At 63.2% G+C, this 54,613-nt stretch carries 59 protein-coding genes and 7 pseudogenes (1 of these 66 cut by a window edge); 42 read left to right on the plus strand and 24 right to left on the minus strand.

The features are described from left to right. Positions 1–956 precede the first annotated feature (956 nt). The 5 genes from BWQ92_RS00005 (at position 957) to BWQ92_RS23925 (ending at position 4,134) form a co-directional block, all read left to right on the plus strand. Entirely contained in the window at positions 957–1,670 is a 714-nt protein-coding gene (locus BWQ92_RS00005; RefSeq protein ID WP_076797688.1) for a GAF and ANTAR domain-containing protein, read from the plus strand. 1,045 nt (positions 1,671–2,715) lie between these two features. Next, positions 2,716–3,300 (plus strand): GAF domain-containing protein, encoded by a 585-nt coding sequence (locus BWQ92_RS00010; protein ID WP_236783044.1) that lies wholly within the window; start codon positions 2,716–2,718, stop codon positions 3,298–3,300. Between the two features lie 2 nt (positions 3,301–3,302). Continuing rightward, complete coding sequence (locus BWQ92_RS24030; protein WP_236783045.1) at positions 3,303–3,422, plus strand: hypothetical protein; 120 nt, start codon at positions 3,303–3,305, stop codon at positions 3,420–3,422. A 286-nt stretch (positions 3,423–3,708) separates the two neighbouring features. Next, positions 3,709–3,888, plus strand: coding sequence for a hypothetical protein (locus BWQ92_RS23295; RefSeq protein ID WP_157365046.1), 180 nt, complete (start codon positions 3,709–3,711; stop codon positions 3,886–3,888). A gap of 93 nt (positions 3,889–3,981) precedes the next feature. Then, entirely contained in the window at positions 3,982–4,134 is a 153-nt protein-coding gene (locus BWQ92_RS23925; RefSeq protein WP_216639958.1) for a type II toxin-antitoxin system Phd/YefM family antitoxin, read from the plus strand. Here the strand turns inward: BWQ92_RS23925 and BWQ92_RS23930 are convergent. Continuing rightward, entirely contained in the window at positions 4,128–4,364 is a 237-nt protein-coding gene (locus BWQ92_RS23930; RefSeq protein ID WP_216639959.1) for a hypothetical protein, read from the minus strand. The genes BWQ92_RS23925 and BWQ92_RS23930 overlap by 7 nt on opposite strands. 867 nt (positions 4,365–5,231) lie before the next feature. Next, entirely contained in the window at positions 5,232–5,342 is a 111-nt protein-coding gene (locus tag BWQ92_RS24035) for a TetR family transcriptional regulator (protein WP_236783046.1), read from the minus strand. Here BWQ92_RS24035 and BWQ92_RS23760 point away from each other — a divergent pair. The 6 genes from BWQ92_RS23760 (at position 5,289) to BWQ92_RS24530 (ending at position 10,194) form a co-directional block, all read left to right on the plus strand. Further along, a complete protein-coding gene (locus BWQ92_RS23760; protein WP_172804227.1) occupies positions 5,289–5,540 on the plus strand; it encodes a hypothetical protein in 252 nt (83 codons plus the stop codon). The genes BWQ92_RS24035 and BWQ92_RS23760 overlap by 54 nt on opposite strands. Positions 5,541–6,963: 1,423 nt before the next feature. Further along, positions 6,964–8,085 (plus strand): fatty acid desaturase family protein, encoded by a 1,122-nt coding sequence (locus BWQ92_RS00030; protein ID WP_083706166.1) that lies wholly within the window; start codon positions 6,964–6,966, stop codon positions 8,083–8,085. 168 nt (positions 8,086–8,253) lie between these two features. After that, positions 8,254–8,550 (plus strand): hypothetical protein, encoded by a 297-nt coding sequence (locus tag BWQ92_RS23300; protein ID WP_157365047.1) that lies wholly within the window; start codon positions 8,254–8,256, stop codon positions 8,548–8,550. Between the two features lie 530 nt (positions 8,551–9,080). Beyond that, positions 9,081–9,647 (plus strand): EAL domain-containing protein, encoded by a 567-nt coding sequence (locus BWQ92_RS24395; protein ID WP_157365048.1) that lies wholly within the window; start codon positions 9,081–9,083, stop codon positions 9,645–9,647. A gap of 35 nt (positions 9,648–9,682) precedes the next feature. After that, positions 9,683–10,027: an EAL domain-containing protein gene (locus BWQ92_RS24620; protein WP_076797690.1), complete on the plus strand. Its 345-nt coding sequence runs from the start codon at positions 9,683–9,685 to the stop codon at positions 10,025–10,027. After that, positions 9,991–10,194 (plus strand): hypothetical protein, encoded by a 204-nt coding sequence (locus BWQ92_RS24530; RefSeq protein WP_076797691.1) that lies wholly within the window; start codon positions 9,991–9,993, stop codon positions 10,192–10,194. The genes BWQ92_RS24620 and BWQ92_RS24530 overlap by 37 nt, the downstream gene beginning before the upstream one ends. A gap of 364 nt (positions 10,195–10,558) precedes the next feature. Here the strand turns inward: BWQ92_RS24530 and BWQ92_RS00050 are convergent, their stop codons facing one another. The 5 genes from BWQ92_RS00050 to BWQ92_RS00070 all read right to left on the minus strand — a co-directional run bounded on the left by BWQ92_RS00050 (position 10,559) and on the right by BWQ92_RS00070 (position 15,121). Further along, positions 10,559–10,816, minus strand: coding sequence for a nucleotidyl transferase AbiEii/AbiGii toxin family protein (locus tag BWQ92_RS00050; protein WP_076797692.1), 258 nt, complete (start codon positions 10,814–10,816; stop codon positions 10,559–10,561). Then, positions 10,783–10,995 carry a hypothetical protein gene (locus BWQ92_RS23765; protein ID WP_076797693.1) on the minus strand — a complete coding sequence of 71 codons (213 nt, stop codon included), beginning with the start codon at positions 10,993–10,995 and terminating at the stop codon, positions 10,783–10,785. The genes BWQ92_RS00050 and BWQ92_RS23765 overlap by 34 nt, the downstream gene beginning before the upstream one ends. A gap of 1,039 nt (positions 10,996–12,034) precedes the next feature. Continuing rightward, positions 12,035–12,823, minus strand: coding sequence for an IS21-like element helper ATPase IstB (gene istB / locus BWQ92_RS00060; protein ID WP_076797694.1), 789 nt, complete (start codon positions 12,821–12,823; stop codon positions 12,035–12,037). Beyond that, positions 12,820–14,349, minus strand: coding sequence for an IS21 family transposase (gene istA, locus BWQ92_RS00065; RefSeq protein WP_076797695.1), 1,530 nt, complete (start codon positions 14,347–14,349; stop codon positions 12,820–12,822). Before istA ends, istB begins: the two co-directional genes overlap by 4 nt. A 190-nt stretch (positions 14,350–14,539) precedes the next feature. Further along, positions 14,540–15,121 (minus strand): hypothetical protein, encoded by a 582-nt coding sequence (locus BWQ92_RS00070; RefSeq protein WP_157365049.1) that lies wholly within the window; start codon positions 15,119–15,121, stop codon positions 14,540–14,542. Between the two features lie 343 nt (positions 15,122–15,464). On the opposite strand from BWQ92_RS00070, the pseudogene BWQ92_RS24045 reads away from it, so the two are divergent. Then, a pseudogene (locus BWQ92_RS24045) lies at positions 15,465–15,654 on the plus strand (recombinase family protein); the annotation flags it as partial. A 76-nt stretch (positions 15,655–15,730) separates the two neighbouring features. On the opposite strand, the gene BWQ92_RS23310 reads toward BWQ92_RS24045, so the two are convergent. Next, a complete protein-coding gene (locus BWQ92_RS23310; protein ID WP_076797697.1) occupies positions 15,731–16,027 on the minus strand; it encodes a hypothetical protein in 297 nt (98 codons plus the stop codon). 22 nt (positions 16,028–16,049) lie between these two features. Between BWQ92_RS23310 and BWQ92_RS00080 the strand changes: the two are divergent. The 7 genes and pseudogenes from BWQ92_RS00080 to BWQ92_RS00110 all read left to right on the plus strand — a co-directional run. Then, positions 16,050–16,577: pseudogene (locus BWQ92_RS00080) on the plus strand (MmgE/PrpD family protein); the annotation flags it as partial. Continuing rightward, positions 16,578–17,483 (plus strand): methylisocitrate lyase, encoded by a 906-nt coding sequence (gene prpB / locus BWQ92_RS00085; protein WP_076797698.1) that lies wholly within the window; start codon positions 16,578–16,580, stop codon positions 17,481–17,483. 27 nt (positions 17,484–17,510) lie between these two features. After that, positions 17,511–18,647, plus strand: coding sequence for a bifunctional 2-methylcitrate synthase/citrate synthase (locus tag BWQ92_RS00090; RefSeq protein ID WP_076797699.1), 1,137 nt, complete (start codon positions 17,511–17,513; stop codon positions 18,645–18,647). A gap of 321 nt (positions 18,648–18,968) precedes the next feature. Further along, entirely contained in the window at positions 18,969–19,535 is a 567-nt protein-coding gene (locus tag BWQ92_RS00095; protein WP_172804333.1) for an adenylate kinase, read from the plus strand. Between the two features lie 168 nt (positions 19,536–19,703). Continuing rightward, entirely contained in the window at positions 19,704–20,519 is an 816-nt protein-coding gene (locus BWQ92_RS00100) for an alpha/beta hydrolase family protein (protein ID WP_236783047.1), read from the plus strand. 183 nt (positions 20,520–20,702) lie between these two features. Next, positions 20,703–21,698 (plus strand): MDR family oxidoreductase, encoded by a 996-nt coding sequence (locus BWQ92_RS00105; protein WP_076797702.1) that lies wholly within the window; start codon positions 20,703–20,705, stop codon positions 21,696–21,698. 270 nt (positions 21,699–21,968) lie between these two features. Next, a pseudogene (locus BWQ92_RS00110) lies at positions 21,969–22,547 on the plus strand (recombinase family protein). A 151-nt stretch (positions 22,548–22,698) separates the two neighbouring features. On the opposite strand, the gene BWQ92_RS00115 reads toward BWQ92_RS00110, so the two are convergent. From BWQ92_RS00115 to BWQ92_RS00135, 6 genes and pseudogenes are all read right to left on the minus strand, one after another. Beyond that, the gene (locus tag BWQ92_RS00115; RefSeq protein WP_076797703.1) at positions 22,699–23,724 is read right to left on the minus strand and encodes a DUF695 domain-containing protein; all 1,026 of its coding nucleotides are present in this window, start codon (positions 23,722–23,724) and stop codon (positions 22,699–22,701) included. A gap of 72 nt (positions 23,725–23,796) precedes the next feature. Further along, entirely contained in the window at positions 23,797–24,087 is a 291-nt protein-coding gene (locus tag BWQ92_RS24625; RefSeq protein ID WP_442856739.1) for a hypothetical protein, read from the minus strand. A 398-nt stretch (positions 24,088–24,485) separates the two neighbouring features. Beyond that, positions 24,486–24,650 (minus strand): annotated as a pseudogene (locus tag BWQ92_RS24630) (IS110 family transposase); the annotation flags it as partial. 15 nt (positions 24,651–24,665) lie between these two features. Beyond that, positions 24,666–24,995, minus strand: a pseudogene (locus tag BWQ92_RS24635) (hypothetical protein); the annotation flags it as partial. A 774-nt stretch (positions 24,996–25,769) separates the two neighbouring features. Continuing rightward, entirely contained in the window at positions 25,770–26,630 is an 861-nt protein-coding gene (locus BWQ92_RS00130) for an alpha/beta fold hydrolase (protein ID WP_076797705.1), read from the minus strand. An 18-nt stretch (positions 26,631–26,648) separates the two neighbouring features. After that, on the minus strand, positions 26,649–27,056 hold the full coding sequence (locus BWQ92_RS00135) for a hypothetical protein (RefSeq protein ID WP_076797706.1): 408 nt from the start codon (positions 27,054–27,056) through the stop codon (positions 26,649–26,651). 217 nt (positions 27,057–27,273) lie between these two features. Between BWQ92_RS00135 and BWQ92_RS00140 the strand changes: the two genes are divergently transcribed. The 3 genes from BWQ92_RS00140 to BWQ92_RS00150 all read left to right on the plus strand — a co-directional run bounded on the left by BWQ92_RS00140 (position 27,274) and on the right by BWQ92_RS00150 (position 29,667). After that, positions 27,274–28,236 (plus strand): LysR family transcriptional regulator, encoded by a 963-nt coding sequence (locus BWQ92_RS00140; RefSeq protein ID WP_076797707.1) that lies wholly within the window; start codon positions 27,274–27,276, stop codon positions 28,234–28,236. 871 nt (positions 28,237–29,107) lie between these two features. Beyond that, the gene (locus BWQ92_RS00145) at positions 29,108–29,383 is read left to right on the plus strand and encodes a type II toxin-antitoxin system Phd/YefM family antitoxin (protein WP_076797708.1); all 276 of its coding nucleotides are present in this window, start codon (positions 29,108–29,110) and stop codon (positions 29,381–29,383) included. Continuing rightward, positions 29,380–29,667 carry a type II toxin-antitoxin system RelE family toxin gene (locus BWQ92_RS00150; protein ID WP_076797709.1) on the plus strand — a complete coding sequence of 96 codons (288 nt, stop codon included), beginning with the start codon at positions 29,380–29,382 and terminating at the stop codon, positions 29,665–29,667. The genes BWQ92_RS00145 and BWQ92_RS00150 overlap by 4 nt, the downstream gene beginning before the upstream one ends. A gap of 360 nt (positions 29,668–30,027) precedes the next feature. Here BWQ92_RS00150 and BWQ92_RS00155 read toward each other — a convergent pair whose 3' ends face one another. Beyond that, a complete protein-coding gene (locus BWQ92_RS00155) occupies positions 30,028–30,609 on the minus strand; it encodes a TetR/AcrR family transcriptional regulator (RefSeq protein WP_076803423.1) in 582 nt (193 codons plus the stop codon). 733 nt (positions 30,610–31,342) lie between these two features. Here BWQ92_RS00155 and BWQ92_RS00160 point away from each other — a divergent pair. The 4 genes from BWQ92_RS00160 (at position 31,343) to BWQ92_RS00175 (ending at position 34,143) form a co-directional block, all read left to right on the plus strand. After that, entirely contained in the window at positions 31,343–32,167 is an 825-nt protein-coding gene (locus BWQ92_RS00160) for an alpha/beta fold hydrolase (RefSeq protein WP_157365252.1), read from the plus strand. 416 nt (positions 32,168–32,583) lie between these two features. Continuing rightward, a complete protein-coding gene (locus BWQ92_RS00165; RefSeq protein WP_076797710.1) occupies positions 32,584–32,937 on the plus strand; it encodes an ArsR/SmtB family transcription factor in 354 nt (117 codons plus the stop codon). Beyond that, the gene (locus BWQ92_RS00170; protein WP_172804229.1) at positions 32,885–33,391 is read left to right on the plus strand and encodes an SRPBCC family protein; all 507 of its coding nucleotides are present in this window, start codon (positions 32,885–32,887) and stop codon (positions 33,389–33,391) included. Before BWQ92_RS00165 ends, BWQ92_RS00170 begins: the two co-directional genes overlap by 53 nt. Next, positions 33,388–34,143: an alpha/beta fold hydrolase gene (locus BWQ92_RS00175; RefSeq protein ID WP_076797712.1), complete on the plus strand. Its 756-nt coding sequence runs from the start codon at positions 33,388–33,390 to the stop codon at positions 34,141–34,143. The genes BWQ92_RS00170 and BWQ92_RS00175 overlap by 4 nt, the downstream gene beginning before the upstream one ends. 70 nt (positions 34,144–34,213) lie before the next feature. On the opposite strand, the gene BWQ92_RS00180 is transcribed toward BWQ92_RS00175, so the two are convergent. From BWQ92_RS00180 to BWQ92_RS00195, 4 genes are all read right to left on the minus strand, one after another. Continuing rightward, positions 34,214–34,783, minus strand: coding sequence for a DUF7793 family protein (locus BWQ92_RS00180; protein ID WP_157365050.1), 570 nt, complete (start codon positions 34,781–34,783; stop codon positions 34,214–34,216). 248 nt (positions 34,784–35,031) lie between these two features. Continuing rightward, positions 35,032–35,511: a hypothetical protein gene (locus BWQ92_RS00185; protein ID WP_076797714.1), complete on the minus strand. Its 480-nt coding sequence runs from the start codon at positions 35,509–35,511 to the stop codon at positions 35,032–35,034. Between the two features lie 238 nt (positions 35,512–35,749). Then, entirely contained in the window at positions 35,750–36,175 is a 426-nt protein-coding gene (locus tag BWQ92_RS00190) for a pyridoxamine 5'-phosphate oxidase family protein (protein WP_076797715.1), read from the minus strand. A 255-nt stretch (positions 36,176–36,430) separates the two neighbouring features. Then, on the minus strand, positions 36,431–36,955 hold the full coding sequence (locus BWQ92_RS00195; RefSeq protein ID WP_076797716.1) for a hypothetical protein: 525 nt from the start codon (positions 36,953–36,955) through the stop codon (positions 36,431–36,433). Between the two features lie 374 nt (positions 36,956–37,329). Between BWQ92_RS00195 and BWQ92_RS00200 the strand changes: the two genes are divergently transcribed. The 8 genes and pseudogenes from BWQ92_RS00200 (at position 37,330) to BWQ92_RS00230 (ending at position 43,615) form a co-directional block, all read left to right on the plus strand. Continuing rightward, positions 37,330–37,773, plus strand: a complete 444-nt coding sequence (locus BWQ92_RS00200; protein ID WP_236783049.1) for a hypothetical protein — start codon at positions 37,330–37,332, stop codon at positions 37,771–37,773. A 942-nt stretch (positions 37,774–38,715) separates the two neighbouring features. Continuing rightward, a complete protein-coding gene (locus BWQ92_RS00205) occupies positions 38,716–38,958 on the plus strand; it encodes a hypothetical protein (protein WP_236783050.1) in 243 nt (80 codons plus the stop codon). A gap of 89 nt (positions 38,959–39,047) precedes the next feature. Beyond that, positions 39,048–39,872, plus strand: a complete 825-nt coding sequence (locus BWQ92_RS00210) for a diacylglycerol/lipid kinase family protein (RefSeq protein WP_076797718.1) — start codon at positions 39,048–39,050, stop codon at positions 39,870–39,872. Positions 39,873–39,951: 79 nt separating this feature from the next. Next, entirely contained in the window at positions 39,952–40,116 is a 165-nt protein-coding gene (locus BWQ92_RS23315; protein WP_157365051.1) for a hypothetical protein, read from the plus strand. A 445-nt stretch (positions 40,117–40,561) separates the two neighbouring features. Further along, positions 40,562–41,419 (plus strand): annotated as a pseudogene (locus BWQ92_RS00215) (alanine dehydrogenase); the annotation flags it as partial. A 399-nt stretch (positions 41,420–41,818) separates the two neighbouring features. Then, positions 41,819–42,280, plus strand: coding sequence for a TetR/AcrR family transcriptional regulator (locus BWQ92_RS00220; protein ID WP_257787675.1), 462 nt, complete (start codon positions 41,819–41,821; stop codon positions 42,278–42,280). A 359-nt stretch (positions 42,281–42,639) separates the two neighbouring features. Next, positions 42,640–43,134 carry an SRPBCC family protein gene (locus BWQ92_RS23320; protein WP_157365052.1) on the plus strand — a complete coding sequence of 165 codons (495 nt, stop codon included), beginning with the start codon at positions 42,640–42,642 and terminating at the stop codon, positions 43,132–43,134. Beyond that, positions 43,067–43,615 carry a hypothetical protein gene (locus BWQ92_RS00230; protein WP_157365053.1) on the plus strand — a complete coding sequence of 183 codons (549 nt, stop codon included), beginning with the start codon at positions 43,067–43,069 and terminating at the stop codon, positions 43,613–43,615. The genes BWQ92_RS23320 and BWQ92_RS00230 overlap by 68 nt, the downstream gene beginning before the upstream one ends. Before the next feature lie 196 nt (positions 43,616–43,811). Here the strand turns inward: BWQ92_RS00230 and BWQ92_RS00235 are convergent, their stop codons facing one another. From BWQ92_RS00235 to secE, 4 genes are all read right to left on the minus strand, one after another. Further along, complete coding sequence (locus BWQ92_RS00235; RefSeq protein WP_076797722.1) at positions 43,812–44,177, minus strand: hypothetical protein; 366 nt, start codon at positions 44,175–44,177, stop codon at positions 43,812–43,814. A gap of 147 nt (positions 44,178–44,324) precedes the next feature. Next, a complete protein-coding gene (locus BWQ92_RS00240) occupies positions 44,325–45,827 on the minus strand; it encodes a serine/threonine-protein kinase (RefSeq protein WP_076797723.1) in 1,503 nt (500 codons plus the stop codon). Between the two features lie 50 nt (positions 45,828–45,877). After that, complete coding sequence (locus BWQ92_RS00245; RefSeq protein ID WP_076797724.1) at positions 45,878–46,729, minus strand: FHA domain-containing protein; 852 nt, start codon at positions 46,727–46,729, stop codon at positions 45,878–45,880. 149 nt (positions 46,730–46,878) lie between these two features. After that, a complete protein-coding gene (secE, locus tag BWQ92_RS00250) occupies positions 46,879–47,163 on the minus strand; it encodes a preprotein translocase subunit SecE (protein WP_076797725.1) in 285 nt (94 codons plus the stop codon). Between the two features lie 292 nt (positions 47,164–47,455). Here secE and BWQ92_RS00255 point away from each other — a divergent pair, with 292 nt between their 5' ends. Both BWQ92_RS00255 and BWQ92_RS00260 read left to right on the plus strand, forming a co-directional pair. Next, complete coding sequence (locus tag BWQ92_RS00255; RefSeq protein WP_157365054.1) at positions 47,456–49,315, plus strand: hypothetical protein; 1,860 nt, start codon at positions 47,456–47,458, stop codon at positions 49,313–49,315. A 278-nt stretch (positions 49,316–49,593) separates the two neighbouring features. Then, positions 49,594–49,914, plus strand: coding sequence for a histone-like nucleoid-structuring protein Lsr2 (locus tag BWQ92_RS00260; RefSeq protein ID WP_076797727.1), 321 nt, complete (start codon positions 49,594–49,596; stop codon positions 49,912–49,914). Here BWQ92_RS00260 and BWQ92_RS00265 read toward each other — a convergent pair. Next, positions 49,911–50,948, minus strand: a complete 1,038-nt coding sequence (locus BWQ92_RS00265) for an ATP-grasp domain-containing protein (protein ID WP_076797728.1) — start codon at positions 50,946–50,948, stop codon at positions 49,911–49,913. The two genes, BWQ92_RS00260 and BWQ92_RS00265, sit on opposite strands and share 4 nt — an antisense overlap. A gap of 111 nt (positions 50,949–51,059) precedes the next feature. On the opposite strand from BWQ92_RS00265, the gene BWQ92_RS00270 reads away from it, so the two are divergent. The 6 genes and pseudogenes from BWQ92_RS00270 to BWQ92_RS00300 form a co-directional block, all read left to right on the plus strand. Beyond that, positions 51,060–51,770: a hypothetical protein gene (locus BWQ92_RS00270; RefSeq protein WP_076797729.1), complete on the plus strand. Its 711-nt coding sequence runs from the start codon at positions 51,060–51,062 to the stop codon at positions 51,768–51,770. Between the two features lie 14 nt (positions 51,771–51,784). Beyond that, the gene (locus BWQ92_RS00275) at positions 51,785–52,027 is read left to right on the plus strand and encodes a hypothetical protein (protein WP_076797730.1); all 243 of its coding nucleotides are present in this window, start codon (positions 51,785–51,787) and stop codon (positions 52,025–52,027) included. Beyond that, positions 52,017–52,871, plus strand: coding sequence for a hypothetical protein (locus tag BWQ92_RS00280; protein WP_216639961.1), 855 nt, complete (start codon positions 52,017–52,019; stop codon positions 52,869–52,871). The genes BWQ92_RS00275 and BWQ92_RS00280 overlap by 11 nt, the downstream gene beginning before the upstream one ends. A 139-nt stretch (positions 52,872–53,010) precedes the next feature. Beyond that, the gene (locus BWQ92_RS00285) at positions 53,011–53,277 is read left to right on the plus strand and encodes a hypothetical protein (protein WP_157365055.1); all 267 of its coding nucleotides are present in this window, start codon (positions 53,011–53,013) and stop codon (positions 53,275–53,277) included. 17 nt (positions 53,278–53,294) lie between these two features. Next, a pseudogene (locus tag BWQ92_RS00295) lies at positions 53,295–54,210 on the plus strand (IS5 family transposase). Between the two features lie 39 nt (positions 54,211–54,249). Continuing rightward, positions 54,250–54,613: the 5' portion of a hypothetical protein gene (locus BWQ92_RS00300; RefSeq protein WP_076797733.1), read on the plus strand. The gene runs 161 nt beyond the window's last position; 364 of the gene's 525 nt are visible here — the first part of the coding sequence; the start codon lies at positions 54,250–54,252; the stop codon falls past the right edge of the window.

Genomic DNA, 54,613 nt, shown 5'->3' on the forward strand with positions numbered 1-54,613 from the left:
AAGCCGGCCCCGGCTCCGGCTCCGGGTGATTGAGGCAGGGAATCAGCGAACCCGCATCCCTCAGAGCTGTCCGGTTTCTTCACCTGACTACGGCGTCCGGCCGCTCACCGCCCGGACGCCTGTCCGGGCGGTGAGCGTCCTGTGAACGGGGAGACAGGCCGAAGAACAGCGCTCATCAAACGCGGTCGACAACACGGACAGAAGCGGCGGAAACCACCAAGAACAGCCTGGCCCGGAACCCCGTCGTGTCCCGGCAAGCGGCAGACCGTGCAGCACGCGCACCGTATCTCCTCCGGTGGCGGCCGGGCTATCCGCGGCATGGAGTCGCCCGCTCTTCCGTCGTTCAAGCAACCGGCGAAGCCCGGCAGTGACGGGCGCCGCGAGGCTACCCCGGCATGACGGGCACGACAATCGGCCGGACGGGTCCCGATATGCGCCCGCACCATGGTGGATCAGCGTGTTTTGGCGCTGTCCGCCCTTTACGTCCCGGAACGTCACGGAGGCGTCAAAACAGTGTCCGCACGAACAGTGCATTGCACCGGCCCATACCTGCCCGGCCCCACATTGCCCGGCCTCTGGTGCCTCCGCACGCTGGTCCACGATCAGTAGCAGTGGGGCAGATCCGGGGGCCGTTAAGGGACCGGTGCGCCGACGCTGCAGGGCTTGGCTCTCTTTTCGCGCTTCTCTCCCGGAGGTCGCTGCCGCCGCTTCTACAGCGCCTTTTGTGAGAAGCCAGCGCATTGGATAATGACTCAATAGCCTGCATCTATCCGCTGAAGTTGTCAGCGTCGGGCGCGGCGCGACGTCGTCGTGGTTGTCGCGGCCCGGGGAAAGGATCGCCACCATGCCGACCTTTCGACTGATCTTGGCCCAGCCCGTGAGCCACCGCCTGCCGGGGCCGGGTTCGGCCGGCAAGTCTTATTGCGGGCGCAGGGTGCACGGAACCGGCTCCTGTGATGGACGCCAAGCTGCCGCCGGTCGATGAGCTTGCCTCCTTCGCCGCCAGGATGTCGGATTTGCTGCTGACCCACGACGACGTCGGAGAAGCCGTCCGGGCTTTAACCCAGGTCCTCATCGAAGCGATCCCCGGAAGTGCAGGGGCGGGCGTTAGTCTCATGGATGCGCGCGGCCAGCGAACAAGTACCTCGGCTACCGATCCGGTCGTGCTGGAGGCGGACCAGTTGCAGTACGACCTGCGGCAAGGACCCTGCCTGACGGCCTGGGCTCAGCAGACGACGATATTGATCGACGACACGCAATCGGAAAAGCGCTGGCCTGCGTGGATCAGAGGCATCGCCCATCTGCCACTGCGCTCAGCTCTCAGCTGCCCCCTCTCGACTCCTCACGGCGCCATCGGGGCCCTGAAAATCTACTCCCGCAATCCCGGCGGCTTCGATTCCCGAACCCTCCGGTTGGCCGGCCTGCTCGCGCGCCCGGGTGCCCTGATGCTTGCCAACGCCCAGGCACGCGACGCGGCCCAGCATTTCCGCACCGGATTGGTGGCACTGAAAGGCCACGACGCACTGGGAACGGCCATGGGCATCCTGATGGTGCGACGTCGCTGCAGCCGGGAGCAGGCCTTGGCCATGCTCATCACGATTTCGCGGGAACGAAACCAACCGTTGCACCAACTAGCCCAGGAAATCGTCAGCGGCGAAACCACGCTTTAGACTTCCCGGCGAGCTGTTCGTCCGGGCGGCCCTGTCCAGGGAAAGAGGGTGGCACGGCGTCCCGGGCCGCTGTCACTTATAACTGCATGGGGGCGCCGGCCACCGCCAACGGATGCAGCCACCGGCCATAATCCTGCGTCCTGCTCGTTCAGGTGTTGCCGTCGCGCGGGGGCGGCGCCGGGCGTATCCTGCGCGGCTTGAAGCGAGTAGGCTCGGAAATAAGCGGACCGCGGTGTCCCAGTGAGCGTTGTGCCATGAGCGCGCACCAAGGCACGGCGTCTCCGGCCGTGGAGACCACTCCGGAGCAAGGTCCGGGTACTCAACCCTGGCATCAAGGATTGAGGCAGGTAATGGCCGCAACCACGCAGCCGCCACCGACCACGCATAACCCATCACCCATCAGGCAGCAGCAGGATATCGTGCCCGAACCTGCCCTCGCTGCTGTTAGCCCGGTGCCACGCCGCCGCCTTCCCGAAGTCAGCCATGACCACCCCGTCACTGGCACAGGAAAAGATCCTTGCGGAGATCGTGGCCTACCCGGATCCCGAGCCCGGAAGGGACCTCGAGCGCGTGCCATGAGCAGAGATGCTGCAGCGGAGGCACAACGGCACCTGACCTCCCAGGTCTTCCGTCAATCCGATCTTGGCCTTGACGCACTGTGGATCCATTACTTCAGCATCGGCGGAGACGCCGGACCACTGGAGATCGATGCCTACCTGCACGACTCGTACATGCTGCGCCCCGTCAGCGGGACCTCCTCGACCACGCCATCGAGGAGATGGGCGAGGCATAGAAGGGCGAACAGACATGATGAGCGGATGGCCCCACCCTGTCGCCGCCATCCGTCACCGAACGCTCCACCCCACAAGGCGCTATCTGCCAGGGCTTCTTCCTGGGCAGCCCTTGCCACCGCAAGCTCTACCCAACGGGTGGGCGGCCGCTGCTTCGCAGCCGGCACTGGGCGGGACACCAGGCGGTGAGGCCACGGACGGAGTGGTTTGTGGCTGCATTGTGCAGCGGGCCGGCTCCTTTTACATTTGAATCCATGACGGAGGACGATCTGGAGGACGCGTTCGAGCGGCTACATGATTTGATCACCGGGGCCGAGGACCTCAAGGGATTCCTTGACGGCGTCGCCGGGTTCGCTGCAGAAAAAATGTCCCGCGTCAGGGGTACGCAGATCGAGTGCGCGGTGACACTGCGCAGGCGCAAACACAGCACCACGATCGCGGGCAGCAGTGAAAAAGCGGTCATGCTCGACCAGATCGAACAGCGGATGGGCGAAGGACCATGCGTCGAGGCACTGGAGGTCGGCCACCCGGTCATTCTCTCGGACGCCCACAATGAAAAGCGCTGGCCAAACTACTGCAAAGTCCTTTCCACTGAGGGATACCGCAGTGCCGTGGGGATCCCCTTGAACCTTGGACCAGACTCCGACGGTGTGCTGGACTTCTTCGCCGCCCCGGCCAATGAATTCGCCCCGGACACTCTCGGGGACGCGCACGTGTATGCCGACATGGCCGCCCGCACCCTGCGGCTCGCCATCAGATCAGCGCGGCCGAACAACTGGCGGACAACCTCAAGGCCGCACTGGAAAGCAGAACCGTCATCGACCTCGCCTGCGGGATGATCATGGCGCAAAACAACTGCCCGCAGGATGAAGCCATCGAGATTCTCAAGAAGGCATCCAGCGGCCGCAACCAAAAACTCAGGGTATGCAGAAGAAATTGTTCAGCGCGTCTCAAAAACTGACGCCGCCACATACTTCGAGGAATAGCGTGCGACATAGGCGCGGCAAAGTTTCCCGGCGTTCGCCAACGCCAGGAACCCCACATCCCGGACCGGATGAGCGTGATGCTGGATCGGTGGACCAGGCACCTCAGCTGCGGCGACGTCCACGAGCCGCTCACAGTATGGGAAGACTTCAACAACGGGCGAAACCTGACGCGAAGTAGCCGCCACCGGCAGCAACCGGCGCGGCGGCCGCAAGCCGTCGAGCTACTCACGGGCAGGCGCTGGTACGTCATCAAATCGGCACGTGAGGCCGGCGCAAACCTGGGCCCAGATCGGCGACGCACTCGGGATCACCAAACCAGCTGCCCACGACGTCCACCGCCGCAGGATCGAAGAGCAGGAGAAACACCTGCCGGACCTCCACGACGCGGCAGCGGCGCACCGTACTGGAAGACTGAAAGCCCCCTGCACGGGGATGGCTTAGGGACCACTCCCTAGGTGGGCCAAATCCCAATTTTGGCTAAGACTCTAACTACAACCTAGCCTGTTTTCGGGCTATAAACGTGGAACGAGAACGGTGCCGCTAAGCGAAGCCAAGGACAAACTTTCCGCTTTGGTGGAGGAAGCCGACAAGACGCACGAGATCACCCAGATCACCCGCCATGGACACCCGCCGGCAGTCCTGCTGTCCGCGGCGGACCTGGAGTCGCTGCAGGAAACAATTCATTGACTTCCCGGCCTCCCGTTCGCGAAGACCTGGAAGGCCCGCGCGACATGGCGGACGGCAATACGACCAGCGGCGGTGATCTCCGCCGCGAGTTCGGACTGCCGCGGGGCGACAGATGCACTCGACCCCGACCATGCGCCATGGAAGGTCAAAGTAACCAGACCGGCGTTGAAGGGCTTTCGGCGGTTGCCGGAGAAGGCAGCGGCGGCGATCGTGGAATTCGTTACTGGCATCCTCGCTGCCGACCCTCATTGGCCGAGTAAACCGTTGACGAACGAGCCCCTCGGCCTGCGCACGTCGCGCCGGGGCAACTAAAGGTGTTGTTCACCCTCGGCGTCGAAGGGCACGTTCTGAACGTCCACCGTATCGAACACCAGTCCAACGTCTACACGCCCCGCTAGCCAACTGACACGGGGACCGGAAACCGGCTACCGAGGTCATGACCCGGCTCCGCCATGCCTACTACGTGGCGGCTCTGGTGGCCGGACGTAACTAGCATCAGGATCCGGACAGCCCCCTTCGGCACGTCCGCCTGGACCACCCGCGGTACCATCACCGGCACACCCCTGACCTGCGGCTGGGACACCACCGCGGTTGCCCACTGACTCTACGACCTGCGCGCCACTACGTGAAATGGCTCATACCCGGCAGGTCACCTTTCGTGGCAGTCGGTAGTCCCAGCGGGTTCGTGCCCCCGGGGGAAGTCTTAGCTCTCCCTATCGGCGGGAAAGCGTGAGATTCCGCGCCAGGCCAGTCGGTAGACCAGGTCGCTGGCCACCTCCAAGTCGTGGTTCCCGCTGGCTTCCAGCCAGTAGCATGCGCTGACATACGCCAGGCCGGCTAGGGCGCGGCCCAGCATGGCAGCCTCCACAGGCAGGAGCCTGGTGTCTTCGGCAATGACTCTGGCAATCTCGTCAGCGATACCTCTACTAAACGTTTCGAGGCGGGCACGGCCTCAGGATCGTTAATGAGCCCTGATTCGAAGACAAGACGATGTGCGCGGTCATCGCTGGCGATGAAGCGGTAATAGGCGCGGATGACGGCCCGGACCCGTTCCTTGTTGTCTGTGGTGGAGTCGAGTGCCCCGGTCAGATGATCCGTCAGCGCAGTGAGTGAAAATTCAGCAAAGCAAGGTACAGCTCGCGCTGGGACGAAAAATGCTGGTACAGCACCGGCTTGTTGACCCGGGCAGCCCGCGCAGTGTCATCCATGACAGCGTCATGGTAGCCACAGGCTACGAACACTTCCTGCGCCGCGACCAGCAGCTGCGTCCTGCGTTCGTTCGGGACAACTTCGCGCGTCGTCCCCCGTCGGCCAGCTCACCAGGAGCCGACGGGTCGGATGCCTCTGCCTGCGGAACCACTGTTGCCCTCTATCCCCCCTTGGCCTCACTCTACCGTGACAAGTGAAAGCCAACGTGAGCCGCGGGCGCCTCCTGCACGACCTTCGAGGTTCCTCCGCCTTGGGTTGTCCGATGGTGCCGCCTTTGGAACGATAGACAGCATCTCCAGCATCAGGGGATCCCGATGCCGATGTTCGGCCCGATGAAGGGGTGGCGGTGACACGGCAGCCGGGGGTGCACGGCCAGTTGTTCGTCCGGCGCCGGCGAACCGGTGGCCGTCGTTCTCTTTGGCTGGGGGATCCTGTGCTTTGGAGGGTGCTGCTGCAGTTGTGGGCACCGGTATGCTCCTGCATGGCCGCCCGGGGTGTGTAAGGTTGTGTTGTGGGCGGTTCCCCACCGTTCAATTTGAAGACACGGGGTGTGAGTGTGGACGAGTACGAGGCCTCATTAGTCATCAAATCGGGCGCGGAACTACTGTTGGCCGCTTCGTCTGACCCCCGTTCCGATGAAGGTTATGCTGGGGTCAAAGCCAACATCTCAGAAGCGCTTGAACGTAGCCGAAGCGCTGATGAATTTTGAGGCTGGTGTGGGTTCCCCGAGCCGTTCCACCGGCTGGGTTCAGGACCTCCGGCGCGTCGCGGACGATCTAGGGGAAAAGTAGGGTTGTTGCGGGCCGATGGTGGCCCATTGAACCTGGCCAGACAGGCCGGGCGGGTTTGACCTGGTTGTCGTGCCGACGAGCCGACTGTAAAAAGAGGTAAAGGCCATGGCAGCGTCTTCCAAGGCTCATTGGACCCAGGACGAGATCGACGCGCACGAGGCGCGAGGCGGAGGATGGGGTGGCGGCGGCCGGCCAATCCCTGGCCTTGATTACTCCACTGCGCCTCTTTCATGCAGCCCGTAAAGACCAGCCGTGACGGGAGCCGCGAGGCCAATCCCGAGAACGATGGGGATGACGATTGGGCTTAACGTATCCGTGCTGTGGAGCATCCCCTGTGGCGGGGGCGCCTGACCACTTCCAACCTCCCCTTGACGATGATAAGTAAACTTAGCAGTGGGCGTGATGTCCAGCAGTGCGGCGTCACGCTCCTGGCAGTTACAAAGCAAGTGATCTTATCCTGCGGGTTCGATTGAACGTGTAAACTTGCTCAAACGCGTCCACTCAGATGGTGGTCCCGTTCCGGAGGCCCGACCCGGCTTCTCTTTTCTTATCTGGAAGCGCCCGACTAAGAGATCCGTGCCCGCTGTTCACCGCAAACGCAAGGTTCCTTAAGCAGACGCGGCATCAACCCCTAACCCGCGTGTGCGCCCGCACACCCCGCGGGGACACCCTGCACCGGGTCTTGCACGTCCCACTCCCCGTCCTTGTCGGGGCTAAGCGGCGAAGATCCGTCCGGTCTGCCCCGAAAAGTCGGGCGGCAGGTCCCTGCCCTGCGCCGGTTCCAACACAGTATTGCTTCCCGATTGCGCTTGTGCGCACGTAGCCTGAAATGGGTGTTCCGATCACCACCACCGTCCCCAGTCTCTCCCTCCTGCCCATTCGCGGGCCTCTCGCCTACTCAGACGCGCAGGCGTTCCCTGTCCTGACCAAGGCGTACCTCCAGCTCTCCCAACAGGTCCGCGAGACGGGCCTGCTGCGCCGGACTCCGTGGTTCTACGCCCTTGTCGGCGGCGTTCTTGCCATCGGGATCGCCGGCTGTGCCGCCTTGTCGGTTCTGCTCGGGCCGAGCTGGTTCCAGCTGTTGATCGCCGCCGCGCTCGGAATTCTGTTCACGCAAGTCGCCTTTCTCGCGCACGAGGCAGGGCACCGCCAAATCCTGGCAGGGGGACCAGCCAACGATGTGCTCGCCCGCTTCCTGGGCGCTGTGGCGGGGTTGAGCTATTCGTGGTGGGACTCGAAGCACTCCCGCCACCACGCGAACCCCAACAAGGTAGGCCGCGACCCCGACATCGAGGTTGACACGATCTCATTCCTCCACGTGGACGCGGCCAAAGCCAGGGGCATTCGTGCCCTGATCACCCGCCGTCAGGGCTGGCTGTTCTTCCCGCTGCTGACACTGGAGGGCCTGAATCTGCACTATCTCAGCCTTCGCCACCTGCTCTCCCCAGGACCGGTCAAGGGCCGCAGGGTCGAGCTTGGCCTGCTGGCGCTGCGCTACTCCGCTGTCCTCCTGCCGCTCTTCCTGCTGCTCCCGCCAGGCATGGCGTTAGCATTCCTTGGAGTCCAGCTGGGAGTTTTCGGCCTGTACATGGGTGCGACGTTCGCCCCCAACCACAAGGGCATGCCTGTGATCGACCGCGATGCGAAGCTGGACTTCTTCTCTAAGCAGGTGCGCACGTCGCGGAATATCTCCGGGGGCTGGTGGGCCACGTGGCTCATGGGCGGTCTGAACTACCAGGTGGAGCACCACCTCTTTCCGAGCATGCCGCGCCCGCATCTGGCCAAAGCCCGCCGGCTTGTGCGTGAGCAGTGCACCCGGCTTTCGGTTCCCTACACCGAAACCAGCATCTGGAGCTCCTACGGCACCGTAATCACCTACCTGAACAGGGTGGGCCTCGCCGCGCGCGACCCCTTCGAGTGCCCCATGACCGCCCAGTACAGGCGCAGGTAGTGGCCTGCAGGGGGACAGAACACAAGCATCGAGCAGTCCGCATCACAGCGCGGTGCTTGAACAGCACGTTCTGGTCCCCGGCTGGCGGCCCGCGTTCAGATCCTTCCAGACACCAGCGCCGCTCCTGCCGGACGGCCCTTTGCAGACCCGAAAGGCGTACGCTGAATCATGAATAGCAACTACGTTCGGGGCGCTTCCCTCAGCTGCTCCTCGCTCCAAATGGACATCAAGCAAATGCTCGACGGGGCCGGGGCCCATGATTGCCGTATCACTTCCGAGCACGGCAACGGAGCGGTCACCTTCGGTTTCGGAGACCATCAGTTTCGTCTGATCGTGCCGCACCCTGAGCCGACCGATCCGCCTAGGGTGCCCGGCACCAGCCAGCGCGGCGAAACATCAACGGTCAAGAGCACCCGGCTGACCTGGAAGCCGCGCGCCATTCCTGGCGTCAGTTGTCTCTGCTGATCAAGGCCAAGCTTGAAGCTGTTGCGGCCGGCATCGTGACTTTCGACGCGGAGTTCCTCGGCTACATGCTCATGCCCGGCGGCGGGACCGTCTTCCAAGCCGCTGCGCCCGAGTCGGCTCTCTTCCTACGCCACGGAGGTCATTCACAACCTGGGTGAGGCCAGCTATCGCGGCCGCGAGGTGGACCAGCGCAATCTTACACATCAAAGCTCGGGCATTAAAGAAGTAACGGGAGAATCGAAGCAGGGTTCGGAACCAATGGTAAGAACCCTGATCAACGGTGCGGCTCGTGCAGGTTTAGCTTGAGCATGGTCGTTTCCGGAGCCACTCTGCTGCCGAATTAATTCACCGTAAGGCAGACCAGGAATGCAGCGCACTCCTACCGTGGATGCGACCCATTCTCCCAAAATACTACCTGGTGTCCTGCGGTGTTTATGATGCATCCGGGTCCCTACGGGGGATTGGCCCACTTCCAACAAAGGAAATGCATGGCAGTGGGCGTGAGCCTGCACGAAAGGATTTGATCATTGGTGGAGAGCCGGTTCCCCGACGAGGACCCGTTTCCGCTGCAGGACTTGCCTGGCGGCGGCGCCCCGTTGGTGCGGGAACAGGCGTACGAGATCATTCAGGCGGTCCTGAGCGGCACTGATCCCGCCGGGGAGGAGGCCCGTGAACGCTTACGCGAACACGTCGCCGCGCACCCCGGAAACCCGGAGACCGCCCTCCGTGAGCACCTTGTCTTTTCCCGTGCCCTGGCCAGGCACCTGGCCGGGAAGCCAAGACCCCCTCGGGAGGACGTCCATCGGCACCAGGGCGAACGGGACATGGGCAGGCCTGGCCAGGAACGGGCGGCGATCGAGGCCGTCCTCCGGGGCGACAGGCTGGTCACCGCCTTCCAGCCCATCCACGACCTGGCCCGGAAGGAAGTCATCGGCGCAGAGGCCCTGACGCGCTTCGTGTGGGAAAACGGGGACGACGCGGGGTCCTGGTTCCGGAATGCTGCAGCCGTCGGCCTGGCGGCAGACCTTGAATTCTCGGCACTGCGAACTGCGCTGGCGGCAGCACAGGACCTGCCGGCCCACTGGTCCTGGCCCTGAACATCTCCCCGACGGTCTGCCTTGATCCGCGGCTGTTGCTGATCCTGGAAAACGCTGCTGTGGAACCAGCCCGGATCATGCTGGAACTTACGGAGCGGATCCAACCCGGACAGTTGCGCCCTCTTCTGGACGCCCTGAGGCCACTGCGCCGTAGCGGCATGGGGCTGGCGGTCGATGAAGCCGGACCGGACGCGGCCTCGATGCGCAACATCCGGGTGCTTAAACCCGATGTCTCAAGGTCCGCCCGGACCTTGTCGCCGGCATCGACACCGATCCCGGCCGCCAGTATCTCCTGGCCGACCTCGTCGAGTTCGGACGACAGACCAGTGCCGTCCTGGCGGCGGTGGGAATCGAAACGGGCAACGAACTGGCCGTCCTGACCCGACTGGGAATCTCCGCCGGTCAGGGACACTTCCTCGGCAAACCCACGCTCGAGCCCAACGACTGGGCCACCTGGTCAGCCCTCGCCCCAGAAGGCACCAGCCGGGCACGGCACAGGGCCCCGGAACCACGTATGGAAACCCGGAACCCCTCCACCGACATCTGAGTGACCGGAGCCTCCCCTGCTCGGCTCCCGCCATATTGCGATGTGCCACGCGAACGTTATGTTGAGGTCCTCGTGGGCGAGATTGTGGCAGCGCGGATGCGCGCCCTGCGCAGAGTTATTCGGAGCGGCTACTTCCCGTCTTCTGTGGGCCTGGCAGGAGTGGTGGTATTGGTCCGACCTGATGTTCGACGGCTTTTCGCTGCTCAGCAGGAGCCATCCGCCGCTGGAAACGCTGGCCCGGCTGCTGTTTATCTATGTTCTCTCGTCCTGTGAATGGCCGTGGGCCTCGGGCGGCAGGCTACCTGTGGCGGCGCCTGCCGCCGTTGGAGGTCCATGACGACCGTCGTGTCGCCCTGTTCCACTGTCAGGCTGGCGAACGCCTGGTACTGGCGGTGACCTCGACCGTGTATCCTACCGATTCAAGGGCTGCTCTCATCTTGTCCACGGACGCCGCGAACGTTTCAGGGGTGTGCCTTCGGTACAGCGCGAACAGATCGACGTCCTCTGACATCCGGGCGATCACGCCGTGTTCGGCCAGTGCCTGTCCGCCGGCGAGGATGAAACCGTCGTCGGCGAGAACGGACAGCGCTATTCCGGTTGCTGCGCGCTGAGCGTCGTCCACGAAGGATGCTCCCGGCTTTCACGGTGCTTGGGTAGCTGAGGAAAGGCCGTCTCCCAGACTTGACGGCACCGGTCGGGCAGCCGCATCGAGGGCCACAGGGCAAGCAAGCGGCCGGCGTTTACGATGCGGCCGATCTCATCGACCGACCCCGAGTTCTGCAGCGCCAGCTGGTACAGCACGGCGCAGCTTCCATCGTCACCCACGTCGTAGCCCCTGCCCGGTCCCCAGTCCAAATGGACCGGCAGCTGCACCGTACCCGACGCCGGGCCTTCAGATGCTCAAGCGCACCCGGGATCAGGTAGACGAGGGAATCAGCTATGGTGTGCCGGGCCTCTGGCCCGTAAACGTAGTCCCGCAGGCCCGTCCGAACCCGTTCAGAAACGGTTGTGCCTTCCCTGACAGCCTTGGCATGGGCCTGGTCCCACAAGTCATCGTCAATACGGATCGTATGCCTCGTTGTGCCGGCCGACATCGCGCCCTCCTGACCAAGTCCCTGTCCTTCCGCTTCCAAAATTACAGGGTGTCATGACACCTCGGAAAGCATTGACCATCCTATCTGCCGGCAGGATCCGGACTTGAGGCGTCACTGCCCGAAACCCTTCGCGTCGGCAACAAAACCGCAACCCGCAGCCGGCAAAAGAAATAACCGGCAGGTCATGCCGCGCAGCGCCCGTCGCCGTATGAACAGGTATTAGCCAAAAGGAAGAAAGGATGCCGCCCGTGCGCGGAGAAAAGTCAGACCTAAGTGTGCAACATTGTGCACGCCCACCATGGCCGGACAAACCCGCACGCTGGCCACCCGTATCGGCAGCAGCGGGACCGCCGATCGAGAAAAAATCTGGAAAAACTTCCCGAGGTCATGTCATCGCGACATCCACTGCCCATGAATAGGTGAATAACCAGACACAGCCATCACACCAACCCCTCAAGGAGGACCAAATAGCGCCAGATACCAGCAAGCGGAGGGCCACCCAGCACGGCCCTGAACCCGCCACCCGCACAACTAAATAGGGCGCCGCGGGCCCCAGGCACAGGCCGCGATAAACGTCAGAGGGACCCAACAGGGTCAATGTCCACACATTAAATGTCAATGGCCATTAGTTTCTGCCCGTGGGCGGCCAGTAGAACTGCCCGCTGGTGGCCAGTAAAACTGCCCGGTGATGGCCAATAGATCTGCCCACTGATTGGTTCGGCGGGATTGGCCATCGTCGGGTCTTGTTAGTTCAGTTGGGTGACTCCTTTTCCGGCGAGGGCCTGGGTGAGGCGGATGGAGTCGCCGCTGGTCTGGCAGACGTGGGCGTGGTGTAGGAGCCGGTCGACGGTTGCTGTGGCCAGGGTTTTGGGCATGAGTTCGTCGAAGCCGGCCGGGTGAAGGTTCGAGCTGATCGCAACTGAGCGTTTTTCGTAGGCGGCGTCCACGACCCGGTAGAGTCCTTCGGCCGCGTCGGTGGCCACCGGTAACAGTCCAATGTCATCGATTACCACGAGCTCGGCCCGCAGGATTCTGGTCACGGCGCGGGTGACGCTGTCGTCGGTGCGGTGGGCGCGGATCAGGGCGCCGAGGTCCTCGAGCCGGAACCAGGCCACGCGCATGCCGGCTTCGACGGCTTGCTGGCCGAGGGCTTCGAGGAAGAACGTTTTCCCGGTGCCGGAGGGTCCGCAGACGACGAGGTTTTCCCTGCGCGTGATCCATTCCAGGGTGCGCAGGGCCTGCTGGGTTGGGCCCGGGATGGAGGAGACGGCGGGGTCCCAGGCGTCGAAGGTTTTCCCGGTCGGGAAGCCTGCTGCCTTGCGCCGTGTGGCGAGCATGGACCGGGCCCGCCCGGCGGCTTCCTCGGCGAAGAGTGCCTTGATGATCTCGGCCGGTTCCCAGCGCTGGGCGCGGGCGGTCGCGATCAGCTCCGGTGCCAGGGCGCGGGCGTGGGGCATTTTCAGCTGCCGCATCAGCGCTTCGAGCTCGGCCGGCAGGGGCGGGGCGGTGGTGTTCGTGGTGCTGACCGGGCTCATCGGTTCTGCTCCCTTGTGGTAGTGGAGGGCGCGGCGCCCAGGCCTGCCCACGCGCTCGTGCCTTGGGTCAGGGAGCGGGTCTCGTCCGCGGCGTGGGTGGTGGTGCGTCTGACGTTCGCGTTCAGGATCGAGGCCAAGTCGCCGTGAGCGAAGCGGCCATAGAGTGCCGCGTCACCCAGGGCCCGGTCCACCTGTTCGGTCCCGGCGATTTTGGCCAGGGTCACGGCCTCGGCCATTTTCACGTTCATCCGCCCGGTCCCGGCGGCGGCGGCTTCGACCAGCCAGGTCGCGGCGCCATTGCCGATGCTGAGGAATTCGGCTTCGTCGGCGGTGCGGGCTTTGGGTGTGTAATCGCCCGGGATCCGGGTCCTGGTCCCGGGGAAGTGCTCATCGTTGATGGCAGGGCTGCCGGGCCTTGCCCGTTCGTGCCGGGCGACTTCGACCGGACCGCCGGGGCCGTGGTGGACGATGATGACCTGCTCGCCCGGGCCGGTGCCGTGGGCGCGGACGAATACCCTGGCCCCGAGCAGGTGCGCCGGGACGGAATACTGCGCGTTCTCGAACGTCACCATCGGGGTGTTCTCCGGGACCGTGCGGGCGAGCCCGAACGCGACCGTGTGCGCGGCCTCCGGAACCCGGTGCAACCGAGGCGCCTCCTCAATGAGCACGGCAGCCGGTTTACGCCGCGTGGCACGGTGCTCCCGGTTATTCACCTCGTCCATAAACGCCTCACACGCCTTCTCCAACTCAGCGAATGTGGAGTACTCGGCCCGCAGATTCGTATCCGTCGGCACCAGGTCAGCCTTGGCCAGCTTCACCGACGCCTCGACCCCGCCCTTCGTGGCAGGGTCAGCCGGCTGGCAGGTGAGCACGGTGACACCGTAATGCCGGGCGAAATCCAAGGTCTGCTGGTTCCGCACCGGCACCCCGGCCACGTGCGCGGTAGTCACCGTCTTCTCGTTATCGGTCAGGACATAGGTCGGTGCCCCGCCCAGGATCCGGAAGGACCGGTCCAGCGCGGCGAACACGCTCGGCGCGGTCCGGTCGCGCAAGGGGATCACGATCCGGAACCTCGAGAACGCCAGCCAGGCAACGAACAGGACTGTCTTCACCCCGCCGATACGCGGCCCGTCACCGAAGTCGTACTGCAGCCACATCCCCGGCTCCGCGATCCAAGGGCGGTGCACGCGCACATGGCCCAGCCGCCAAGCCGCTTTGACCTGAGCGATCGCCCGGCGGGTGGACCGCTCCGAGCCCTCATAACCCAAGGCGAGGAGCTTCTCGTGGGCTTTATCAGCACGGATCCGGCCCTTGGACGCCTCCACCCATTCCTCGATCTTGGGCAGGAACGCGTCCGTGACACGGTCACGCGGCGCCGGCTCAGCGATCGGCCGGCCAGCATCCCGCGCCGCAACATGCCTGGCAACAGTGTGATGGGAACAGCCCGTCAGCTCTGCGGTTGCACGCAACGACCCCGTCAGATCGTAGGCAGCAAGAATTTCCATGATTTCTCCGTCAGACTTCATACAGGGCCTCTTCCTGGGCGACATTCGATGCGACTAGACACCGTCATCAAATCCCGGGGAGAGGCCCCCGCCGCTTAAGACGCGGCAGAACAAGTAAGGAAGTGGGCAGATCTCATGGCCACCAGTGGGCAGTTCTACTGGCCGTCAGTGGGCACTTTCGTGGCCGCCTACGGGCAGTTTTTCATGGCCGCTAACACATCCTTGGCGTGAAACGGAACTGCTCCAATCCGGCAACCACAACAGCCAGTTCATACCCATCATCGCACTCCATCGGCTCCATGCTGATCGGGGTGCCATCAGCCGCAAAATCTCCTGCGAGAATTGATAGGTCGACAAGGCGGATTGCGATCAGTTCTTGGTCTAAGAGGGCAGCACGAACTCCTGCAGACACCCGATAGCTCGCTGCTCCCGTAAAGCCAGTGATCGGGTCCTGAGTCATCTGAGGCACAGTGTAGATGACAGGGCTCTTCATAGCCTGTGTCTCTTGTAATTTGATCGACAAATCTGGTGGTGGTGTTCGTCGAGTGTCGAAGGCGAGGAGGAGATCATGTTGCGCTAATTCGTGTACTGCGTACCCGGAGCGCCCTTCTCGAGCCTCTAATAAGAAGTCGCTGATGCTATCCCACTCGGGTTGTTCGGACTTCATGATTTCCAAGACCAGACGAAGCTGCCAGTCCACAATATCGCTGACTTGGGGAACCTTGGCAACTTCCCCGGGCAACGAACGCCGAGTAGGCATGGGTTTCGATGACGTTGGTACAGCATCTTCCATTGTTGCCCCTTTGATGCAAGGCACGATCATGCCCGACCCGACTATCGCATCCCGATGGTCAAAGCTGGCAGGTTCTCCAGCGAGGAGTTATTCCACGATCCCCGATGCACCTTAGGAAAATCTTTGGACTCCCAAGGAAAATGCCTTGGAAGTTCCACTTTCGGGAGACGGGTAAATAGGCCGACCCGAAGGGTCGGGTGTGCTACGGGGGCCAGGCACGAGAGCGCCTCATCCACATGCCTTTTTCGCAACAATCATTACGACCAGCAGGTTGACGGGGCGTGAGGGTGGAGTCTCCAGAGAGCCTGCTCTTCACCGACTAGGACTGCCACATGGCTAACCGGCCTTCGCCGAAGTCGAACGCGCCCTGATCCGGGAACGCCAGGGCGATTCATCGCCATGGCCAAGCAACGAGGCGCCTACAAAGGCCGGAAGAAAGCTCTGACCCCGGAACACGCGGCCGGGCTGGCGTGAAGCGGGCGGCCAACGGGATCCCCAAATCCGGCCTCGCGCCCGACTACGGCATCAGCCAGGCCCGGCCGCGCAGAAGCGCCGGTAGGCTGGACGAAAGCCCCAATCGGTCTGCCGGATCATGGCCCCTAGGCTGTTTCAATATCTCGGGCGGTCTCTTTGCAATTTATCAGAGCGGACTTTTGGCCGGTGACGTTCGATGAGTGCCATGGCCATCTGCTGGGCGAGTTCGGAGGCCCCGGGGTCGCTTTCCATGGCGGAGATGATCGCTCCTTTCAGCAACAGGTGCCATGCCCGGGCGAAATCACCGCAGCGCTCCAGCGCGGCATGCTCGGCTAAGATCTGTGCGTGCCCGCGGATCCTTGCCAGGTGTTCCACGCAGGCCCTACCCAAAAGATGGTCCGGACCCATTTCCATCAGGACTTTGATCAGCATGTTGGATCGGTGTCCACCGTCTCTGAGCCAGTCGGCCAACGATCCGCAGAAGTACGATCCGACGGCCAGCCGGGAAACCCTGGACCACTCCATTCCGTACATCTTCACCGTCGCGCTGCAGGACGGGGCCTGGCACCACGTGGACTCCTACTCCCCCGAACGCGCCGCCCGCCCTGACACGGTGGAGCTATGGCAGAAGGTGTCCACCGTGGAGGATCCGGAGTGGACCCGCCGCTACCACTCCCTGGACATCTCGGAGAAGGCCTTCGGCGGTTCCGTGGAAATCACCCTCACCGACGGGACCGTCATCCGGGACGAGATCGCGGTGGCGGACGCGCACCCATTGGGTGCCCGGCCGTTCACCCGCGAGCAGTACGTGAACAAGTTCCGGACGCTGGCCAAGGGCCTCGTGGCGGAGGACGAAATCGAAAGGTTCCTGGCCGCCGTCGAACGCCTTCCCCAACTGGGCCCCGGCGAACTGGACCAGCTCAACATCGCCGCCGCCCCCGGCGTCATCGACTTCGCCGCCGCACCCAAGGGACTGTTCTAGATGCTCTACTCAAAAACCACCCCGGAACAGAAACGACTCCGGCTCCGTGAACTCCTGGCATCGGGAACCATCCAGCAGTTCCCTGGGGCGTTCAGCCCGCTTTCCGCCCGCCTGATCGAGGAGAAAGGGTTCGCCGGGGTCTACATCTCCGGCGCTGTCCTGGCCAATGACCTCGGCCTGCCGGACATCGGCCTGACCACCCTCACCGAGGTCGCCACCAGGGCAGGGCAGATCGCCCGGATGACTGACCTGCCCTGCCTTGTGGACGCGGACACCGGCTTCGGCGAACCCATGAACGTGGCCCGCAGCGTCCAGGAACTGGAAAACGCCGGGCTCGCCGGGTGCCACATCGAGGACCAGTTCAACCCCAAGCGCTGCGGCCACCTGGACGGCAAGAACGTCGTGGACCTGGAGACGGCAACCAAACGCATCAGGGCCGCGGCGGACGCGCGCCGGGACCCGAACTTCCTGATCATGGCCCGCACCGACATCCGCGCGGTGGAAGGACTGGAAGCGGCGAAGGACAGGGCCAAAGCCCTGGTGGAGGCCGGAGCCGACGCCATCTTCCCCGAAGCCATGGCCACGCTGGAGGAGTTCAAAGCCATCCGCGACGCCGTGGACGTCCCGATTCTGGCCAACATGACCGAATTCGGCAAAAGCACCCTGTTCACGGTGAACGAGCTGGCCGGCGTCGGAGTCAACATGATCATCTACCCGGTGACCCTGCTCCGTAGTGCCATGGGCGCCGCTGAACGGACGCTCGACGCAATCATCACCACCGGGAGCCAGGATGCACAGGTAGGGAACATGCTGACGCGCGCGCGGCTCTATGACCTCGTGGACTACGAGGCCTACAACCGCTTCGACACCGGGGTCTTCAACTTCCAGATACCTGGCGCCCGCTAACACCCGAACCGCACGAAGGAGTCCAGCATGACCGATACAGAGATGAAGAAGGGCCTTGCCGGCGTCGTGGTGGATTACACCGCCGTCTCCAAGGTCAACCCGGACACGAATTCGCTGCTGTACCGGGGGTACCCGGTCCAGGAACTGGCGGAGCGGTGCAGCTTCGAGGAGGTTGCCTACCTGCTCTGGAACGGCGAACTCCCGAACACCGAGGAAATGGCCTCCTTCACAGCGCGGGAAAGGGCCGGCCGGGCCCTGGAGCCGGCAGTGAAACAGGTGATCGACACTTTACCGGTCACGGCCCACCCAATGGACGTCTGCCGGACGGCTGCCTCGGTCATGGGCGCCCGGCACCCGCTGGCCGAAGACTCCTCACACGAAGCCAGCATGGCCAAGGCAGTCGACCTGTTCGCGGCCATGCCCGCCGTCGTGGCCTATGACCAGCGGCGCCGGCGGGGCCAGGACATCGTAGAAGCCCGGGACGACCTTGGCTACTCCGCCAACTTCCTCTGGATGTCCTTCGGCGAGGAGCTTGCGCCGGAGGTCGTCGAGGCCTTCAACGTCTCGATGATCCTCTACGCCGAGCACTCCTTCAACGCCTCCACCTTCACGGCCCGAGTGGTGACCTCTACCCTGTCTGATCTTCATTCAGCCGTTACGGCGGCCATCGGCGCACTCAAGGGTCCCCTGCATGGAGGCGCAAATGAAGCCGTCATGCACACCTTCGAGGAGATTGGGATACGCAGCGAAGAGTCCCTCGAAGAAGCAGCAGCCCGAGCCAAAGCCTGGATGGAACATGCCCTGGCCAAGAAGAAGAAGGTCATGGGCTTCGGGCACCGCGTCTACAAGCACGGCGACTCGCGAGTGCCCACCATGAAGGCCGCCCTGGACAAAATGATCGCCCACTACGGCCGGCCCGAACTGCTGGGACTGTACAACGGGCTCGAAAAAGCGATGGACGAGGCTAAAGGCATCAAACCGAACCTCGACTACCCCGCCGGCCCCAGTTACCACCTCATGGGCTTCGACACCTACATGTTCACCCCCATCTTCGTCGCCAGCCGCATCACCGGCTGGACCGCCCACATCATGGAACAGGCCGCTTCCAATTCACTGATCCGCCCTTTGAGCGCATACAACGGCACGGATCAGCGGTCCCTTTAACCGGCACGAAGCCGGCACTAGCTGCGGTGAGGCGCCGGATGATCATCCGGATCATCAGCTATTTCGCAACGTTCACGGCGCCTCACCGCTTCAACCCGATCCATTACTTTTTGACCTGACAGGAAGCTGCATCCTCACTTGCAGCCGGACTGGCAGCGCGCCTCAGGACAGTATGTGGAAGTACGACATCATGGCGAGATCGTTCGAACAGGGACGGTCGAAGACATCATGGCAATCAACCCCATCTTTGAGCCTCAAGCGTCAAGCAAATGAGGCGCAGCTACGGCGCGTCAATAATGAAGGGCTACTGCAATGACCAGAATGTTAATTATCGGACCACCGGGTTCGGGCAAGGGTACCCAGGCGGAGCGCATTTCAGAGCGCCTCGGCGTCGTTCCCATCTCCACCGGTGACATCTTCCGCACCAATGTGAAGGAAAAGACACCGCTGGGTGTCGAGGCCATGAAGTACATGGACGCCGGGGACTTTGTCCCGGACAGCGTGACGAACAAGATGGTCCGTGACCGGCTCAACGAGGCCGACGCTGAAGACGGCTTCCTGCTCGACGGCTACCCGCGCACCACGGCGCAGGTTCACTACCTGGACGACATCCTGGCCGCCGGTGACCAGAAGCTCGACGTCGTCCTGCAGCTCACTGCCGATGACGACGAACTCGTGACCCGCATGCTGGGCCGCGCCAAGATAACCGGCCGCAACGACGACAATGAGGCGGTCATCCGTCATCGACTGGATCTTTATCATGAGCAGACCGAGGCCGTTGTGGCCAAGTACGCCGAGCGCGGCGTACTTACCCAAGTGGACGGCACAGGCAAGATCGATGAGGTCACTGTCCGCGTCATGCATTCCATCAAAGAAACTCAGGCATAAACCAGGCAAGAGCAAGGAAGCTCTTCCCGCAGGCAGTGACTTGGGGCCGCAGAGAAAGCCTGGGGGGGGTAATGGACACACGAAAGGGGCGGTTTCGGCATGGCCGTTATCTCTCAAGCGATTAGTTGTGCAGACGGTCACGTGCTGCGAGGGCACCTATGGGAGGCCATGTCCTCGGAACAGGAGGCAGCAGACGCAGTTGTTGTCATCGCCGGTGCCACCGGGGTCAAGGCGAGCTACTACCACCGCTATGCAGCGTTCCTGTCAGAGAACGGGTTTACTGTGATCACTTTTGATTACCGCGGTATCGGTGAGTCCAGGGGTTCCACGATAAAGAACCTGGGGGCCAGCTGGTACGACTGGGGCATGAAGGACCTTGATGCGATTTTCGGATGGGCTCTCCTCCACTGCGGTGAAAAGAAGCTGAACGTCGTGGGCCACAGTTTCGGGGGCTTTGGTGTCGGGCTGGCGAGCAATGGGCGGCGGATTAATCATCTGCTGACAGTCGGTGCGCAGCATGCCTACTGGCGGGACTACCGGCCGGGACACCGGCTCGGGCTGTGGTGGCGTTGGCATGCCCTGATGCCTGCCCTGGCCTGGTGGCATGGCTACTTTCCCGGCAAACGCCTAGGATGGCTGGAAGATTTACCCCAAGGGGTGGCGATGGACTGGGCGCGGGGCCGCAAAGATTTCACCGCCGGCCGGGCCGGCCCTCTCCGGGAGCAGATTCAGGCACACCAGGCTTCATTCACCGCGCCGACGCTGGCTGTGGCTGCCACAGATGATCCGTTCGCCACAGAGGTCGCGGTCGCCCGCGCACTCGGCTACTACCCCAACAGCCCGGCCACTACCGTGCGATTAAAACCGCAGGACTTCGACCGAACAGAGATCGGGCACTTCTCCCTTTTCCACAGCAGCTTTCGCCACACCTTTTGGCCAGGTACACTCCGTTGGCTGCACGATGGGGTAAATCCATGGCCGTAAAACAAGCCGGGCCGATAGATTCCACGCAGTACAACGACAGGCCCGCGGCCAGCAGCGCCAACTGACAGTGACGTCAGTGGACCGGCGAAAGCGGCCGAAAACGGCGCATGCGCCCAACCGCCTTGCCGCAGGTTCATGCCCCGATGACCACATCAAAAGTAGGACCTTCTATCCAGGAGAATCATGACCAACCTGACCTACCGCGCTTACCAGGTGACTGCACCTAAACAGGAAGCGGAACTGGTCACCCTGACTGAGGCAGATCTGCCCGAAGGTGACCTCACGGTGCGCGTGACGCACTCGTCGCTCAACTACAAGGACGGACTCGCCATGACCGGAAAACCCGGGGTCGTCCGGGCCCTCCCCCTGACGTGCGGCATCGACCTCTCCGGTACCGTCGTCGAGGCGGGCGGGGGCTTCGCCCACGGCGACGAGGTCGTGCTCACCGGCGCGAACCTCTCCGAGACCCGGCCTGGCGGTTACTCCGGCTACCAACGGGTCGAGTCCGGATCCGTAGTCAAGGCCCCCGTGCGACTCGGCACGTGGGGGTCGATGGCCGTCGGCACAGCCGGCCTGACGGCCATGCTCTGCATCCTGCGCCTGCGCGCCGCCGGCATCGAGCCAGGATCCGGCCCCGTGCTGGTCACCGGGGCGACCGGCGGTGTGGGCAGCTTCGCCGTCGGTGCCCTGTCCCGTCTCGGTTACGAGGTCCACGCATCCACAGGCAAGGAAGCAGAGGAACCTTACCTCAAGGCGTTGGGAGCAGCCGAGGTCATATCGCGCGACAGCCTGTCTGCCGAGACCTCGGCGCTCAGCAAGCAGCGCTGGATCGGATGCATCGACAGCGTGGGCGGCACGGTCCTCGCCAACGTCCTGAGCCAGATCAAGTACTCCGGCGCGGTCGCGGCCTGCGGACTCACCGGCGGAGTCCAATTGCCGGCAACGGTCATGCCGTTCATCCTGCGGAACGTCTCACTCCTCGGCGTCGATTCAGTTAATGCTTCCCCGGAGTTGCGCCGCGAGGCGTGGGCAGAGCTCGACCGCCTCTTCAGCGCCGATGAGCTGCGTGAGGTTGCGGTGGATGCAGGCTGGGAACAACTCCCCGAGCTGAGCCATAAAATCCTCACCGGGACCATCCGTGGTCGCGTGGTCGTGGACATTACCGGCATGGCGGACTGAGCGGGCCGTATCTACCTCGGTCCAGATTCGGGGCCGCGGGGAACGCCGCCAGTGCGGTATCCCAGCGTCCGTACCGTTGTGCCGGGCTCGGCTAAGCAGGCCGCAATGACCTCTCCAAACGCTTGTTCGTGTGTTTGGGCTAGAAGGCACAATCAACCATTGACAGATTGGACTACACCCGACCCGACATCCAGCCCCTGGACCTCTTGACGTTCGTGTGGGAAGGCCCTAGAACTCGGTTCCACATGTTGGAGAGGGTTGGAGGCTGCGATGGCTGGTCAGCGAATTGTTACGTGTTGTTACGTGCGTGTGAGCGCTCTGAACCAAAACGAAAAGCGTCAGCTCGACGGCTTGGTCCTGGACCGGGTCTTCACGGACACGGCCTCCGGCAGGGACACCGCCCGGCCACAAGTGGCAGAACTGCTGGGCTTCGCCCGTGACGGGGACACCGTCGTCGTGCACAGCATGGACCGGCTCGCACGGAACCTTGATGCCCTTCGCGCCCTGGTCCAATGACTTACTCGCAAAGGCGTGCGGGTGGAGTTCGTCAAGGAACACCTGCTCTTCACCGGGGAGGACTCCCCCATGGCCAACCTCATGCTCTCCGGCATGGCCGCCTTCGCCGAATTCGAACGGGCACTCATCCGGGAACGCCAGCGCGAAGGCATCGCACTTGCCAAACAACGCGGCGCCTACAAAGGGCGGAAAAAGACGCTCACCCCGGAACGGGCAGCCGAACTGGTCCAGCGGTCGGCCAACGGAATTCCCAAAACTGTCCTGGGCGGCGAGTACGGGCGTCAGTCGGAGGAGACGGTGTACCAGTACCTGCGTCAGGCCAAGCTCTCCTAGTACCACGGTCGCGTTTATTTTCTTGATTGTCGATGCTCCTATAGACGTCAAATCACTGGTGGTAAGCGCCGAAGTAGGGCCACCGAGAACAGGGTCCGGTCTTCCGGGGTGGTGAGGGATGGGTGGGGGAGGTGAACGGCGGGGCCCGCTTTTAGATGAATGGGCTGATCATGGTCCATCCGGGGTCGTAGGTGTGGATCGCTTCGACATGGTGTCGGGTGTCCGCGAAGCGGTCGATGATGTCCCGGCCGTTCTGGTCTTCGGAGTCGGTGTAGTAGTGCAGGATGCGTCGACCATTTGATGTCTGGGTAGCGACCAGCAGGCCTCGGGGTCCGAGGGCTGCTGTCAGCGTCTGTTCGGCCCTGTGCAGCTCTATCGCTTCATCGTAGTCCGGCAGCCCGTCCGGGCGGGTCTGCGGGTAACCGATCTGGAGGGCTGTGTGCAGGTCCAGCAGGGGGTGGTCGATCCACCGTAGGGGATGCAGGGCTCTGATGATAGTGCGAGGTCCCGAGTCCGTTCCGGCGTCCTCTAGTGTCCAGCCGATGTGCGCGTGCCGGGCCGCCATAGCGTCGATGATGTGGGGAAGGTCAGTTGCCGGGAGGCTGTCCGGGGGTTCGGTCTCGGCGGAGTAGACGGTACGGATCCATCGTTGGACGTTGTCTTCTCCGAGCAGCCAGTACAACAGCAAGCAGGAGAGCTGGTGCCGGTGGCCGGGGGCCAGTCCGGTAAAGGCCGGGTGGTGGAGGCTGACGTGGGCCCAGGCATGTTCCTCCTCCAGGGTCACTGAGATCCGGGCCAGGCCAAGGTTGATCGGTTTCCCGACTATTTTGATGGTGACGGCGAGCATCCCTGGTTGCCGGTGCCTGGCTCCGGCGAATTCCCATATCGGCGTGGGCGGTGGGGCCGCCCGCCGCCACCGTTCGGCCAGGACCCGCAATCCGGGGTCCCCGCCGCCTGAGACGCAGAACTGGTGCAGTGCACGGACGCCTTGTCCGGTCTCCCAGCTGAGCCCCGGGCCGATCGCGTTGACCATGGCATCGACCGTGTTCGGCAGGTCCCCGTAGTCACCTGTCGTGACCGCTTCACCGAGGAGTCCGGCACCTTCTGCTGACCACCATCGCCAGAACTCGGAAATGGCGCGGATCTGAACGGTGCTGTTCCGTCGTGGAATGCGCACTGTGGCCTCCTGTCATCTGGCCACGGAAGTGGCAGCTCGCCGCGGCTTGGGACGGCGCCGGCCATGCATGGACTATTTGCCCGGACCGGCTGTCTGGACGGGACTCGCGACCCTCCGTCCAACCTGACAGCCAGAGCCTGCCAGTTCCTGCCTAGGAAAAAATCGTCTTTCCTGAGGCTCATCGAGGCCCCCTCCCCGCACAAGCGTCCCCCCAAATAGCCGACTCATGTTCGGAACTGGCTCACCACGCGGGTCGCGCCGATCGCGCCGGAAGGGGGATCTTTGATAGAGGGCGTGGTTGGCATTGCCGTCGCCACCCCTGCTGAGTCGACGGCGGGTTGTCTTGCCTGATGATGCCGGCACGGGGGCAACCCTAACGAGTGAAGCAAATTGGGCCTCGTTTCCCAATCGGTCCGGGTTGCCTCGGCGGTGACCAGGAGCTGACTGGCCACGTCAGTGCCGACGCCGGGCAGGTCGCAGAGCATCGGGGCGTAGGCGTCGCTGATTTCCTGCAGCGCTGCGTCCGCGGCGGCGATCTCTGCGGCCAGTGACTGGCGGCGCGTGGCAAGGGCTTTCAGCGTCACGAGGGTCACGTACTCGGGGTCAGCCGTGTGCCCCGAAGGTCTCGTGCGCTGCAGGGCTGGGATCAGCGTGGATGTGGCCATTGCCCGGTATTTCGCCCGGAGTTTGTCCGGGGCTGAAACGAGCAGGCCCTTGATCTGATTGATCGCCGCGGTGCGGGCCTTCATCGCAGAGGCACGCCCGGCGCGCAGGATCCGCAGGCATTCGACGGGGCCGTCTTTGGCCTTCGGGATCGACGTGGTCCGTCCTTCGAGCACCGACTTTGCGGCTTCGTAGGCGTCCAGCGGGTCGGACTTAGCTCTTAGCCGCCGTGCGGCCCGCTTCGGTCCGTTTACCTCCAGCACTGTCAGCCCAGCGGCTCAGGGTCCGGGCGAGCTCCGCGCCGTAGGAGCCTGTTCCTTTCGACACCGGACGGCGGTGACCATGCCGTAGCTGGTGATGAAGTCTACGATTTTCCGGTATCCGGATCCCACGGCGTGGGCGAGCATGGATAGGGTGATGTGGCGGTACCAGCCGGTGTACTGGCGGACCTGGTAGTGGTCGAGCCCGGCTTCGCCTTTGGCGGTCTGGAAGGTTTCCTCGATCAACCAGCGCACCCCGGCGACCCGGGCCATCTCGGCCAGGGCGGCGCGGTTGGGCGTGTGGCAGATGAAATACGCGAGCTCGGAAGGATTGGCCAGGTTGCGGCGGGCGAGCAGCCAGTGCTCGGCCTGGCCGTCTTCGGCGCCGTTGATCCTGACCCTCGCCCAGGCATAGTGGCGGATTCGCTTGGATCCGTCGCCGGCTGAGCGGGTCCGCCACGCGGTCGGGACGAGGTCCGCGACCGCTGCGTCGGCCCGCTTCTCAATACCGAGGAAGGAATCATCTTTGACCACAACTCGCTGGGACACCCCCTGTTCGACGCGGCCGCAAAGCGCATCCTGCTGGCCGACCATACGAAGTTCGAGAAGCGGGCCTGCACGCCATCCTCTCGCTGGAGCGCTTCGATGCGGTCATCGTCGACGCACGCACGGACCGCGAGCACATCGGCAGGCTGCGCGACAAGGGCGTGCGGGTCCTGGTCGCGAGCCGACACCACAGACAGTAGCCGCTACCGCTGCGGCTCTCGGACACCGATCAACCAAATTCATCGGATCTGCTCAGTCCGTACTGATAGAAATCTTAAGAGTCTTTACATCCGCTGCGAGGGCAGGCTAGCGGCTGGGGAAATGAAAGCCCACACACAGTGAACCTGGTTGGCTCTGAAGCGGGCTGGCTCTGGTTGATGATGAAGCAGGTTCCAGGTCTTGAAGCTGATGTAGGCCCTGGTCGTTCAAGCCGCGCAGCGCCCGAAACGAACCGGCTTTGGCGAACGTCAGGTGGTGGAATGAGATCGAAGTCCTCCTTGTCACCGGCCGGGGAATTGCGAATACGGAGCCGGTCCCAACCATACGGTTAGGACCGGCTCCGACCTTCGGAAAGAACTAGACCCGGACGCCGGCCTTGGTGCGGATCAGGTCCAGTGCCTGAACGAGGTACCCCTTGAAAACCGGGTAATTCTCGCTCATCGGGAAGTGGCCGATATCCTTCATTTCGATGAACTTGCCGTTGCGGATTTGGCTGGCCGTGCGGGCGCTGTCCTCGGGTGTTGTGAGGTAGTCGTAATCGCCGGTCATGAGGACGACGGCGCACTTGTCCGTATCGATCTCGCCTAGCTTGCCGCGCAGGTCGTGGTCCACCGAGTAGAAGTACAAGTCGCCCTTGAAGGCTTCCGAACCCTGGCTGTAGTAGAACCAGGTCTTCCAGCGGTCTGCCTCCGGCGACTGGGGAGCCATGAGGTCCCAGACACCGCTTGCGCACACCTGAGCGGCGTTGGCATGGGGGTGCTGCCACCAATCAAGGTAGAAGCCCGGGGAGTGGTCGGCCCCCTCAACGGGAATGACGGCGGCGAACCGTTCCGGGAAGCGGTGGGCGAGCTGCAGGGCAATATTTCCCCCGAAGGAGGATCCCATGAAGATGGGGTCAACCAGTTCCAGCGCATCGACGAGGGCGACGATGAAATTGGCGTAGTGGTCCGCACTGAGCTGGTATTCCTCTGTCCACCACTGGGTGTTTTCCGGCGGGTCTGACTTGCCGTGACGGGGGAGGTCGTAGGCGATGACGCGGTAGTTGGCCGTGATCTCCGGGTCCTCCAAGAGGCCGCGCCATTGGTGGTTGTGGCAACCGGCGGTGTGCTGGCAGATCAGTGGTTGGCCCTGGCCATTCTCCAAGTAGAAGACTTTGTATTCGAGGCCGTCGACGTCGACGGTGACGTAGTGGCCGGTGACGGGGGATATCTTGTTCATGTCAGGAACTCCTATGGTCTAAACGGGTGCGCCGGTGGAGCGCAGCAGTTCGATCTGGCGGGTCATGCAGCGCAGGTTCTGCATCAGGACCAGGACGTCTCCTTCCAGCTTCATGTCGCGCTGGAAGGAGGCTGCCCAAATGCCGTGGTACATGGGGGCCGGGACGGGCTTGCCGAATTCACCCCAGGTGTGAGCGCTGGCCCGGATCGCGAACTGGTAGCGCACGTCGATGGGGCCCGGGTCCACAGAGATCTCAGTGATCTTGCCGGACACCACCCGGACAACAAAGGTGTGCGCCTCCATGTCCAGCAGGTAAGAGCAGGTGAAGTGCTTGCCGTGCGCCTGAATTTCCGGGTCCTGGTTGTTGGCCTCAGTGAAGCTCTGAACCCAGGATTCTACGGAAGGGGCACGTGTTGCGACCGTCATTTCATTGTTCCTCTCGTTTGTCTCGCGGAGGGCCGGACTTCTCTGTCCGAGCCTCGAGAGCGGGGTTTCGGGAGTGCCTTGCGGCCATCTCCGTTGGCAACCCTTCGCTGTTTCCATTGCAGGCCCCGTGACCCTGAACGGTCCAATACCTGTCCCCTATCCACCGATAGTCATGAACTATTGGACCCAGGAGTGTGGCGCAACTTAAAGTTGGTTGATGCAGCAACCACAGCTAGACCTGCGGGTCCTTCAGTACTTCGTCGCCGTTGCGGAAGAACTGCATTTTGGTCGAGCCGCTGCCCGCCTGCACATCGCTCAACCGTCCCTGAGTGTTCAAATCCGGAAGCTTGAACACTCGTTGGGTACTCCCCTCCTGATCCGGACCAGCCGCAATGTGACGCTGACAGCTGCCGGCGACGTCCTGTTGAGCGAAGCCAAGCGCCTCTTATCCGCGGCGCAGCGCGCCGTCTCCTTGACACGTGAAGCCGCCAGCGATGTGAGAGGCACGCTGATAGTCGGCTTCCAGACAAACGCTGCCGCTGAATTGACGCCGCGGATTCTCGCCGCGTTCAAGAACAACCACCCGAAAATCCACGTCCAGATGAGGTCCTTCGATTTTGCGGACCCCACCGCAGGGCTGGCCGACGGAAGCTCTGATGTGGCATTTGTACGGCCGCCGCTGCCCACAGCTGACTGGCTTGCCATGGACACGCTGTTTGTTGAGCCGCGCGTCCTCGTAGTTGCGAGCAGCTCCCGCTTTGCCGGATTGTCTGAGGTTTCCGTAGAGCAGGTGGTTAATGAGCCCTTCGTTGCCCGCAAGGCACCGGAGAAGTGGCGCGATTTCTGGCTCGCTACCCAAGCCCGCGGCGGCCAACCGGTGCATCTGGGCACTCAGGTAGCCACCGTCGACGAGTGTTTTGAGGCCATCATGGGCGAGCGGGGCATTGCATTCACCCAAGCCTCCACCCAACGGTTCTACGACCGGCCAGGACTGTCCTTCATCCCCGTAAAAGACGTCCCGCCCTCACCGCTGTCCATTGCATGGCGCACCGATGTCAACGACGAGCTGGCACGCGAGTTTGTAGAGACCGCCCGGACCCTGGCCGTCTTCGGAGGCGTACCTAACCTCGCCGACCCCCGCCTGAACGCCTCGCTTTCCTCTTCGCACCAATTCAATTAGGGCCGCACAGCGACCCCATCAGGCGCACCGCGCGTCCTCGGGAGATCATGGCGAGGAAAACCCAAGAAAGGCACCTCAGCTGGGTGGTGGGATCGCTACCGCGGCCTATCAGGGCTGCCATGACGGAGACGAACTTGCTGGTAAAATTCCTTAGCGACGGACTCGTGGACGAGGAAGCGGTTGGCTGCGGAGCGGGCTTCACCCATGTGCCCCATATTGGCGGCCATCGCGCCCTTCGACCGCGGCATCAAAGTGAGCGTCCTCGAACGCGATGAACGGCGTATTCCCGCCCAGTTCCATCGAGGTCCCGAGCGTTGTCCGAGCGTGTCTGCGACACCGCCTCCGCTATCTCAGGGATGATGGTCTTCCAATCCCGTCATCTTGGACTACACCCCAATCTGACGTCAGGCGCGTCTGACATGGGACGATCTGCACCGTGGGGAAGCCCCGGCTTGTTCTCTGACGCTTGCCGAATCTCAGCATGGGAAATGGCTGCCCTCCCCTTCAGGCAGATTTCCCCTGGTCCAGATTCGTGGGATTATTGCGCCTGTGTTCGAGCTGCCCCACTCCCCGGTTTCCTTCCCTCAAACTGTCAGGGTGGGATCTGAGAACATCACGAGCCACTGTCTAGAAAACGGGAATGTGGCTCTATTCTGACGCGATGTCCGAATTTCCAAGTCAGATGCTCGGCTTCTTTAACAGGGAACGCCAGCGGGAAAGCAGCGGCTGGCCAAACAGCGCGCCGGCCAAACGACGGGACAAGGCGCTTACTCCAGAACAGGGCGGAGACTGAAGGGCAAAATCAATAGAATCAGGCAGTCAGCTAAAAATTAGGCTAGCTGGTGGCCAAAAGTTAGGCTATTATGGTCGCATGAAGACGGTACCGCTTAGTGAAGCGAAGGACAAGCTTTCCGCGCTCGTGGAGGAAGCGGACAAGACACACGAGATCATCCAGATCACCCGACACGGGCACCCCTCAGCGGTCCTGATGTCCGCCGAGGACCTGGAATCCCTGCAGGAAACCATCCATTGGCTGTCGCAACCGGGCATCCGTGAAGACCTGGCCCAGGCCAGACGCGATATCGCGGAGGGAAACACAACCAGCGGAGAAGACCTCCGCCGCGAATTCGGGCTCCCGCCGCGGTGAGTGAAGCCCCCATCCAAGATCCATGGAAGGTTGAAGTCACCAGCCCGGCACTGAAGGGCTTCCGGCGGCTGCCGGAGAAAGCGGCCGCCGCCATCGTCGAGTTCGTCACCGGAGTCCTGTCCGAGAACCCGTACCGGTTGAGCAAGCCCTTGACGAACGAACTTCTCGGCCTGCGCACCGCACGACGCGGTGACTACAGGGTACTGTTCACCCTCGACGTTGAAGCCCACATCCTCTACGTTCACCGCATCGAACACCGCTCGGACGTCTACAAACCCCGATAGCCCGACACTCCCAAGCCTGGCGAGCATCACCGGGCGCAGCTTGACGGGATCGCAATTATCGGCGTTAAGGCAACGGGGGTAGGGGTAGCTGCGAGAGCTAATTTCCTGTGGTGCCAGCATCGGAGACAGACCGGTCTGTCTCCCTTGGATAACCCGCTGCCGGACCGAAGTTAGTGAAGTTGGCGACGGAGCGAGCTGTAACTACTTGGCCCGTATTGCGCGCCTTGCTCCCGGGGTTATGACACTGCTAACGGGACAGGTCATGCGCAGCTGCTCGCGCTTCACCTGGCCTGCTGGAGATGATGACAGCCGAATTTCAGCCCTAGTGAGCCGTTGCCGGGGCGCGGCGTTGCCGGAAGCCTATCGGAGCGCCTCGTCAATGATCTGGCGGGCAGCGGCCCGTGCGACGGGCGAGGTGCGAGGGTCCGGAGTGGGCATTCCGAGCGCCAGCGCGCCTTCAAGGAGAAGCGCCAGCGTTTTGGCGAGCCCGTCCGGATTGGCGGCGCCGGCCTGCCGGCACATCCGGCAGATCCACGCCAGGACGCCTGCTCTGTGCTGAGCAACCCGGAGCTGCACGACGCTTCCTGTGCTGGCCTCCGCAGAGGCTTTCAGGAAGGCGGCGCCTCGGTAATCCTCAGGATGCCCGTCCCAGAGCAGAACATCGAACATGGCCATCAGGCGCTCTGCGGCCGGTCTGGGATCCGATCCCGCAGCCGCCCTCAGCGCTGCCACCCAGGGCCTGTCCATCTCATCGAGATAGGCCAGGACGAGAAGCTCCTTACTGGGAAAGTACCTGTAGAACGTCGCTTTGGCGACGTCGGCCTCCTCGATGATCCTGTTCACCCCCACGCTGTTTAAGCCTTCGAGGTAAAACAAATCCGAAGCTGTCTGAAGGATACGCTCACGTATCTCGCTGCGCCGGGCGTCGCTGACGGTGCTCACTTTCACCCCTGACGGGTGGTGCTTGGGTCCGCCCGCTGCGTCCGTTGCTTTCAAGGGAATACGATGCATTTGGTTCGCGGTCACCGCATGAAGCTAAGCCATGCTTTTCATGGCTACACCTCCCACCGTACGCTCATCTGGCGACGCGGACGGTTTTCGTGCTGCCCCATTTGTCACCGCTCTTCGTCGATCCCTGAGAGCCCGCCATGGCGGCCACGTGTCCCCTCCGACAAAGTGCATCCAGGAGCCCACTGTCACACATAGCCCACGGCACCCGGAGGTTTGTCAGACAGGACCACCACACCGCACACATGGCCGGTACTACGTAGATACCGGAAGAGGCTACTCCTCGCCAGCTTGCGAGATCCACAGGCTTGCCGGAATCCGTGGGTTACCCGCGCTCCCAGGCCAGCCGGAAAATAGGCACTGCGCGTGCGTGGTCAGTGTACGAAAGGCCGGACAGGCGGTAGTGCTCTGCAATCTACTCATGTTTCCTGAAGCGCGCGCCAACATTATCGTGAATAGCCGTAGCGGTCTGCTTCGCAATATCCCGGCCGATAGCGCTCTGATCGCGATCATGGTCCTTGTCGGAGAGTCGCGTAAGCCGCGTCCCATGTACTGGGCAGAATCGACGTCGCCTTGAAGGTCTTGGCGGGAGGATCCCTAGGATTCTCTATTTCCCGTGGATAGTATCTGGGACAGGACGCCACCCTACGCGAGGGTCAGTGAGAACGTGATCGAAGCAGCTGCCGCGGTAATCGGCCGGAACAATGTCACCGTATTCGGCCGGGATGATGGGCCTGTGATCATGTTTGCCCACGGTTTTGGCTGCGACCAGGCTATGTGGCGGAAACTGCTGCCCTATTTCGTTGATGATTACCGGCTGGTGCTTTTTGATCATGTCGGTGCCGGAAACTCCGACATCAGCGCCTATGACTGGGAAAAGTACGGATCCCTGAATGGGTACGCGTCGGACCTGCTGGAGATCTGTGCCGCCCTTGAACTTGAGGACGTCATCCTGGTGGGCCACAGCGTCAGCACGATGATCGCAGTGATCGCCGCAGTGCAGGACCCCAACCGGTTCGCCCACCTGATCCTGCTTGCTCCTTCACCCCGTCATACGGATGACCCGTACGACGGCTACGTGGGCGGGTTTTCGCGGGAAGACATCGAGGGCCTGCTGGCAGCCCTGGACAGCAACTATTTCGCCTGGGCCGCGGCCTTGGCACCCGTGGTCATGGGCAACCCGCAGGAGCCGGAACTGGCGGAGGACCTGCGTGTCAGCTTCTGCCGGACAGATCCGTCCATCGCCCGGCACTTCGCCGGGGTAACTTTCTTTTCCGACACGCGCCCCGAACTGAAAAAGCTGCACACCCGTTGCCTGATCCTGCAGTGCTCGGACGACCGGCTTGCCCCGCCGGAAGTGGGCGCCTACCTGCACAAGAATCTGGAACACAGCACCCTGGTGCAGCTTCAGGCCACCGGGCACTGCCCCCACGTCAGCGCCCCTGAAGAAACGGCCCGGGCGATTCTGCACTACATCGACACCCGTCCGTGACAGGCGCCGCCGGCCCCGTCCCCGCTCGACTGTGAAGCCTTCTATCCCCAAGCACACCTGCGGGTACCTGATAACAGATGAGGATAGGGCCGCCGGGCTCGTTCAGCGCGCCGGCACCGCTGTTCCACAAGCCCTCGTTGCCCGTGACTACGGGATCAGCCGGGAGACAGTCCACCAGTACCACCGGAACGCAGAGCCGGAATCAGCGCTTCCCTGCCGGTCCGGTCGTCGTGCCATATATGCACGTCGCCCTAGCTAGACGAAAAGGTCCATCATCCCGTCCGCCCCGCGCGGGGGCGGGGATGCTCCCGTGCAGCCCAATGACTTGAACGCGCAAACCTCCCTCCTCATCCACTTTTATATAACTTATTGGTTAATTAACCGTACGGTAAAGTAAGTGTCATGGAGTTCTTGGCATGAGCGGCGCGCCCAGTGTCCTGGATGCTGCTTTCGCGGCGCTGGCGGACCCGACGAGGCGGGAGATCCTTTCCATTCTCGCCCAGGGCGACGCCACGGTTTCCGAGCTCGCGGCACCTTTTTCCATGTCATTGCCAGCCGTGTCCAAACATCTAAAGGTGCTTGAGGTCAGCGGCCTCATTTCCCGATCCCGTAACGCGCAGTTCCGGCCGTGCCATTTGGAAAGGGCCGCCCTTGATGATGTTGCGGACTGGGTCGACGAACACCGCAGGGTGTGGGACGAGCGGCTCGACAAGCTCGATGAGCACCTCAAAAACCTCCAACGCCGAGAAGAAGGTGCCGATGGGAATTAGCGTCAGGGACGAAGAATCAGGTCTGCAGTTCTCAAGGGTGTTCGACGCCCCACCGGAGGTGGTCTTCGCATGCTTGACACAGCCCGAGCATCTCACCCATTTTTGGGCCCGTCTAGGGGCCAGTGCACCCACAGACGACATCCGCATTGATCCGCGCCCCGGCGGCCGCTTTGAAACACTCATCATCAATAATGAGTCGGGCGCGACCTACGCGACACGTTCGGTCTTCCTGGAAGTCCAAGCCCCGAACAGCCTCGTTTGGCACGAAAAACACACAAACATGACCGTGAGCATCACCCTGGCAGCGCTTCCGGCAGGAAAAACACTGTTTCACCTGCACCAGACAAACGTGCCGGACATCGTCCGGCTCCCCCGGAACCAGGCAGGTTTCAAAACAACACTCGACAAACTCGCAGACTACCTCCACCACCTGACACAGGGAGCACAGCAATGAAAACCACCAGATCCGCTGACGGCACCACCCTGGCAATCGACACCACCGGGACAGGCCCGGCCCTTGTCATCGTGGCAGGGGCGTTCTGCGATCGGAAATCCAAAAAAGGCCTGACCGCGTTGCTCGCCGACCGTTTCACGGTCCATGAGTACGACCGCAGAGGCCGCGGCGACAGCGGTCCTCTCGGGGAGATCTCCGTCGAACGCGAAATCGAAGACCTGACGGCCATCGTCGCACAGACCGGTGAGGAACCGTTCGTTTTCGGGGACTCCTCAGGGGGCGCGATTGCCATCGCCGCTGCAGCTGCCGGGGTAAGGTTCCGCAAAATCGCAGTGTTCGAGCCGCCGTTCACCCCCGGACCCAGTACCGCCTTCGCCGACGAACTCTCAGCCCTTGTCTCTGCCGGCGACCGCTCACGTGCAGTGGAAGCGTTCCTCGAACTCATGGGAACACCTGAGCCCGCGATCCAGGGCATGAAACAAGGACCACACTGGAACCACCTCGAAACCCTCGCCCACACGCTGCCCATCGACATCAGACTCTGCAATGACGGCCGCATCCCAGTGGACCAGGTAAGACGAATCCAGGCTCCCCTGTTGGCCATTGCCGGAGGCAACAGCCACTGGGCCCTCGAGGTCGTATCCGCTATCGCCGCCACCGGCGCCGCCGCGGAAGCGCTCACACTCGCCGGCCACGGCCACGCCGTCCCCGACGGGACCCTAAGCCAGACCCTCATCACCTACTTCGAATGAACCCCGCGGCGTGGGCATGAACGCTGAAGCCCACCGTTGCCAACGCGTGGCAGACCCGGTGGCGTGTTTTCTATGAGGGTAAGCGACAGGGCGTAGGCGTGGAATCCTTGACTTCCTCCGCCGGCGCCACCGCCACCAGCGGTGACGGGTGTTTGCTGCTGAATTGTTCCGTGTCACCGTCGCGAAAGGTCGGCGCCGTACGCGCGCCCGTGAGCAACCCTGCAGATGTGGCTGAGGGCATGTTGGCCTCGGTTCCGGTGATCACGGTCGGTGAGAGAAGCCACTGGGCGGCTCGGTCTTCATCCGTGAAGAATGCATGGGGCTGGTGCCGGCCGCGTTTCATCTTTGCCCCGATAACCCTGTCCACCGGTGTTGCCCCCACCAAGGCAACGGCAGAGACCAGCGTTGTTTGTCGAAGAAGAGCGGCGGCCGCGGGACTGAGATCATTTCCGTTGGTCCGGATCAGGATCGGGAGGGGGGTCCCGTCCGTCAGTTGCTGTACCGCTTCCAGGGCCGCCCTCGCATCGGCGGAGGTAACCGTGAGGCCCTCCGCCCAGCTCAGCAGCAGGAATCCCTTCGAGTCGAGGCGCAACCAGCCTCTACCACCACTGAAGTTGTTATCGGGGTCAGTACCGCTCATTTCCATAAACCAGCCTCGTTCATTCCGATCCGTAAGCCGGCGATGCTTCACAGGCCAGAGAGTAAACAGGCTTCGGCGACTGCCCCCGCACAACAACACCCCCAGTTCGGAGAAGCCTACTACGTGACATGACTCACCCAAGGGAGGTCACCTCAGCTGTCGATAGTTGTTCGTGGGGGTATATCGGGCGCGGTGGCTGGTGACAGGTGCGGCGCTGACTGGGGCGGGGGTTAGCCCGGGGTTGTCGGCTACCGGTACCAGCCCACGGCTCGGTCATAACTGCACTCCAGCGCGCCCGTACCTGGATCGGTTCCTCCTCCTGCGGGGAAGTAGATGGCACCAAAGCTGGCGTCCTCGGTTTCGATCCGTTCCTGGGCCCAGATCTTGGCCGCCTCCAGATCGGTTTCCGGGATGGGTTCTCTCGTGGTGCTGCCCGTCTCTCGGTGGACGTCCAGCTGGTACTCCCCTGGCTGGGACGTTCCCGGGTGGTGGCTGGGGTCTTGCTCGTCCCGTCGGCTTATCAGCACTTGAGCGGCCGCGTGGAGCGTGGACTGTTTGCTTGGGGGGTTGCCTTGCTCCTGCTGTTTGATTCGCAGGCCCGACGCCGCGCTTTCAACGGTGTCTTCCGGTGTAACGACGTAGTTTGAGCCGCTGGCGTCAGATTCTGAGCCTCCGACGCTCTTCAGATGCTGTCCAAAGTGTTCGGAGCTGGACTGGATGGGGTTCATGCGTCCTCCTTGAGGATATCCGCGGCGATAAGCCGACAGTCCCTACCCTAGACTCATCCCCGTCCTTTGACTGGCGCCCCAGTGATAAAAAATGCTGCGGCGCACCCTGGGTGACGTCATAAGGTCCGGTCCCCCGGGCCGGGAAGAGTGTAGGCAACGATCATGGGCGGGGCGCTGTTGGTTCTGTGGCGCCCTTCTGACAATAGTGGGACCGGCACCACTGCGGCGTACCTCTGGCTTACCAGCGTTCAGGGGCAGGTCCCCGGGCGAAGCGGCGTCCGGTGATCTTCTCGGGGGTGGTGGTCACGAAGACGTATATCACGGTAGGAATCCAGGATTGCAGCGGAAGTTTGGCTGCCGCCTCTGTTTCAAGCGCGTTCTGCAGAATTTTTGCCGTGCCGTGGATAATGACGCTCCATGCGAAGTCGTCGGTGAAGCCGTCTGTTTCCAGCGCAACGTGACGGTTGATGGTCAGGCTCACCAACTTACTGCCCTCAGCCGTGCAGAAAAGGACAACGCCGTCATGGGCGAGGTAATTGATAGGGAAGATCTCGGGTCTATCCCCCACGCTGACGGCAAGCCTTCCCAGCTCAGATCCAGCTAGCAGGTTCCATGATTCGGATGGTCCGAGTTCGAGCACGGGATGCTCCTGATCAGGCTCCATGGGCGCTCATTTCCAAGAGAAGTTAAGAGAGGTGAGAGAGATACGTTGGTGTGCCTAGCGGGCGTCATGAATCGACGGGACCAGCGACTACGTTTCCAGATGGCCCTAACCACGAAACCAGTATGCCGGCCCAGGGACCACTTTTCACTAAGACCGGCTACTGGTGAGACCTAATATCCTTGTCGGAACTATTCAGCGTGTCGGCGGTAGAACTCGGGCCCCGATGCTCATTTTCCACACCTTGGAGGCCCGGCCTCAGCGCGCGGTAAGTCCATGTGTTGCGAGGTAAGTGCGCCACCACTGCAGGCACTCGTCCGCCAGCTCCAACACATCGACCATGTCGGCCGGGTCCTCACTGAAGCGGATACTGGCCCTGGAGTTGTGATGGAAAACAATGCCCTCAACCCCTGCCGTCGCCCGTTGGTCGGCGGTTTTCGCCACCGCCTGGCACCGGCCCATGCAGGGCACCGTAGTCTCGATGTCCTCCAGATCATCACCGAAGGGAACCGTGTCATCGGTCATGATCCAGTCCCGAAGGTTCCAGCACAGGATGAAAAAGACCATCATGTCTGCCTTCAGGGTTTCCGGATCCGAACCCCTCTCATACCCGTTCGCGATTTTCGTCCGTGTCCGGCCCATTGCATCCCACAAGTCGGTCCAGACCGGGGGCCCGTATTCCTTCGCCACGTCCGCCTCGGCTTCCGCCCGGAGGCTCCCGACGGTCCCGGGAATTTCGGGACGTTCGGTTCGACTGCCGCTGCCGGCACCGGTCGTTGACATGCCCTGAGACTATCCCGTGCAGTCTCTGAGCGCCATGGCACTGCACAGGCTCCACGTCCGGCCACCCCTTGGGGGCGTACACTTAGAGTATGTCGGGACATCGTGACAGGAAATCCGGTTCCCCGAGGAATCAGCCCACGACCTCTGAGGCCCCCGTCAAAGCCGGGGATGAGGCGCCGAGTCACCTCGACGCCGACGCTGCAGAGAGTTGGGACAACGAGGGCGGCCATGACCGAGCCGCTACGGCGGAACGGCCCTCGACCGGCGCCCTCCCCCCAGTCGACCCGGACCCGGGTCCCTGAACCCCAAGTCACGGCCGTTCCACGTTCCCGCGGGTCCGACAGTGCATCCTCAAGAAACGTTGGCAGAACGCCATGACCACCACCCAAGCCCTTCCTCCCGTACGCGCCGATTCCGCTCTCACGCTCAGCGGCGTGCTCGCCTCCGCCCTGCCGCATGACCTCGGCACAGCACGCGGCTCCTCCCGCTACACCGTCCCTGCGGTTTTCTCCCGCCGACCCCAGCCGAGGGAAATCGACCTGCTCCACGGAACCAGCACCAGCCGCCGCCTGGCCGAAGCCGGCTACAGCGACATCGAACTCCGCGTCTCAGATCGGCGCCTCCTCATCACCAACACCAACCTCATGGACCTCAAGGAAGGGCTGGCCCACCTCATTGGCGTGATCCTCAGCGAGGTCTCCACCCAGGCAGCCCGGGAACGCACCGAACGGGCAGAAGAACTTGATGCCCTTGCACTGATCGAAGAACAACGGCTGGAATCCATCCGACAAGCCGCCGCCGGAATCCACTTCGACTAACCCGGATCCCCTGCCCCCGACCGGTTCGGCAACCCGCCCTCCGACAGCCGCAAGGGCGCCCCAGGTCAGGTAACGGCCGGGGCGCCCTTGGCGCTCTCCACCGGAACAGGTGTGGGATCGGCAGGCTTCGGTGATGGTTTATTGGCGCTGCCTGCCGTGAAAACGGTGGGCCGGGCTCTGCTGACATGAACGTCCATCACCCGTTGACGACCTCGTTGTATCCATTCGTGATGACTGCCGCCGTTCCCGGCACGCCTGTGCGGGACCCCCAGCCCGGCTGCCGGCGAGAATAATGCTGAAACGAACAGCCCGCGGCGTCACATGCTCTCGCGGGCGGAGAGACGGGCCGGCATTGCAGACTTTTCCGGGGTGTGCTTGGCCTGAGGGTCTTCGGTCCGGTCAAGAGCCGCCCGCAAGGCCACGAGCAGAGTAACAGCGGCGGCGAGGATTCCGGCGACTGCCCATCCGGCCCGGGAGCCCTTACCCCGTGGTCGTCCGCGCCGCCGAGGGGCCGGGACGCGGCCGCCGGATGGCCGGTCCAACACCTGGCCTTTTATAACTTTGCGCTGTTGCCTAAGCATCGCCACTCCTAAATCGTCCCCAAACCCGCGGATGCCTGCCGGGCCCATTCCGCAATGTATCGGGCAGGATAGCAAAGCTGAACCGGAAACGCAGAGCTTCAGTGAGGGCCGGCCAAGGTTTTATCGAGCCGGATCCTGCAACAGCGATAATGCACCGCCACGCGTGCAGTTTTCCGGGAGCCTCCCAGCCGTGGGCCCTGCTTCGTGCAGTCAGGTCAGATCAGCCACCAGGACCAGGAACCGCTGTAGAGGAGAGTGATCTGCTGGACGTCGCCGGCGGGTCTCGGGCAGGCACGGATGTATGGTTGTGCTGGCTGATAGGTGCCGCACGTCCTACACGAGGAAGCCGCGAGGTGCATGTATGAACGAGCACGAGGCCTCACTGGTCCTAAGGTCCGGAGCGGAGCTGCTGTCGTCGGCTTCTTCTGACCCCCGCTCGGGGGAAGGCTACGCGGCGGTAAAGGCCAATATCTCCGAAGCACTGGAGCGCATAGCGGAAGCTCTTGCGAACTTTGAAGCCGGTTCGGGAGCGCCCAGCCGTTCGACCGGCTGGGTCCAGGACCTTCGCCGCGTGGCGGACGATCTGGTGGATCGACAGGGCTGAGTGGCCGATGACAGCGAGGGGCCCGGACCGGGCACCTGCAGCACGTTTTTGACCGGGCTGTGCTGGTCTTCAATCCCGGCAAGCCAGGCATGACAGCCATGATCAACGGGCTGCAACGCGAGCTGGCCGCGGGAGCCCCGGAGCTGCAGGTGGATTTGCTGCCCACCGACTTCGCCGGGCAGGCACGGGATCTTGCACGGTCCGTGGCGGCTACAGGGTCCCCACTCCTTGTTTCAGTCAGCGGCGACGGCGGGTACAACGAGGTTGTCAACGGCGTGATGGACGTTCCCGGCAGCAAGGCTGTGTGTACCGTCGTCGCGGCAGGTAACGCCAACGACCATCAGCGAAGCATGCCCGAAAGACCGTTACTGGAAGCTGTCCGGGAAGGCCCGGTCCGGCAGATCGACCTTTTGCGCATCACGTTTGGACAGGCACAGCCGGCACAGGTTCACTACGCCCACTCCTACATAGGTTTCGGGCTAACGCCATTGATGGCCATCGGCATTGAACATGGCGGAAAGGGGAAAATCCTCGAACTTCTGTCGGTCGCCCGCACACTCTCGCACCTGCGCCCGTTCGAGCTTGTCCGGGCCGACGGGGCGACCGCCCGCTTCGACAGCCTGATCCTGGCCAATATCTCGCGGATGGCCAAGTACGGGACGGTTAGCGAGTCGGTCGGTCCCGACGACGGCAGGTTCGAGGTTGTGACGCTCCCCCACTCCGGGCGCTGGAAGATGGCGCTGATGACTCTTCGGGCGGTGACGATGGGACTGGGGAATCAACCGAGCGTCAGCAGCTATGCCTTCACCACACGTGATGCTGTCCCTTGCCAGATTGACGGCGAGGTCAGGCATCTTCCCGCAGCCACCCATGTTCTGGTGGAAAGCGCGAAGGGCGCCCTGGCCGTTATCTGACCCACTCTCGGGCTTGCGCCCGGCCCGAACCGGTTTTAATCGAAGCGGATCTCGGCGGCGGACGGCGCACGGATTCGAGTTGCTGTTCCTCGATGAGGCCACGGGCATCGAGTTCCTCTGCCCGTTCGGTGCGCTCCAGCGCCGCCTGGGTGGTGACCTCGTTCAGGATTCTCCCGAAGAGGTGGGCCAATCCTGCCTTGAGATCCGCGAGGTTGGTGTTTGTGATGAGGAGGCGGCGGTCTGAAACGCGGAGTTCGACGTTGCTGTACCCCGCTTCGGCAGGCTGCGGCTGATGCTGGTTCCGTGGAGCAGGTCGAGTTCCCGCGGCTCGGGCCGGCGGGAGAAGACCACCGGGACGGTGCGGCGGGAGGCCGCAGGACCGCGCGGACCAGAAGCTGGGAACGTCCCCGTTTCCTCAGAATTCTGTCAGGTGCTTGTGTGATCTACCGGAGGAGACTGCGGAATAAGGACTGTCCGGCCGCCAGCAGCGGCCCTTTGGGGCAGTGCATGCCGGCCAAGACAACCGGTACGGGGCAGGGTTGTCGCTGCCGCGTGAGGGTAACTCTCTCCTAGCATCGCCTTGCAGGAGCTCCGCTGCCTGCCACGCCATCTGGCGAAGTTTTTCCCGCTCGCCCTGACGACCGTTCCCACAGCTTTGCCGTCCCGGCCTGGCTACGCCGGCGCTCCGGCCGCACTGCGTCCAGGACCGGGCCATCACCCAGCTGGCAATCGAGAAGAAACTCACGCTGATTGCCTTCGAGGCCATGAACCACTGGGCCAGCGACGGCGGCTTCGGCCTGCACGTGTTCCACAAGAACAACGAACTTGCCGGCTACTGCTCTGTGCTGCACTCCCTGGCCCTGACCGGCTCCACCGGGGACTACGGCAGGAGGCTCAGCGCCATCGTCATCGGCTTCGGCGCGACAGCGCGCGGGGCCGTCACCGCCCTCAACGCCCACGGCATCCATGACGTCCAGGTCCTGACCAGCCGGAGCGTGGCCGCCGTGGGTTCGCCCATCCATTCGGTACGGATTGCCCAGTTCGATCACGATTACAAAGCGCCGTTCCTCAGCGAGGTCATCACTGAACGCGGACGGGTCCCGCTCGCGCCGTTCCTGGCAGAAAGCGACATCGTGGTCAACTGCACCCTGCAGGACCCCAATGCACCGCTGACCTACCTCCGCACCGAGGACCTGGACGCTTTCCGGCCCGGCAGCCTGATCGTGGATGTTTCCTGCGATGAGGGGATGGGATTCAGCTGGGCGAAGACCACCACGTTCGCCGAGCCGATGTTCACAGTGGGTGACCACATCGACTACTACGCAGTGGACCACAGCCCCTCCTACCTCTGGAATTCCTCCACTTGGGAGATCAGCGAGGCGCTGCTGCCCTTCCTGGAAACCGTGATCACCGGTCCCACTGCCTGGACCGGAAACGACACCATCAGCCGCGCAATCGAAATCCGCGACGGCGTGGTCCTGAACCAGGACGTGCTGCGGTTCCAGCAGCGGGAACCGGAATACCCACACCTCCCACTGCCCGCCTAAAGCACATCACCTCATGGCCCACGTCGCTCTGGGCGAGCGGCCCGGGCAACCCCCTTTGCGTGCAGCGGCCCTACACCACGCATCATGCCGTTCCTCGCCGGGGAAAAAGAACGCCGGGCGCCGTGCCGCGCGGGGGCAAAGCGATTCCGGGAACGCGCCCAAAATTCGTCCCCTCCGGATGCTGTGGGAGCAAGCCCCCTCCAAGGTTAGGTGCCGGTGCGTACGGTGGACTGTATGGGCAGGACACGCAGGCTTAGCTTCGGATATTGCCCCGGCGAATGAATTGACTGTATTTCCAGCGGAAACGGAACCGACGCTGCGGGCACCATCGGGCACGAGTCGGCGGGGGCAAAAGTTAGCACATTTCATGGCTTCCGGAACACGGGGGTACGGGAGCGCATCCTTCAGACTGCTTCGGACCTGTTTTATGTGGAGGGTGTGCGGGGCTCGGGAGTGATCCGGATTATCGAGGAGGCGGAGGTTGCCAAATCGAGTTTCTACAGGCATTTTCCCAGCAAGGAACACCTCGTCCTGGCCTACCCCGATGAGATGGACGCGCTGTGGACAGCGTTAAGGGCAGCTGCAGGACCGGATCGCACGGGCTCGGCCAACCCCTTGGCAGGGATGTCCGCAGCGCTGCTCTGGGACGGGCATCCAGAGGATTATCGGGGTGCCGCGCTTGTGAAAGCTTCCGCGGAGGCCATTCCGGGTAGTGCAGTGCAGGTACGGGTCGCCGCGCACAGGGCTGGCGTGCTGGAGTGGATCCGTGCCAGTTGCCGAAGATCTTTAGCTCTCCGTCATCGCACGCAGCTGGGCTCTTCGGTTCGCGATAAAGGCCACTCGGCAGAGCCCACGCGATAACTAGGGCGGAAGAGCAGGTACTAGAGCGGTGAAAGTTGGAACGATAAAGTTCGGGAAGCAGCCCGCCCCCGTCGCGGACATCAACGAGGACGAGCTCATGCAGGGCATCCCCGCTCACTCTGTGTCAAACTCAGCTACACCCCAACCTGACGTCAGGCAGGTGGGGCGGGGCCGTCAGAATAGGCTCTGATTCTTCTTTTTCTGACGGCAGCTTGAGAAACCCCAGACTACAAGCTGACACGTCCGACTCGGTCCCTGAAAGCGTTTCCGCGCATGCCGGCTATGAGCCGCTTCACGTCGACAGTCCCAAGGCGTGCATGAGTACCATCTGAAGCTACGCACCGTGCCAAGATACCTACATGACCCCGCGCCTCTTCGACCTCAGCTCCACTTGGCACCTCCCCGTGCCGCCAGAGAAAGTGTGGGCCATCATCGCCGACATCAACATGAGTTGGCCCAGTTGGTGGCCACGCTGCAGCTTCGCTCGGCCGCTGGTTCGCACCAAACCCGTGAGCAATTCCCAGGAAGACATCCTCAAGGCGACTACCGCCCACCTCAACTTCAAGGCAGCCCACGTGTTCTGGGACGACGTCGTGAACGCCACCTTCCTGGCCGTCCCGCAAAACAAGGGCGCCGAGGTCGACCTTGCCACCGCCGCAGCCCTCACGCGCGGGTGGAACCACACCCGCTACGTCGCATCTGTCGCCCAGGAGCTCCGCAGCAACCACACGGCGCCACGCGCGAAACGACCGGCTTCCTTACGTGGCGAGCAATTAGGCTATGCACATGGACTTTCAGGAAGAGCTTGCGCAGCGCCTGCAGCAGGCCCGGGACGGGAACGATGCCAGTCTTGAGCAGGGCAAGCAGCTGCATAGGGATGGCATCGCAGCGTTGGATGAGCTTGCCGAGTATGCCAAGGAGGCGTCAGCGACTCTCAGCCGGCACGACGTACCTGCCGACGAAACCATATGGCACAGCCGAATCAAAAACTCTTTCTGGCGGCGCTCCTACACGGACGAGGGGTATGCGGAGCCTGTTGGCTGGAAGCTGAAGGGCTTCGATCGCGTCGAGATGGTCCTGACCTTTGATGGCCGGCTCGTACAGATATACCGGGACTCCGACACGAACCGCGAAACCGGCCGTGACGACTACATGGAGAAAAAGCGCCAGGACCTCGAGACATGGCTCGGGGAGCTGGTCCGGGGCGGCGACCAAGAAATGTGCCTCAGGAGCCTACGCCGGGCAGCCGAGATAGCAGTCTTCCAAAAAGGGGCTCTGGTAAACGCCAAGGACACCATCCTGGACGACGTCGCCTCCCTGCTGAGCCGGCTCTAAACCGCCGACCCCAGGGATTGATCCCCACAGTGTGCGGGGATCCGGAATGCTCTCACCGCTGCTCCAACCGGCGCCTGGCCGTACACAGGAAGGCTCATAGCCCGGACGCAAAGAAACCCCGGAACGTTGCAGGTTCCGGGGCTTCTTCTTGTGGCAGACCTTTTCCGGTGGGTAGTCGGCTGCTGCATAGACTGATTCAAGGCTTGTCAGGCCAGCCTACGGTCTTTCCTGACGTGCTCAACCCGCGCAGCCGGTCCAGGCCGGCTTGGGCTTTCCGGGCTGTGTCCACTGAGTAGCCGCGATCCTGTACGTGTACCTGTTCGGCGGTTTCTTCGATGTTCCGGTCGCTGAAGTCCAGTGACTCGTTGAGTTTCTCGGTGACGGCAGCGACATGCGCTTCGGTGAGGTGGTCCAGGACCCCGAGCTGGCGGAGCCGGTCCCGTACAAAGTCTGGCTGCACGGACGGCGCGCCGAGGGAGAGGGAGGGTTCGGCGTGGGTGGTCGGTGCGAACTGGCCGCCGACGGGGATGCCTCTGGGCTGGCGTGCTGTTGGTGTGCTCATGCCTGATGTGTGTGCGGCTACAACGCGAAAAAGAGCCCCCTCGGTGGCATGGGCGGTCCCGCAGCAGAAGGCACCCCGCTGAGCACGGGGTGCCTTCTGTGATGCCGAGGCAGTTGTCGTCGGAAGCCATGCGGTCGGGTCCGGAGATCAGTTTTTGACCATCTGGAATGTCACCTTGAGCGTTGTTGTGGCTCCCCAGTCAGTTGTAATGGCGGCTGTGACCTCGACGGTGCCGACCTCGTATTTGAGCAGGTTGGGCCAGTAGACCTCGCTGAAGCCGCCTTGGGCCTCGCAGGGTGTTCGCTTTGTGTCCAGGAGTACACCGTTGTTCACGACCCGCCATTGCGCGTAGCACCCTTCGCGGCCAAGGCGGCCGCCCGCGGTGTAGACGTAGGGTTCGTATCCGGGCGGATGGCTCACATTGTAGAGTCCGGGACCAAGCTTCCCTCCATTGGAACTGTGGATGTCAATCCGACCCTCCGTGATGTCACCGGAGAGCGAGTTTAGCGGCGAGGGGGTCACTTCGCTGACGGTCGGCGTAGGGGTTGGAGTCGGCGTAGGGGTGGGTGTCGGCGTAGGAGTCTCGGATGCTGTAGGAGTCTCGGATGGCGTTTCGCTCACCGTGGGCGTGGAGCTCGGCGATGTGGGGAGTGCCGCCGGGGAACTTGGAGCAGCCTGGGGCTGCCGTGATCCCAGCGGATTCATCAACGCCACAGCAGTCCCTGCGATGGCTAAAAGGACTGCGAGGATCAGAACGATGGGAATCCAGCGCCTACGAGCCGGTGTGCCGACTGGGTTCGACACCGGCTGAGGGACAGGATCGGGAAGGGGTGCTGTTTGGTGGACCAGGGGAACGGCGGAGGTCACCCCTTCGTACTGCGCCCGCCGGAAGGAAGGAAGCAGCTGCGACGCCGCCGGCCGCAGTGAGCTTTCGGGATTGAGTGCAGCCCGGATGTCGTCGCTGAGGGAGCCGGCGAAGTTGCCGTCAGGGATACCCATCCCTGGCGTGTAACGGTCCGGGGTCCGCCCGGTGAAAAGCCACAGTGCGATCGCGCCGAAAGCCCACACGTCGGAGGCGTGGCTTGCCGGCTGCTTTTGGTCCAGGACCTCCGGAGCCATGTAATCGCGGCTTCCGAGAAGATGCTGGGATTTTGTGGCATCCGGATCCAGCTGTGACTCTGCAATACCGAAGTCTGCTATGTAGGCCTGGTTGTCCTCTCCGAGGAGGATGTTGGCCGGCTTGAGGTCGCGGTGGATGACGGTCGTTTGGCCGTGCAGGTAGGTCAAGGCGGAGAGTACGTCCGTGAGAACAGAGACCTTCTCAGCGTCCGACAGGGTGCCTGCTTCCCCGGCTTTTTGGAGATCCGTGCCCTCGATGAACCACGTCACCAGGTACAGACGGCCCTCCTCGATGAACGTGTCGATGACGGGGACGATCCGGTCATGCCGCAGTGACCCCTGGTTTATCGCTTCACGCTCGAGCCTTCTTTTCGCGCCCATCTCGGGGGCAGCTGTGTCGCTGATCCCTTTGATGGCCACTAGGCGGTTGAATTTGGTGTCGTTGGCTTTCCACACCTCGCCCATTCCGCCTCTGCCGATTTGCTCGAGGAGCTGGTACCTCCCCTCGCCGAGCATCTGTCCTGCGTGCATGTTCGCCGCCTTCCTCTTCGCCCCAACGGCGTTCGCTTCAGTTGTCCGGGCTATCGCCCGGCGTTGATGACTTCTGTTCCCGCATCGAAGCGGATTGGATCTGCCTGGCCTATCGTGATGATGGACCCGCTGGTCAGCGGGGTCGGCAACGTGATGATCCGTCCACTGATCTTTGTCGAGTTTGTGGTTCTTTTTGGCGGCTTCGGAGGCTCCCAGACCCAGCCGCTTCCGGAGTGCCGCAGCGTCGCATGGTGCGCGGAGATGTGGTCGTGGACGGTGCGGATCTCGTTGTCCTCAGCGCGCCCCAGCCGGTACGGCGAGTCCTCAGGTCGAAGAACCCACTGCTTGCCCTTGAACGTCACCCAGGCCAGCCCGTTGACAGGTTCTGTCCTGGCGTCATCGGCCAGTCCGGCTTCCGTAGTGATGGTCCGCGTTGTCCCGTCCTGGGCGACCGCAAAGGAGACGACGGGCCTCAGGCGTTTCAACGTTTCGTTAGGCCAGACGGACACGGGAACTGGTTCGTCGCCGAGTTCGCACCAGCCCTGCTTCAGAGCGTAAGTGTGGCGATATTCGGCCAGCTGGTCGGCGAAATTGTTGATGTTGAACTGCGACATGAAGCGGTAATCCTCGGCCGGCATGGCAACAGTTATTTTATGGACCGGCAGGACCTTCCCGGAGGGTCCTTTCTTGCCGGTCTTGCGCATTTCTGCCTTGTAGGTGAGGTTCACCCGCCATTGGGTCAGGGGGCCGACGTCGAGATCTTTCCGGGCGTAGCTCCTGGCAGCCTGCCATGGCGTCAGGTTGTGCACGCGCCCCAGGTTGCTGAAGAACAGCCAGAGACCACCCAGCACTACCGCAGCAATCCCGCCGTAGATCACCAGGAATCCAACCAGAGCGTTCACTGCACCCCCTCCCCCACATTTGAAATCTGGGATTAGCGTACTGTCTGGGCGCAGCCCAGAGGGCTGCCGCCGCCTTGATGACAACACATGTCGGGGCGCAGCAAAAAGGCACCCCCGCGAAAGGCGGAGGTGCCTTCATCGCAACCGGGTCAGTTGTCGCCCGCGGGGCTGCCCTTGAACAGCAGCGAGGACAGGGTGCCGAAGCCGAGGTCCAGCAGCGTGACAAACAGGATCATGGTGGCCACGAACGCCACCACGGTCACGGTGTAGCGGAAGAGCTCTTTGCGGGTCGGCGTGACGACTTTGCGCAGCTCCGCGATGACCTGGCGGGCGAATAGCAGAATCGAGCCGAAAAAGCCCTTCTTCTCTTTCGCGGCGGTGGGTGCTTGTGGCCCGGAGAGAGGCGTATCCCGGTGGGTCAGGGCTTGGGTCATGAGGTTGTTCCTTGCTTAGGTCGGTTCCGCCCGGGGCAGGGTCAATGACGGTGCGGGCACCGAAGTCCATCCGGAAACCGGACACGTTGACGGCCAAGTCAGTGGTCGCCGCGCCTGGCACGTTCTCCTCGGGCATGGATCTCCTATGTTGTGGGCCGGAAAGTCTCTGGTCTTCCACCGCATGTGTGTGGCGTCGTCGTGAAAGCTCTTCGCCGTCACATTCAGCGCCCTTGGCCCGGTGACCGGCAGGCGTCCGTATGCTGTAGCCACGGCCGTCGAAGTGGGGGATCAAATGCGGGTGTTTCGTAGGGTGCGGGCCATCCCGCTGCTGGCAGCTTTGGTGATCATATGCCTGGCGCTGACGTCCTGCGACCTGTTCGCCCAAAAGGGGGCTCCGCCGTCCGAGAGCGTGGTCGGCGACAACGGGGCCGACCTGAATATAGCCGGTGTCCACATCGTTGTTCCGGCTGGCGCGGCACCGGTTGGAACAAAGGTCGAGGCATCCTTTGAAGACCGGAACCCGACGGGCACCGACGGGGACAGCCTGCAGCTGCTTGCCAAAGCCTTCAAGATCAGGCTCGGGGACGGCCTGCAGCCCTCGAAGCCGCTCACCGTGACCGTGCCGGTGGACAAGAGCCGGCTCGCATCCTGGAACCAGACGGACACCGCACAGACGGTCGCCATGATGATCCAGTCCGAGGGCGCTTCGGAGCCTGATCTCGTCCAGGCCGTTCTGGACCCTGCGGCCGGGACTATCACCGCCCAAGTACCCCACCTGTCCTGGGTGTGGCCTGTGCAGCTCGACCTCGGCGCCGTGATGAAAAAAGTGCGGGACGGCATCCTGCAAAGTCTCGGCATCGAGTACCCGAAACCGGACTGCCTGGACAAGCCGGTGACGATTGCCGGTTCCACCTACAAGGCTATTTCCCCCGCGCAGGCGTGGCTCTGCGTTGGTGAGTCCAACGGCTCGCTGACCGTGACGGCCTCCCCCAACTCGCCTATCCCGTTTCTGACCACAACAGACCCTGCTGCCACGGCGTCCAACAAGGTTGAGATTTCATTGGCCACTGCCTTCTCCGTGGCCCTCGCGCAGAATTCGGGCTTCATCAAGAAGCACCAGAGCATCATGATGCCCGGCGCTGACGCCCAGTACACGTTCAATGGGACGCCCGCGTCGGTGCGGATCGGATTCAAGCAGTATCCCGCCATGCTGCTCATCTCGATCCTGTCCAAGGTGCTCGACACTGCACTGGGAAGCTTCTTGAAGTCAAAAGCACTCGACGACCTCGCCAAGGCCGGGTGCATGCAGAACATCGTTGACACCGCCGATGCAGGCAGCCCGCTCACGCCCGCCTACGCCTCCGGTATCGTCAAGTCCTTCTTTGGATGCGTCGGCACAGCCATCAAGCTCTCCCCGCCGGCTCAGATCCTGCTCGCGATCCTCAGTGCCGGCCCGCAGTTCCTGGTGGCCTCTGCCCTCGGCATCATCAACGAGTTCACGGGCGGGGCGAACTTCGAGTCGACCATCACCGCGTCGGCCCCGCCCGCCAGCGGCACCATGGAGGGCGCCACGCGCTTCGTGACCCTGGACCCTTGGAAGGATGGCACCCTGAAAGCCGTCAACAAAACGTACGACGGGTCAACGAACAATTCCGGGTCCGGCTGCATTGGCTCCGAGATCGCTCCCCGCAAGGATGGCTTCCGCTGCTACTGGCCGGGGATCTTCGACCCGTGCTTCCAGAACCCCTCGGCTGCGCACGATTTCCTGTGCATAGGCGTCACCCAGGACGGGAAAACCCTCACCACACTGCTCAAGAACATGCAGTTGGGTGACAGCCTTGGCTTTAGGCAAAATACCGGCGCACCCGACCAGAGCAGCCCCGTTCGCGTCGAACTGGTTGACGGGACGGTCTGCGTGAGAGCCACGGGTGCAGGGCCCCAAGGCATCCCCGGATACCCGTACTGGGCCGGGTCCTGCTTCGGCCCCTCCGGAGGTGTCTGGCGGGTCGGTGAACCGGAGCTGTGGAAGAACGATCTGAGGCACTATGCGCTCTACCCGCCAGTGACAGCGGGAGGCTATTGGCAGGTCGCAACCGCCAGCGGAGACACCACCGCGGCCAAGAGAATCGATGTCAAGACGGCCTACCGGTAGCCCCACGGGCCTTGGCGATGTGAGCCCTCTTACCTCCGGGTATTGGACGCCATCCCAGGTCGTCACCGGGACCTACGATTGGATGCATGGTGAAAATTGTCGGCGTCATCAAGCCGGTTGAGACGAAGGAAGTCCACGCCGAAGGCGGCAGCTACGAGGAAGCCCGGGAAGCCCTTCGTGCCGCTGTTCCCGAAGGCTAGTCCCTCCAGTCCATCAGGGTCGAACGCTGACCGGCGTGTGACAAATCCGCAGGTCAGCGCCGGTGATACCCTCATCGCATAGCGCAAAAAACAGTAGTGGAACTGATCGATGACCTCGACGGATCCGAGGCTTCCCAGTCCCTGACCTTCTCCCTTGACGGTGTCGACTACGAGATCGACTTGAACGACCAGAATGCAGAGGAACTCCGGTCCTCGCTGGCGATGTTTGCAGAAGCAGGCCGCCGCACTGGCGGGCGCAAACGCCCGGTCACCGATGGGAAAGCTGCCGGGATTTCCTCGAAGGACATCCGCGCCTGGGCCCTGTCCGAGGGTCTGGAAGTGAACGCCCGCGGCCGCATCCAGACATCCATCGTCGACGCCTACCTCAGCGCCAACTAGCGGACCAGACCCGGCTCCCGGGCTGCCATCGCTTCGGTAACCCGGGCCGGCTCGCTGGCGTACAAGCCAGCGTTCAGCAGTGAGTTCAGTTCCACAACCAACGGTTTGCCGCCGGGGCCGAGCGCGACGTCGATGACATAGTCGGTCAGCGCCGGGACTTCCAGGGCCAGGGCGTCGACAGCGTTGCGCGCGAAGTTGGTGAGGACCCCGGCGATCGCAGGTTCGGGCTCGACCGGCGACTTTGCCTGCCGGTGACGGCGCAGCTGGTTGTCGAACCGGTAGCCGTTGTCCAGGGGCGTGAACTCCTCGATGCATCCGGCCGCGGTGACGACCGTGTTGCCGACGACGAACACCCGGTATTCGTACTCCATTGTCACGAACTCCTGGGCGATCCGACTGTCCCGCTGCCCTTCCAGGCTCATGGCCCCGTAGCTGAGTTCATCAAAGACGGCCCGGGCGCCATGCTCCGGCCGGAAGCCCTCGGGCAGGTCTACGGGGAACGCGGCGTACTTGACCCGGACGGACTTCAGGAAAGCGCGGCGGACGCCGTCCGCAACCCAGCCGGCAAGGACGTCGCCGAGCTCGATGGAGGACGGGTCCTCCATGCCGAAACCGCAAAGCTGCACGCGGCGTCCGGCGCGGGTCAGGAAAGCCTCGTACCTGTAGTAGTCGGCGGCCAGGCGGGCCTGTTCCATGTCTACGTCCTGGTGGAGAAGACTGGCTTGGGTCCCGTAACGGGGCAGCTGCTCCAGCTCCTCCGCCGGACGCCGTTCGCCGGTCCCTGCATTTACAGCTGTGGCCCTGTCAGTGGAGAGGTGCAACCACACGTTGTCGGCCCCGAAGGAAGCCAAGGCGGATTCGAGTCGGATGGCCTGTTCGTAGAAGTCTTCGTAGTCCCCGTCTCCGCCCTCGGCGGCCGGTCCAATGTGCCGAGACCAGAGGGCGAGCAGATCTTCTCTGCGGGCCTGCACGGCGGGCGTGGCGTCGCGGTACGCAGGCGCGGGACGGTTGACGATGCTCACGAGCCAAGGCATGGGTTCCTCCAGAGACGGCTTACTTTTCCGTCATGTGTGCGGAGGACCGCTCAGAGCTACCCGCATCCGCTGAGGGCAGCGTGGTCTTTTCTCAGTTGTATTAGCGGCCGGTTGCTTATCCGCCTTGGCTACGGCAGCGGGATCGAAGGCAGCACGAACGACGTCAAGGATGCCGCCCTCGGGCAGCCACTCTTCGACGCTGACGCTGTGTGTTCCCAAGGCAGTGGTGATTGCCTCTACCTCCAAACGAAGTACCCGTTCGAGGCCGACGAACCCTCCTCCTGCCTCCCTAATCCGGCGTCGGGCTTAGACGTTGCCGTGGAAAAGCTCCGGGAGATCCTGGACAGGACTGTCCCGCGCACCCTGTCCACAGTCGAGGAGCTCAACTCCGAGGAAGCCCACAAGGTGCTGTGCCTCCTCAGCCCGGACGGTAGCCGCATCGTCACCCCCTACACCCGCTGTGACGGTGAGAACACCTGGACCCCGGCGGGCACCGATCACTTCTTCAGCTCCGAGGAGCTCCTGGCGGACATCATCGACGGGCACAAACCGGGCTTCGTCGTGATCGACGGACCCGACCTCCCCGACACCACGACGCAACAGAGGGTCCTGACCACCGTCGAGGAGCTCGATTCGGAGGACGCCTTCGAAGCGCTGTGCATCGTCCCGACGTGCGGCCCCCTCCGCGTTGCGGTGTCCCGCTCACACGGGGTCAGCACCTGGGCGGCACCGGGGTCCGAGGTCGAATACACGTCCGCGGAACTGCTCGCCCACTTCGCCAACATGGGTGACGAACCTGCCTTCACCCTCATCCCCCGCTGATCCGGAAGACTCCTATGCCCCTCGGAAACATCCTCACGCTCTTCAACGCCACCGTTGCCCTTGCCTCCGGGCTCCTCGCCTGCCTCATCACGGCCATGCACGGCAATCCCGGCGCTGCCCGATTCTTCGCCACCGCCTCAGTCGTCGGCCTCATCATGGCCGGCGGAATGGCCATCATCGCGACCCTGGCCGGCACGGTGAGCGCACGGCGCGCCGCACGCGTCGAGCCCGAGGTCCTGGAGTCCCGTGGCCACTGAACGGGACATGCTCGACCTGCTCCTGGACCGCTACACCGACGTCCGCCGGGGCACCATCTCGGACCGGTGGGTCAGGGCGGAGCACGTACGCTCCGGAATGGGCTACAGCGATGGCCGTCGCATCGCCGACTTCGTCGCAGCCGATAAGCATCCGGGCGGCTACGCCGGCGAGAAGCTGGCCCTGCACGGCCACGAAGTCAAAGTCACGCGCGCCGACTGGTTGCAGGAGCTGCGGGACCCGACCAAGGCGGACGCCATCAAACGGTACATGCACCACTGGTGGCTGGTGGTCCCCCACCCGGCGATCGTGAAGCCAGGCGAATTGCCCGACGGGTGGGGCCTCCTGGTCCCCGGCACCAACGGCAAACTCCGGGCCAAGAAGACCGCGCCGCGGCTGAATCCGGAACCGGCTCCGTTGCACTTCATCATTTCCCTGATGGGTGCCTCGGCACGCACAGCTCACCGGGAACCGCTCCGCCGGGACGCCCCGGTCACGTACGGGCGCCGCTCGGCCCGGCACTGCGGAGTCTGCAACAACCCCTCCCCCTGCTCAATCCACCAGCCCCGGGCTGCCGCAGCCGCGACCTACACAGGACAAGCCATGACCCATGAACGCTACCCGTCCCTGATCCAGTGGCTGCGCCAGCGCCCCAAAGCGCTCCGTGATGAGCTGCTCCTCTGGGGCGGTTACTCGACGGTCCTCCTCGTCGGGGCGGTCATCATTGGCTTGGACCGTGCATGGCCGGCGGCGGTCGTCCCGTTCGGCATCCTCGCGGCACGGCTCGGTGTCGGCTACCTGCTCAACCGGGAGCCGCTTCCCACCGAGGACGGTTCCGGCAAATGAGTGCCCTGGCAGAACTGACCCCCAAACAGTTCGAAGACATCCACCAGTACGACGAAGACATCATGGTCAACGATGCCGACGGCCACATCTACACGCAACCGACGTGCCGCTGCGGGACGCCCCTGGGATGCACTACCCGATGGAAACCCACCGGGCGGAGGAACTGGAGGCGTACGTCCAGGCGCGCCTGGCGGATGTCGTCGACAAGTACAAATCCACCTTGGCCGGGTTGAGGATCATGGTCGCTGACGAGCTGGAGCTGCACGACGCGCCGCTGCACATCCAAACGAACGTGGAGCAGATCATCGTTGAGGGCTGGGTCGACCTGGGCCTGCCCGAAGCGGAAAGGCCCGAGGCGCCCAACCCTTTACCCCCGGCCCAGTCGCCCCCTAGGGTGTGTTGCTAAACCCCTTTGAGGCCCGGATGCGGTTGTCTGGTGTGGTGCGCAATCGTTCTCTGGTGTCTGACGAAGTGTGGGCCGTGATCGGGCCGTTGTTTCCTGCCTGGAAAGGCAACGGGCGCCCGGTCGCGGACCGCCGTCTCGTCGTGGAAGGAACGGCATGGAAGTTCCGTACCGGGGCGCCATGGCGGGACCTTCCCGAGCGATTCGGGAACTGGAACACAGTCTTTAAGAATTTCGACCGCTGGGCCAAGGACGGAACGTGGACCAGGGTGCTCGAACACGTCCAAACCCGCGCGGAGACCCTTGGCGACCTCGACTGGATCGCGTCAATCGACTCCACGATCGTGCGCGTCCACCAGCGCGGCGCCACACTTCCCCGACACACAGGGGGAACCCTCGAATTACATGAAACTCGGCCTTGAACCGCCAGACCACGCGATCGGACGCTCCCGCGGCGGCCTGACGTCCAAGCTCCACATGGCCACCGACGGCAAGGGGCGCATGCTCTCAGCCGTCCTGACCGCCGGCAACATCAATGACACGACCATGCTGGCCGCCACGCTGGAACAGATCCGGGTTCCACGCCCAGGACGGGGAAGGCCGCGCACCCGCCCGGACCGCCTCTTGGCAGACAAGGGCTACACCTCCAAGGCCAACCGCACTTGGCTGGAAAACCGAGGCATCGAGGCCACCATCCCGGAAAAATCCGACCAAGCGGCCAACCGGAAACGGAAGGGGTCCTCCGGCGGACGGCCACCAGCATTCGACGCCGAGGCCTACAAGGGACGCAACGTCGTAGAACGCGGATTCAACCGGCTCAAAAACTGGCGCGGCCTCGCGATGCGATCCGACAAGACCGCCCGCAACTTCCTGACCGCCGTACAGCTCGCAGCATCGCTCGCTTGGCTAGGAGCCAGCTTTAGCAACACACCCTAGGCGGGGAGCGGCGGGGCCGGACCCGTACACATCGAGCCCATGACCGTTGCCGTAGCCTTCAAATCCACCCGCCCCGCAGACGTCGCAGCCTACCTGGCCGCGCGCGAAACGGAAGTCGCCGAATTCCACGCCAGAACTGACGCCTTCAAGGAGGAGCTCGGCGGGAAAGAGCTTTTCGGCACGGCGTTCTTTGATGGAGGCTGGGCTGTCCGCGGGTTCCACACCGCCAACTCCTTCGAGGAATTTCCTGCCGGCTGGCGCCGCGAAAGCCGCTTTAATGCGGTCCCGGCGAAGCGCACGCCCGAGGGGAAGGAAGCGGCCGCGACGCTGGCCACCCTCCGGCTGCCCGGCAACAAATACCCGGGCGCCACTGAGGTCTTCTACGCCGACGGGTTCATGATCA

The sequence above is a fragment of the Arthrobacter sp. QXT-31 genome (genome assembly GCF_001969265.1).
In the GTDB taxonomy this organism is placed as follows: Bacteria; Actinomycetota; Actinomycetes; order Actinomycetales; family Micrococcaceae; genus Arthrobacter.

Bases quoted from the DNA above. Each gene is read 5' to 3' on its own strand.
- BWQ92_RS00005 (WP_076797688.1), top strand. From the start codon at position 957: ATGGACGCCAAGCTGCCGCCGGTCGATGAGCTTGCCTCCTTCGCCGCC.
- BWQ92_RS00010 (WP_236783044.1), top strand. From the start codon at position 2,716: ATGACGGAGGACGATCTGGAGGACGCGTTCGAGCGGCTACATGATTTG.
- BWQ92_RS24030 (WP_236783045.1), top strand. From the start codon at position 3,303: ATGGCGCAAAACAACTGCCCGCAGGATGAAGCCATCGAGATTCTCAAG.
- BWQ92_RS23930 (WP_216639959.1), bottom strand. From the start codon at position 4,364: ATGCCAGTAACGAATTCCACGATCGCCGCCGCTGCCTTCTCCGGCAAC.
- BWQ92_RS23760 (WP_172804227.1), top strand. From the start codon at position 5,289: ATGCTGGTACAGCACCGGCTTGTTGACCCGGGCAGCCCGCGCAGTGTC.
- BWQ92_RS24035 (WP_236783046.1), bottom strand. From the start codon at position 5,342: ATGGATGACACTGCGCGGGCTGCCCGGGTCAACAAGCCGGTGCTGTAC.
- BWQ92_RS00030 (WP_083706166.1), top strand. From the start codon at position 6,964: ATGGGTGTTCCGATCACCACCACCGTCCCCAGTCTCTCCCTCCTGCCC.
- BWQ92_RS23300 (WP_157365047.1), top strand. From the start codon at position 8,254: ATGAATAGCAACTACGTTCGGGGCGCTTCCCTCAGCTGCTCCTCGCTC.
- istB (WP_076797694.1), bottom strand. From the start codon at position 12,823: ATGAGCCCGGTCAGCACCACGAACACCACCGCCCCGCCCCTGCCGGCC.
- istA (WP_076797695.1), bottom strand. From the start codon at position 14,349: ATGAAGTCTGACGGAGAAATCATGGAAATTCTTGCTGCCTACGATCTG.
- BWQ92_RS00070 (WP_157365049.1), bottom strand. From the start codon at position 15,121: ATGGAAGATGCTGTACCAACGTCATCGAAACCCATGCCTACTCGGCGT.
- BWQ92_RS23310 (WP_076797697.1), bottom strand. From the start codon at position 16,027: ATGCTGATCAAAGTCCTGATGGAAATGGGTCCGGACCATCTTTTGGGT.
- prpB (WP_076797698.1), top strand. From the start codon at position 16,578: ATGCTCTACTCAAAAACCACCCCGGAACAGAAACGACTCCGGCTCCGT.
- BWQ92_RS00090 (WP_076797699.1), top strand. From the start codon at position 17,511: ATGACCGATACAGAGATGAAGAAGGGCCTTGCCGGCGTCGTGGTGGAT.
- BWQ92_RS00095 (WP_172804333.1), top strand. From the start codon at position 18,969: ATGTTAATTATCGGACCACCGGGTTCGGGCAAGGGTACCCAGGCGGAG.
- BWQ92_RS00100 (WP_236783047.1), top strand. From the start codon at position 19,704: ATGTCCTCGGAACAGGAGGCAGCAGACGCAGTTGTTGTCATCGCCGGT.
- BWQ92_RS00105 (WP_076797702.1), top strand. From the start codon at position 20,703: ATGACCAACCTGACCTACCGCGCTTACCAGGTGACTGCACCTAAACAG.
- BWQ92_RS00130 (WP_076797705.1), bottom strand. From the start codon at position 26,630: ATGAACAAGATATCCCCCGTCACCGGCCACTACGTCACCGTCGACGTC.
- BWQ92_RS00135 (WP_076797706.1), bottom strand. From the start codon at position 27,056: ATGACGGTCGCAACACGTGCCCCTTCCGTAGAATCCTGGGTTCAGAGC.
- BWQ92_RS00140 (WP_076797707.1), top strand. From the start codon at position 27,274: ATGCAGCAACCACAGCTAGACCTGCGGGTCCTTCAGTACTTCGTCGCC.
- BWQ92_RS00145 (WP_076797708.1), top strand. From the start codon at position 29,108: ATGAAGACGGTACCGCTTAGTGAAGCGAAGGACAAGCTTTCCGCGCTC.
- BWQ92_RS00165 (WP_076797710.1), top strand. From the start codon at position 32,584: ATGAGCGGCGCGCCCAGTGTCCTGGATGCTGCTTTCGCGGCGCTGGCG.
- BWQ92_RS00170 (WP_172804229.1), top strand. From the start codon at position 32,885: ATGAGCACCTCAAAAACCTCCAACGCCGAGAAGAAGGTGCCGATGGGA.
- BWQ92_RS00175 (WP_076797712.1), top strand. From the start codon at position 33,388: ATGAAAACCACCAGATCCGCTGACGGCACCACCCTGGCAATCGACACC.
- BWQ92_RS00180 (WP_157365050.1), bottom strand. From the start codon at position 34,783: ATGAGCGGTACTGACCCCGATAACAACTTCAGTGGTGGTAGAGGCTGG.
- BWQ92_RS00185 (WP_076797714.1), bottom strand. From the start codon at position 35,511: ATGAACCCCATCCAGTCCAGCTCCGAACACTTTGGACAGCATCTGAAG.
- BWQ92_RS00190 (WP_076797715.1), bottom strand. From the start codon at position 36,175: ATGGAGCCTGATCAGGAGCATCCCGTGCTCGAACTCGGACCATCCGAA.
- BWQ92_RS00195 (WP_076797716.1), bottom strand. From the start codon at position 36,955: ATGTCAACGACCGGTGCCGGCAGCGGCAGTCGAACCGAACGTCCCGAA.
- BWQ92_RS00200 (WP_236783049.1), top strand. From the start codon at position 37,330: ATGACCACCACCCAAGCCCTTCCTCCCGTACGCGCCGATTCCGCTCTC.
- BWQ92_RS00205 (WP_236783050.1), top strand. From the start codon at position 38,716: ATGAACGAGCACGAGGCCTCACTGGTCCTAAGGTCCGGAGCGGAGCTG.
- BWQ92_RS00210 (WP_076797718.1), top strand. From the start codon at position 39,048: ATGACAGCCATGATCAACGGGCTGCAACGCGAGCTGGCCGCGGGAGCC.
- BWQ92_RS23320 (WP_157365052.1), top strand. From the start codon at position 42,640: ATGACCCCGCGCCTCTTCGACCTCAGCTCCACTTGGCACCTCCCCGTG.
- BWQ92_RS00230 (WP_157365053.1), top strand. From the start codon at position 43,067: ATGGACTTTCAGGAAGAGCTTGCGCAGCGCCTGCAGCAGGCCCGGGAC.
- BWQ92_RS00235 (WP_076797722.1), bottom strand. From the start codon at position 44,177: ATGAGCACACCAACAGCACGCCAGCCCAGAGGCATCCCCGTCGGCGGC.
- BWQ92_RS00240 (WP_076797723.1), bottom strand. From the start codon at position 45,827: ATGCACGCAGGACAGATGCTCGGCGAGGGGAGGTACCAGCTCCTCGAG.
- secE (WP_076797725.1), bottom strand. From the start codon at position 47,163: ATGACCCAAGCCCTGACCCACCGGGATACGCCTCTCTCCGGGCCACAA.
- BWQ92_RS00255 (WP_157365054.1), top strand. From the start codon at position 47,456: ATGCGGGTGTTTCGTAGGGTGCGGGCCATCCCGCTGCTGGCAGCTTTG.
- BWQ92_RS00265 (WP_076797728.1), bottom strand. From the start codon at position 50,948: ATGCCTTGGCTCGTGAGCATCGTCAACCGTCCCGCGCCTGCGTACCGC.
- BWQ92_RS00275 (WP_076797730.1), top strand. From the start codon at position 51,785: ATGCCCCTCGGAAACATCCTCACGCTCTTCAACGCCACCGTTGCCCTT.
- BWQ92_RS00285 (WP_157365055.1), top strand. From the start codon at position 53,011: ATGGAAACCCACCGGGCGGAGGAACTGGAGGCGTACGTCCAGGCGCGC.